This is a genomic window from Pyramidobacter porci, assembly GCF_009695745.1.
Classification (GTDB): Bacteria; Synergistota; Synergistia; order Synergistales; family Dethiosulfovibrionaceae; genus Pyramidobacter; species Pyramidobacter porci.
Genome location: NZ_VUNH01000008.1, coordinates 1 through 57,671, shown reverse-complemented (window position 1 = coordinate 57,671; position 57,671 = coordinate 1). Strand labels below are relative to the sequence as shown.

Here is a 57,671-nt window from a genome sequence, read left to right as displayed (position 1 = left end):
CAGATTTTCGACGCGCCTCGTCACGTCTTCGGCGGTGACGCCGAAACGGGCGGCGGCTTCGTCGGCTTTGAGGCTTTCCAATTCGGCGAGAATCCGTTCGATCTCGGCGAGGCGCTTGCTGCAGGCCTCCGCATCGGCGGCGGAGGGAACGTAAGGCTGGGGGATTTCGTCCCTGGCGGCGGTCTGGTCCGCGGACGCCGCCGTATCGGCGGCGGGTTCCGCGGCGCCGCCGGCGATGACCGACAGCGCGTCGACGGCCTCGGCCGGGCGAACGAAAGAGCACGCGAGCAAAAGCGCGGCGGCGAACGAGAAGATTTTTTTCATCGGCAACACTCCTTGAATCCTGATGGGTCTCATTGAGAAATTATAAGCCAGTGTGTCTGAAAATGCGAATCGGTAAAATCGCCTATTTTGAGTGCCCGCTTGACTTGGAGTTCGCTTTATGTGGTAAACTTTCGTCGAACAGCCGCGGGCGGTTCCGGGGGGAGTCGTTGCGGTGAAAAAATTCGCAGGGGGGATTTTCACAATGGGAAATAAAAAGTCGATGGTCTGGTTCGCGCCCTTCACGCCCGGCGTCAGCAAGGTGGACGTGCTGAAAAAGGCCGTCGAGGCCGTAGAGTTCAAAAGGACCGTCGCGAAGGACGCGCTCACGGCCGTGAAGCTGCACTTCGGCGAGAAGGGCAACGACACCTATCTGCGCCCCATTTTCATCCGCGCCGTCGTGGACGAGATCAAGAAATGCGGCGGCAAGCCGTTCCTCGTCGACAGCAACACGCTCTACGTGGGCAGCCGCAAGAACTCCGTCGATCACCTGATCACCGCCATCGAAAACGGCTTCGGCTACGAAGTGACCGGCGCGCCGCTGATTATCGCCGACGGCCTGAAGAGCAACGATTTCCGCGAAGTTGAAATCGACGGCCAGTACTTCAAAAAAGTCGAAATCTCGTCCGCCGTCGCCGAAGCCGACGCGCTCGTCGTCGTGTCTCACTTTAAGGGGCACGTGGCGGCCGGCTACGGCGGCACGATCAAGAACCTCGCCATGGGCTGCGTGCCGGCACGCGGCAAAAAGGCCCAGCACGCCGTTCATCTCGAAGTCGACGAAGAAAAATGCATTGGCTGCGGCCGCTGCTTCCGCAACTGCCCCGGACACGCCATCACGATGGAGAAAGACGCCGCCGGCAAAACGACGTCGCATATTCACGCCGAACCGTGCCTGGGCTGCTGCGAGTGCATGACCGTCTGCCCTACCAGGGCCGTCGGCATGATCTGGACGGCCGACGAGGACAAGTCGAGCTTCAACTGCCGCATGGCCGAGTACGCCTGGGGCGCGATCAAGGACAAGGTGCGCCCGCTGTTCATCAACGTCATGATGGACATCACGCCGCTGTGCGACTGCTGCGGCTGGAGCGACACGCCCATCGTCCCCAATATCGGCATTGCCGCCAGCACCGACCCCGTGGCGTTGGACAAAGCCTGTTACGACATGGTCGTGGCCGCTTCGGGCTCGGCTGTGGAAGAACATTATTTCCACGCGGGCGATGACAAGTTCCAGCTCCTTCATCCGGCCGCCGCTCCGCACGCTCAGTTCGAGCACGGCGCGAAGATCGGTATGGGCTCGCTGGACTACGAGCTGAGGACGATCCACATCGAAGAGGGCGAGGGCGAATAATCCGCCGCGAAAAAACATCCGAAAAAAGCCGGAGATCACGACGATCTCCGGCTTTTTTCGGATCGTCCCCCGCATGAATCGCGCAGCTCGCCGTATCAGTTTTATTTAAAGATTGCCTTTCATTTTCTTTTTGCAAAAACGCCGCGAAGCTGGTAAAGTGGGCGCGAAGGGACGGGGAGAGGCATGGAAAAGAAACCTCGGGGCACGCTGAGGCGGGTGATCCGTCTGGCGCTGCCGGCTGTCTTCGAAAACGTGATGTTCACGCTGGTGAACATCGTCGACGTGGCCATGGTCGGTTCGCTGGGGGCCGCGGCGACGGCGGCTGCGGCGCTGAACGCGCAGCCCATGTGGCTGGCCTACGCGGTGACGATGATCGCCGCCGGCGGCGCTTCCGTGCTGGTGGCGCGCTGCTGGGGCGCGAAGGACTACGCGCTGGCGGGGCACTACGCCGCGCAGGCGGTCATGCTCGGCACGCTGATCGGCCTGTGCATGACCGCGGCCGCCGAATCCTGCGCCGGCCTGTACGTCGCCTGGATGCGCGCCGCCCCCGACGTGGCTCCCGACGCGGCGGCCTACATGCGTATCGTCGGCGCGTCCATGCCCTTCCTCGTGGCGGAGCGTTCGATGGCGAGCGTGCTCCAGTCCGCCGGCGACACGGTGACGCCGATGAAGATCTCAGTCGCCGCCAACCTGTGCAACGTGGCGGGCAACTTTCTGCTCATCTATCCCAGCCGGAATCTTGACTGGCTGGGCGGCCTGCCGGTGTGGGGCATGGGCTGGGGCGTGCGCGGCGCGGCGGTATCGACGGCGGTTTCGATCGTTTTGGCGGCGGTTGCCATGGCGGCCGCGCTGAGACGGTGCCGGAGCGATCTCCAACTGTCGGCGCCGCGGTTCCTGCGCTTCGAAAAAAAGCGCCTGAACGATCTGCTGCGCGTCGGTTTGCCGATCGCGGCCGAACGCATCGTGCTCTCCAGCGGGCAGATCCTCTACATGTCGGTGATCTCCGCGCTGGGCACGGTGTCGGTCTCGGCGCATTATCTGGCCACGACGGCCGAAGGCGTGTGTTACAATCCCGTTTACGGCATCGCCATCGCCGCCACGACGCTGGTCGGCCAGGCCCTGGGCGCGGGCGACGAACGGCGCGCCGAAGCCGAAGGGCGGGCCTGCATCCACCTCTGTCTGGGCGTGATGGCGGCGGTGAGCACGGGCATGTACTTCGGGGCCGAATGGCTGATCCGCGTGTTCACGTCCGACGCGGCCGTGATCGAGCAGGGCGCGCGGGCGCTGCGCATCGTGGCGTGGGTGGAGACGCTTTTCGGCGCGGCGCTGACCAGTTCGGGCGCGCTGCGCGGCGCGGGCGACACGACCGCGCCGCTGTGGCTGGGCATTTTTTCCATGCTGGGGCTGCGTCTGGGCGCGGCCTGGATGTTCGTGAACAAGCTGGGGTTGGGGCTGGCTGGCGCGTGGTACGCCATGGATCTCGACCTGGGCGTGCGCGGCGCGCTGCTGTGGCTTTATTTCAACTCCGGCCGCTGGAAGCTGAAAAGCCGCCGTCTCGCCGCGCGTACCGGCCAATAGGGAGCGGATATCCGGAAAAAGAGTTCCCGTTCGGCGGCGCTTCATTGCCGGAGGAACGTTTTTCGAGCGTCGAGAGCGACGTCGGAAGGGAGATTTTCGATGGAGCAAGAGGTAGAAGCGTTGAAGCAAAACGCCGAGCTGCGCGCGTTCAACACCGTGGTGGAGCTGATCCGTCAGCGCGAGATCGTTCCCGGGCAGCGGCTTTTCGAGCCGGATCTGTCCGAACGCCTGTCGATGAGCCGTACGCCGCTGCGCACCGCGCTCAGCCGGCTGGTCGCGGAGGGCATCCTGGTCAAGGAGCGGGGCCGCAAAGGCTATCTGCTGCCGGCGCTGTCGTCGGAGGACATGCGGCAGATCTTCTACAGCCGCGCCGCCGTGGAGGGGGCCGCCGCGGCGTGGCTGGCGCATGGCTGCACGCCGGAACACGTGACGGTGCTGCGCGCGATCAACGCCAAAGAGGCGGAATTGTTCGGACGAGAGCGGCAAACTCCCGAGGAGAAAGCACAGTACGCGCAGTTGAACGAAGAACTGCACCGCCTGATCGTCTCTTTTTCCGGCAACGTGTACCTGCTGCGCTTCTTCAACAGCAGCTATTGGCGCTCTACGATGTATACGCTGCTTTATACCCGATTTTATCGGGAACGAACGCGTTCGACGGGGGAAAACGTGCCGAGCTGGAAGGAACATTCCCTGATCATCGACGCGCTCGAGGCCCACGAGGCCGAGCGCAGCCGCCGGCTGATGGAGGAACACGTGCTGAACACGTTTCGTTACCGTTCGCTGTTGGAGGAAACGGAAAGGCAATAACGCGCATTTTTCAGTGACGGAACGCTCTCGACGGGCGCCCCGTCATTTTTTTGCGCGCGTTCCCGTCTTTCCCGTTTCCGGCCGCGTTGGGGACGTTTTTCCGCACCGAAAAATTTTCCGTTGACAGAGTAAATATTTTAAATTATACTAATCACGCGGATTCAAATCTGTATCCAATATTCTGTCGCCCGGCGGGCGACGCCTCGTTTTTTTTGCGGCCGGCGGTCTGATGCCGGCTGGCGGCGTAAAGGGCCCTGACGAAGGGCGCGGCCTTGGTTTTTGATACGGGAGGTTGAAGGAGTATGGCGGAAAAAACGGCAAAGCCGCACAAGGAAGTCACATTGGGCGGCGCGATTGCGATCATGGTGATGATCCTCGCGATCATGATCGTCGGCAAACTGTTCATGAACTTCGACACGGGCATGCTGTGCCTGATCGTCGCGCTGGCGACGACGATCGTCTATGTGTTCGGCTACGGCTTCACATGGGATTATATGTTCAAGGAAGGCGTCATCCCGATGGTCGCCCGCGCTTCGGGGGCGATCCTGATCCTGCTGATCGTCGGCCCGATGATCGCCATCTGGATGGCCGGCGGCACGGTGCCCTATCTGATCAAAGTCGGCCTGTCGATCCTCCGTCCCAGCACGTTCCTCGTCTCGGCGTCGGTGATCTGCGCTATCTCCTCGGTGCTGACGGGCACTTCGTGGGGGTCGGCGGCCACGTTCGGCGTGGCGCTGATGGGCATCGGTCACGGTCTCGGCATCAATCCCGCCGCCACCGCGGGCGCGGTCATCGCGGGCAGCTACTTCGGCGACAAGATCAGTCCCATTTCCGACACCACGGTCCTGGCGGCCGCGACCGCCGAGTGCGACATCATGGATCACATCAAATCGATGATGTGGACGACGCTGCCGGCGTTCTGCATCGGCCTGGCCGTGTACGCCTACGTCGGCTCGTCCGGCGCCGACACGATGGACATGACCCGCATCAACGAGATCGTCGGCGCGATCGAGAAATCCTACAAGCTGACGCCGCTCGTGCTGCTTCCCGCCGCCGTCATGCTGGTGCTGTCCTACATGGGCAAGCCCACGATCCCAGTGCTCTGGGCCTCGATGATCGCCGCCGTGCCGTTTGCGATGATGCAGGGGCATTCGCTCCCCGCGATCGTCAAGATCATGGCCAGCGGTCCCAAGGCGGCGACGGGCGTCAAGGTGGTCGACAGCCTGCTCAGCCGCGGCGGGCTTTCCTTCATGTCCGGCTCGGTCGTGGTCGTGTTCTTCGCCTACATTTTCGCCGGGCAGCTCGAGTGCACCGGCACGATCAAGGTGATCACCAGCGCTATGCGCGAGCGCTTCATCAAGAGCAGCGTTGGCCGTCTGGTGTTCTCCACCTCGCTGACGGGTATTATCACCGCTCTCGGCACGGGCAATTCCTACCTGAGCATCATCATGCCCGGCATCATGTACCGCGATCCTTTCGACGAGTTCGGCATCCGCCGCAACGTGCTGTCCCGCACGCTCGAGGATTCTGGCACGGTGGTCGTGCCGCTGATTCCCTGGTCGGCCGCCGGCGTTTATATGGCGTCGGTGCTCGACGTGCCGGTGCTGGAGTACCTGCCCTGGACGATCATGTGCTACGCGGGCGCGGTGCTGGCCTGGATCTACGCGTTCTGCAACATCGCGATTTTCCGCAACAAGACCGCGGAAAGCAAATAAGGGCGCACGTCGGGGGGAAATCGCAGACCGAACCGGCCTGCGATTTCTTTTCGTGAATTTCTATGGATTGTTTGTTGCGAATCGAGGAAAAAATAAATGCATAATCCGCTGCTTCTGAAAAACATCGATCTGTACGCGCCCGAACACGTGGGCTTGACCGATCTGCTGATCCTTGGCGGCAAAATCGCCGCCGTGGAGAGGGGGATCGACGTGAAAATTCCCGGTCTCGAAATCATCGACGCGGAAGGGGGCGTCGCCGCGCCCGGTATCGTCGATCATCACAACCATTTCGGCGGCGCCGGCGGCGAGGGCGCGTTTAACTTCCGCACGCCGCCCGCGCAGCTTTCTACGTTCGTCAAGGCCGGCATCACGACCGCGGTCGGCCTGCTGGGCACCGACGGCTTCAGCCGCTCGCTCACCGAACTGCTGGCCAAAGCCCGCGCGCTCGACATCGAAGGGCTGAGCACGTGGATGTACACGGGCTCCTATCAGCTGCCCGGGCCGACGATCACGGGCAGGGTCGGCCACGACATCGCCTGGATCGACAAGGTCATCGGCTGCAAGATCGCGCTGTCCGATCACCGCTCCTCGCATCCTGCGGTGGAGACGATCCGCGCGCTGGTTTCCGAAGCGCGCGTGGCCGGGATGCTGTCCGGCAAAGCCGGCGTCGTCTGCGTGCACATGGGCAGCGAGGCTTCGGGACTGGAGCCGCTGCGCGAAGCCGTGAGCGGCACCGGCGTGCCGCTGAGCCAGTTCATGCCGACGCACACGACGCGCTGCCCCGAACTCCTCGACGACGCGATCGCCTGGGTCAAGGCCGGCGGCGTGGCCGACATCACCGCCGACGAAAAGACGCCCGGCGCGATCGCCCGCTACGTGGCCGAAGGAGCCGACCTGTCGCACGTCTGCTTCAGCTCCGACGGCAACGGCAGCATGCCGCGCTTCGACGCGGCGGGTAACTTCGCCGGCATGGGCGTGGGTGACCCCGCCTCCATCCTTCAGGCGATCGGCGACTGCGCACGCGCAGGCGACGCGCCGCTGGAAAAGATCTTCGCGTTCGCCGGCGCCAATCCCGCTGCCTGGCTCAAGCTGCCCGGCAAGGGCCGGCTGGAAAAGGGCTTCGACGCCGACCTGATGCTCCTCGACAAGGATTGCCGCCTGCGCACGCTGATCGGCCGCGGCCGCGTGATGATGCGCGACGGCGAAGTGCTCGCCAAGGGCACCTTCGAAGCGTAACGCTCCGCGAAAAATCGATATCGAAAACCGCCTTCCCGGCGTCGGGAAGGCGGTTTTTTGTTGTTCAAAGAAACCCCCCGGCTGTGCCGGGGGTTCAGGAAGCTTTAAGCTATGGTCAAGTATTTTGTTTTTTATCGAAGTGAAAGAAATGCTCCCTGAGATTAAGATAGATGAGGCTGGCAACCGCATCCGAAATAATCGAAGGGAGCTTAGAAATGGCACAGAATGCCAATGAAACTTTATCACATACGACTTGGAACTGCAAATATCATGTTGTCTTTGCCCCTAAATTCAGACGTCGTCTCATATATGGCAAGCTCAGAGCAGAAATTGGGAAAATACTGAGAACGCTGTGTGAACGCAAGGGAGTAGAAATATTGGAGGCAAACGCGTGTCCCGATCATATCCACATGCTGCTGCAAATACCGCCTCAATACAGCGTATCGGAAGTCATTGGATTTCTGAAAGGCAAAAGTTCACTGATGATCTTTGATAGATTCGCGAACCTGAAATACAGGTATGGGAACCGAAAATTCCGGAGCCGAGGCTATTATGTGGATACAGTAAGGCGCAATGAAAAGAAGATAATAGAATATATTCACAATCAACTTCAGGAGGACAAGCTGACAGATCAGCTCACCCTGAAAGAACTGGAAGACCCGTTTACGGGTGAGTCGGTGAGAAGAGGCAAGTAAAGAGCCACTTTAGTGGCTTGCCTGTGATAGAGGTGCGCTTGTCAGCCTTTTCAGAGCCCGAGAGGGTGGCCGGTAAGAGGCCCTTATAGGGCCAGAGCAAGCCACCGGCTTAGCCGGTGGTCCTGACTGCGAAGATCCGCGGCGGCTGGAAGCTGCGAAAGCGTTCCTGTTTTTAAGCGGCATGAAAAATCCCTGCCCGCGAAAGCGGCAGGGATTTTTTGCAGAGCATGGGGTCAGTCTGCGGGGAATTCGCGTGGCTCCTTGAGGCGGACAACGATTTCCACTTCGACGACCGCATTGCCGGGCAAGGCCTGGATGCCGATGGCGCTGCGGGCGTGGCGACCGGCCTGAGCGAACACCTCGAGCAGCAGATCGGAGGCGCCGTTCAGCACTTTGGCCGTCTGCGTGAAGCCCGGAGCGGCGTTGATGAAGCCTGTGACCTTGAGGACGCGTGCCACGTTGTCCAGCCCGGCGGCCATGTCGACGGCGGCCAGACAGTTGATGGCGCAGACGCGGGCGGCCGCGTAGGCTTCTTCGAGGCTGGGGCCGTTTTCTGCGCCCATTGTGCCGGTGTACGCGACCTCGCCGTTGACGCGCGGCGTCTGTCCGGAGGAGAAGCACAGCGTTCCCGAAGCCGTGGCGGGCACATAGGATCCCGTGGGCTTGTTCGCGGGCGGAAGCTCGATGCCCAGTTCTTTCAGTCTTTCTTTGATGCTCATGCCAATCACCACGTTTTGAATTTTTGCTGCCGGAGAGAGAGGAGCTCTTGCCGCTCCCCGTTTTCAGCGCTGTTCATCGTCGTTTTGAAAAGCTCGAAATCGACGGTTGCGTAATCCGCGTGAGTTCCGGCGGGAATCTCGCCGTATTCGATGTCTTCCACTTTGTCCAGGGCTCTGTTGATGAAAGCCGTCTGTCGATCCTGCGGGATGCGTCTGCGCGCCGGCGGGGTCTGAGTCAAAACCACCGTGCGGTAAGGGTTGCGCAGAAGACGTTCATTCCCTGCGACGGGGTGCGCAAAGAGAGAATACTCCCCGCTTCCCACCAGGTCAAGCGCTCTATACAGGACTTCCCGCGGCGTGCCTTCAATCCGTTCATAGTTCACCTGACAAGAATCCCAGACCTGAGGATTATTGGACAGAACTAACATTTCTAGTCAACGTTGAAGACCGTCTGCTTGTCGATTGAAGTTGCAAGAGCTTCGATCGCTTTTTTGAAGATCTTCATGCGGATTGCATACTCGTCGTTAGGCTCTTCGTCCGGCTTGCCGATAGGTGTAGGGATGGCAACGCCGCGAACAATGCGGTTAGCGCCGACGGTCAGAGCGATCGAGGGAACGGCCGTGATCAGAACCGCAGGGATGCCGACACGGTCGATCTCACGGGCAAGCGTTGCACCGCAACGCGTACCAGTGCCTCAAGTGGACGTCAGAACGATGCCTTGCACGCCTTTCTCTTGAAGTCTCAGTCCCATTTCGTGACCGTACTTCTCGGCGGATTTCACGGCGGTCACGTTACCGACGGTCACTGGGTATTCATCAAGCAACGCGCCAAAATCAAGCTCTTTTTGACAGGCGCGCGCCACGTCCAACGGCAGGACGCGATTGGGATTGGCGTTGCCGGGGACAGGATCGTAACCGCCATGGGCTACTTCGTAGTCGCCGGCTTTCAGCGTTTCAATGCCGACAAGACTGTAACTCTTCCACTTGGAAGCGTTGTGGGCCTCGATGTGATCGGGATTGCCTCGGGGAACGATGCCTCCTTCAGTGCCAATGGCCAGAAGCGCGTGCTTGATGTCTTTCACTGCTGGCGCAGGCGGTACGTGATCATAGGTGGGCATGGGCAATTCCGTGAGATAGGGGGTGCCGGTTGCTTTGGCAATCAGCATGTCGACGGCGCGGCGGGAACCGCGCTTTTTCTCGCGAATATTAACGCGGATGCCGCGGGGGTGATAGCCTTCTTCGGCGGGCAGACCGATGCGTTCGCCTTTGAGTAGCTTGGTGCCGATACGTGCCATTCCGGCCAAAGCGTTTTTCATATCGCGAGCGGAATCGCTCGTTTTTACGACGTACACGTCGCGTTTGGCGATATCGACGCCGGGGCTGACTTCGTTCATGGCGGCGATAACTGGCAGTTTCAATTCTCTGGCGACAGCCTGACACAGCATGCCGCACGCCATGCCATAGCGGCCGGCGGCAAAGGAGGGACCGGCGATAAAGAACCCTGCATCGTTGTCTTTGATTACCTGAAAAACGAAATCCTTGATTTTTTCAGGATGCTCGGCAGCGTAGTTGTCGCCGCAGATGATGGTTTTAGCAATAACGATTTCATCGTTAAAAGCCTTTTCGATCTGTTTGCCAAGGTTATTAGCTCCATCGAGAACGGAAGGGCCTACGCCGGCTTTTTCTTCGCCGCCGATCTGACCATAGAACTGGTTCATATAGTGAATTGTTTTTACTGCACACATCTTCTCTTCCTCCTAGATGGCCACAGTCTTGAGATTTTCAATGCCAAGTTCGTTTGTCGAACCCATGATGCCGGCGATTTCCATGTCAATGGAACCGTCAGGACGAAAACTGCCTACATGACCGCCGGTGATGTAGTCGACCGCGTCGATCACGCCGATGACCCTGTCCATGGGCGGAAGGATGACGCGCTGGTTGCCGTTCCCGTTGGTGATCACTGCGTCAGCCTCGGGCGTGATGTCGGCAAGTCCCGCGGAGGCCCCGTCGGAACCGGCGTATTCGTCGGTAACAAGCACGGTTCTGATACCGACTTTTTCAAAGTAACGGGCGGCCATCATCAGATCCGCTTCCGGATTGCCGCCGCCGTCTTCGCTGACAATGGCCGCCGTAGCGCCAAGCATCTGGGCGGTCTTGAGAATCTGGCGGGCGATACGTTCCTTTTCGGCGAAAGCCGTCTTCACCGGTGCGACAATGATCCCCATCAAATTGATTGTCTTGCCGTCTTCGTCGAGCAGGTCTTCGATGAGCGGATTGTTCTGGTGGTGGTAGGTGGTATGCTTGTGGCAAGGCGCGGCGCAGTTGCCGCTGACGACCGCGCCGTCCATAAGCTCGGTGGGATTGCAGAGCATGGGCAGGCAGCCCTGGGCATTCACGCCGTAGAAATAGTTGTCGTGGAGCAGGCCCTCGGCGATAGCCTGGCAGACGTAGACGACCTTGGGCAGCTTGGCGAACTTTTCAAGGCGCTCTTCCAGCGTGTATACCGGGTAGGTCACTTCCTTGAACTCCTTCACGCCGCGGCCGATGTCGCCGATGTAGCGGGCGGCACGAACGCCGGCAAGGCGGACGGCACGTTCGTGCTCAGGCTTGGTGATGCCTTCGGCAGGCTCCATGACCAAGACGAGATTGCACTTTTTTGAAAATAGATTAAATTCCGCGCCGGGGCCGCTCATATCGATCAGCCCTTCTTGAAAGTTGACCATGTTGCCTGATGTAACGACACATACGCCGTCCATCACGATCGATGTGCCGGTTCCCGCTTGGTAGTTAGCGTCGGTGATGGTGCCGATAAAGGATTCCTCGTCGTCGTTCAGGCGTGAGCGAGGTTCGAGAATGTCTTTTACGGGAACAATGCGCACGCTTTCGCCAGGACGCGCCACTTCGATCCTTACGTCTTTAAGGTGGCGATCCTCAAGCAGCATCGCTCTCAATTCGGCTTCATTGACATAAAGATTGCCGTTTTCTACGGCATTTCGGTTTGACAATGTGATGTCGGCGATCTTGATCCTTCTTAAGTGAAAGAGTTCCATAACTTCTACACCTCCACAGAGCGATTGAAATGTTATGCTGGAAACGCAAGCTGTTGAACAAGTTGGAATCGGAAAAAAATGGAAAAGAGAATGACTCTTTTCCATAAAGCAAGCAGATTTCTTACTCGTTGATCATACTGACGACGGCGTCAAAATTTTTTGGACCGATGGCTTCGCGGATCGCGGGGAAAATCGCTTTGCGGGCGGCCTCAGCGCAGGCGGTCAGCTGCTCGGGGGTAAGACGGATGATCTTTGCGCCGTAGTCCTCAAGGCGTTTTTCGTTGTACGCGGTATCCGCTTCGCCGACTTCCATGCGATGATCTTCGAAGTGCTTGGCGGCCTCGACGATGATTTTCTTGTCTCCGTCGGAAAGGGACTCCCACAGCTCCATGTTCATAATCAAAGGCCACGCTTCAACGTGAGTGTTGGAAGGGATATAGAACTTTACCAGGTCGCGGTAATTGGCATAATAGCCCTCAGCGCCGGCTCCAAAAATGCCGTCGACAATGCCGGTCTGCAAGGCTGTGAATGTCTCAGCCAGAGGCAGAGGCGTAGCCATGTAGCCCTGAGATTCGCCGAGCAGTTCGTAGGATTTCTGAGGCATGACGCGGACCTTCAAGCCCTTGTTGACGGAAGGATTGCCGGGGCTGGGCGGTTCTTTGGCAAGCGCGATGCCGCCGAAGTAGGAGGGCCACATGCCTAAGAGCTTGATGTCTTGTTTGGCAAGACGTTCAGCAAGCCAGTTCATGAAGGGCGAACCGGTGCGGAAATTTTTGCGGATGCCGCTCCAGTCCTTGACAAGATAGGGCAGATTGACCATCTGCAACTGACGGTCCACCGATGTGCTGATGGACTGCACAGCCATCTCCACGGAACCGACGCTGATACGCTCCTGCACCACCGTGTAGTCGCCGAGCTGAGCGTTGGGGTAAATCTCGATGTTGATTCGGCCGTTGGACTTGGTTTTGACTTCTTTGATGAAAGCTTTCACATCATTGTCTATGGCGGTACCGGCCGGACGAATCGTAGAAATCTTCCACGTATAGGTCTTTTCCGCGGCACAGACGCTGGAGCAGCAAAACAGCGCAGCAAGTACGACAATACCAAACTTCTTCATAACCATCGCCTCCTGAAAAAAATTAGAACATCGAATCGATTTTATTGCCTTTGGCAACAGAGCCCCTAAGGGAGAACAACGTACCCCAGCAGGCTGGGGAGCCACAGAGACAACGCGGGCCAGAACGACGTCATGATCATGACCGGAAGATAACCTAGAAGCACAAACACCATAGCGGGACCAAGAATATCGGTGAATTCCACATCGCCGACGCGCATCCCCAAGTAGAGAATGCTTGCGTAGGGCGGAGTGACGCCGCCGATCGCCAGGTTCACTCCCATAATCGCGGCGAAGTGAATGGGATCGATGCCGATGGCCTTTACCAACGGGAGAAGCAGCGGCGCCACGAGAATAACTCCGGTCAAGTCGTTGACGATCATGCCGACAAACAGAAGCAGTAAATTAATCAGAATCAAAAGTAGCGTCCTGTTTTGCGTGATGCCGAAAACCGTTTTGACGATACTTTGGGGAATCTGAAGCATGACATACGTTTGGCTCAGCATCATGCTGCACATGATCATCAGCATAATTGAACCGACGGAGACGGCTGAATCCTTGGCGATGCGGAAATAATCCCTGCCTTTGAGGCCGCCGTAGACCCAAATGCCGATTGGAATTGAATAGATAATGGCAGCGGACGCAGCTTCGGTTGGCGTCATCACTCCGCCGTAGATGCCCCCGAGGATAATAACGGGCATCATCAAAGCGGGCAGGGCTTTCCAACCGCGGCGCATGATTTCCTTGCGACGCTCGGCTTTGCTGGTCTCCGGTTCAAGCACCAGCGGGAACCGGCGTGACCAAACTAGATTAATAATCGAGAACAGCAAAGTCACCAGCAATCCAGGAATGACCGTGGAAAGGAAACAGGCCAGAATTGACGTCTCCGTGACCCAGCCGAAAACGATCATGATCACGCTGGGCGGAATTAACAGACCAAGAATGGACGAATCGGTAATCAGGGCAGTCGCATAGCCGCGCGGATAACCTCGTTCCACCATTCTGGGGATCAGTAGAGGCCCTGTTGCTGCCACGCCAGTAAAACCGCTGCCGGAAATGGCTCCAATGATCGCACAGGTTACCGTTGCCACTACGCCCAATCCGCCTTTCTTACGTCCTACGAAACCGTCGACAAAGTCAAGCAGATACTTGGCAATGCCGCTGATTCCCATGAGGCCGCCGGCGAAGATAAACAATGGTACGCAAAGTAGCGTTGGGCTGAGAATCTGCTGCAGTCCCCACATGAGCATTCCCTTCATGGAGACGCCGCCGATAATACTCATATAAGCCAACGCCCCGCCAAAGCAAAACGGGAGCGGCACGCCAAAGGTCAGCAGAATGATAAGAACCCCTAGCGACGCCAGAGCAAGACTAACCATGATCATTCACCCTCCTGACGCAGACTGGCCGCAGTACCGTGCCTAAAATGACTGATATGTTCGTACAGCTCGACACAGGAATAGACAAGCATGAGAATCAGTGCGACAAAAACAAGCCCTTCATACCAAATCGTCGGCAGGTAGAGCGTGGGACTCTCTTTCTCCATGCGGATCAGATATTTAAAGTAGTCATAACCCCAACGAATCAGCCAGACAAGCACAGAGCAGGTAAAGAACGATGCGAGAGCGCGGACAGCGCTTATGGAGCGAGGAGTTCTCAGAAAGACCTCCAGCACTCGGGCGACGATCTGAGTTTTCTCAGACGAAGCTTTGACAGCGCCAATCATAAAGAGCCATGTTGTCGGAAATAGCAACAACTCTTCAATACCCATCAGCGGCGCGTGGAAAATGTAGCGCAGGACGACCTGAACGAACACAAGCGAAGCCACGATCGTTATCAGCAGGACGAGAAGAATATCCTGCAGTTTATCGGCAGCGCATCTCAAAACACAATGCGTTCCCGAATCATTCATGGTGGTCACCTCCACTTAATTTAAATTTCCATTCCTGTACGATCGACCACATAAAACAAAAGAATTATACGTCAAATAGGCGAGTCATCGAACATGTTCAACAATAGAACATTAACATTTAATCCAGAGGAAGTCAATTGCTAAACAGGAATGTGTATTATTATGAAATATAATACTTTATTTTTTAATTCATTTTTTAGTATGGACTAGACAAAATAACAGAGGAATATTACGTTTATTAGTCTGTTAGCACAATAAATGATGAATGAACTATAAATTCTTTGGAAGTATGTTATAGGCCAACAAAACGACATTCAAAAAAGTTCCTGCATTTTTCAGAAATTTTTTCGAAGATAATAAGGCGATCATTTCTGTTGGCTTTCTCTATTAAATATTGGACAGCCTTGTAAGGCATGTTATAATTAAAAATACTACAAATAATCAATCAGGAAAGAGTGACGTATGGCATGATAAAGCCAGCTAATCGGGCGTCTTTGCACGACAATGTCCTTGCTCAGCTGATCGACGGAATAAAAAACGGACAATGGAAACCTGGTGAGCGGCTGCCGGGAGAAATGGTTCTGGCTCAGCAGTTTCAGGTGAGTCGTAATTGTATCCGAGAGGTTTTGAAAGCCATGGCGCTGGCGAACATTGTCAAAGCCTACCCTGGCAGCGGCACCTTTATAACTGAGGATGCATTGCAGAATATTGAGGGGCCGCAATTGGCCTCGACCGCCTTTGGCAGCAACTCTTTGTGGGAACTGAAGGAAATGCGCGATCTGTTGGAGGGGCACGCGGCCTATTTGGCGGCAAAGCGCGCCACTCCCGAGCAGATTAAACAGTTGCACGATGTACTTGAACCACCAGCTGGTGCGGATATCACAGAAGCGCATCAGAATTTTCATAGAATGCTGATGGATATTGCCGGCAATCAGCTTCTGTCCAAGATTTTTACCTCGGTGAAAGCCGAATTAAATTCATTGAGGAAAAAATACGGACTGCTGCCCAAAGAAATTCTCACGACGTACAGCCGGGAGCATAGCGAGATTTACGAAATGGTGAAGGATCATCGTCCGGAGGCCGCACGGGCTGCCATGCTCAGACATATTGACGCAGCCTGGACGGATACTCTTTATGAGGACCTTAAGGGAAATAGGCAATAATCGTAGAAGGTAAAGCGCTTTTCGCTTCCACGTGCATGCTCATCATCGATTCCTCGCGAAATATCGCGGGGAATTTTTATTTTGGCAAAGGCGCTCGTCGTCTGCTTTCGGCAGGAATTTACGCGCGCCTCGCTGATTGTGTATAATAAAATTCTACGGGGAAAGCGCGAGCGCGTTCTTTCCGTTGGAAGGGAGAAGACGATCACAATGAAACGGTTCATCAGGAGAATTTCCGCAGCGCTGGCGGCGCTGTGGCTGTGCGTCGTGCCCACGGCGTCGGCGGCCGACGATTACGATCCGGTCAACACGGCGGTGGCGCTGAACATGGCCGTGGTCTCGGTCAAGCACATGACGGCCAGCCGCGACCGGATCGTGCTCGATCAGGAGTACCGCAGCATCATCAACAATCTCAGTCTCGGCGACATCGCCAGCGACGGCGAGATCGTCAAACTTTACAGCCGGCTGCTGGACACGATCAACACCTATCGTCTGACCGAGGAGGAAGGCAAAGTTTTTCAGGGCGTGTACGACAAGCAGCAGCATCATGCCCTGATCTCGTCGCTGTCGAAAATGTGGCCGGTCGGCGGCGACCTCGACAGTTTCTTCGCCTCGCTGTTCAGCGGCGGCATCACGGCTTATTTCGGTTACCGCAGCGAGATGGCGGAGATCCGCAACACGGTGGATCAGAAGATGTGGTCGCTGAAAAAAGAAGCGCTGACGGCGCTGAACGACTTGCAGAAGGAGCTGCTGGCCGACTCGTGGGCGCTGCTGCGCAAATACCGCCTGCCCGACGCCTACCGCATCAGCCAGGAGGATCTGGACTATCTCGAGCAGACGCTGGCGCAGCCCGACAAGCACAAAGCGCTGTTGATGTTCCCGGCGTTGAAGAAGTCTTTTGGCGCCTATCCGCCGTTCTGGTATTACTATGGCGAGGCGGCCGGCCGCTGCGGCGATGTGAAGACGGCGCTGGCTTGCTTCGACGAGTTCGACCGCCAGTGGCGGCGCGTGCTGCGCCGCGACCCGTACAAGGTGCAGACGGCCAAACAGCGCATTCTGCTCGACAAAAGCCTGCCGCCGTCCCGCCTCAAAGAGCTGCTGGCCGAGATCAGGGAGAACATCGGGCCGCGCGATTGGCTCGACAATCTCTTTTACGGCACGGTCAGCTGGGCGCTGGGCGACCGCAAGGCGGGGATGACGGCCGTGCGCAACAACGTGCTGTTCGAGGCGGAAACGCAGATCAGCCCTGTGGTGCTCGAGTCCATGGAGTCCGGCGATTTCGACATGACGCATTTTCGCCGCGGTTTTTGGCGCGTGCTGGCGAACGTGAACGCGCCCGTGGAGACGCTGGATCTGCTGACGGCGTGGTTCAACCACGAGGACGGCGCGGCGCGGCGCATGGCGGTGGAACTGCAGCGCCTCCATCCCGACGCTCCCGTGCCCTGCTATGTGGAGGCGCAGCTACGGCGCGGCAGCCTCGGCGTGACTCAGGGACGCGTCCGGGCAGGCGCCCTGTTGGCCCGTCACGAAGATCTGGCGCGGCGCGGCGGCGAAATTTACGCGGCGCTGGCGAACTTTTGCCGTGTCTATGCCGGTCAGGGGCGCGAGCGCGCGCAGTTCCTGCTCGGGCAGATCTGCGAAAACGGCTGGGGCGGCGAAAAAGAACCCTTCGAAGCGGCCAAATGGTACCGGCTGGCCGCCGAGCAGGGCAGCGACGCCGCTCAGGAACGTTACGCCAGTCTGTGCGAACGGGGCGCCGGCGTGAAGAAAGACGTCGACGAAGCGGCCCGCTGGTATCTGCGCGCCGCCCGCCAGGGCAACGAGTTGGCGCAGTTCAGCCTTGGCGGCTGCTATCGCGCCGGCCGCGGCGTCGGACAAAATCTGGCTGAGGCCGCTTCGTGGTTCCTGAAAAGCGCCCGTCAGAACTACGCTCCCGCGCAGAAGGCTCTTGGCGAGCTGTACAGCAAGGGGGCCGGCGTGCCCCGCGACGACGAGGAGGCCTATAAGTGGACGTGGCTGGCTCGCCTGAACGGCGCCGTCGGCACGACGCGCCTCATCAACAGGCTGGAAGGGCGCGGCATGTTACGCGGCGCCAGGCTTTCGGCGGGAAAATGCGAACGCGCACGGGAGGCCGCGCAGAATCTCTTTGAACAGATGAACGCTTCATCGTCCGCGGATGATGAAACGGAAAACCGCTGACCGACACCAGTGTTCCACGTGGAACATGGAAAGCGGCCGGAGGCTGATGATCGAGGATCCATCGGCTTCCGGCCGCTTTTCGTCGGCCGCGGTTCAAAAGGCTCTTTTCATAAAATCGCTTTCCGCGGGGTGCTAATCGCATGACGAAATTTCTTCCCGCGCCGCTCCGCGGCGGTTTTGTCCGCGCCGTCCGTGCAAAGGCCGGGCGCGCGTGATACAATCAACGCGACAGGTTCGTCGGATCCGCGGGCGCGATGCGCCGCCCGCGAAAGGGAAAGAATGGCACTGGAGGAATGAGGATGAGAAAGTTTTCCGCTTTTTCGCTGCTGAAAACGGCCGCCGGGCTGGCCGCGATCTTCGCCGCCTGCGCGGGGATCGAGGGATTTCGCCAGCTGCACGAGCCGAAGCCCGAGCCGGAGATCGTCCGCCCCGTGCGCACGGTCAGGCTCAACGGCGGCGCGGGCGAGAACGTACATCGCTATTTCGGCACCGTGCAGGGGGCGCAGCGCGTCAATCTGTCGTTCCGCGTCTCGGGGCCGCTGCTCGAACTGCCGGCCGAAAAGGGCGTTGCCGTGAAAAAAGGCGACCTGCTGGGGCGCGTCGACCCGCGCGATTTCCAGACCCGCCTGACGCAGGCGCAGGCCGCGCTGTCGCAGGCGCGCGCCCAGTACAGCGACGCCGCCACCAACTTCAAACGCTACGACGAGCTTTACAGGCAGAAAGTCATCGCCGCGGCGCAGTACGACGCCTACAAGACGCAGCTGGACGTGGCGCGCTCCGCCGTGCAGCAGGCCGAGGCCCAGGCGCGCACGGCCGCCGACGCGCTGCGCGACACCGAGCTGCGCGCTCCCTTCGACGGCGTCGTCGTCGACCGCATGGCCGAGAAGTTTCAGGATGTGCTGCCCAAGCAGCCCGTTCTCAGCCTGCAGGACATTTCCGCGCTGGAGATCGTCTTCGCCGTGCCCGACAAGGATGTGCTCAGCGTCCCCGTGCCGGCCGGTATCGATGCTCGCGATCTGGCGCGGTACGCCGCCTCCTTCGGCATGGAGGCCCAGTTCGACGCCATCGCTGGCCGGTCGTTTCCCGTGCGCCTCAAGGAATTCGCCGCGCAGGCCGATCCGCGCACCAAAACGTACCCCGTCACCGTCACCATGCCTCAGCCCGAGGGCGCGCGCGTGCTGCCCGGCATGGCCGTCACCGTGACGGTTGATTTCTCCGCCGGTGCAGCGGAAAAACGCTTTCTCGTGCCCGAGCCGGCCGTGCTGGCCGGAGAGAACGGCGCGCACTGGCTGTGGCGCTTCGAGGACGGGCAGGTCAGCCGCGCGCCCGTGGCCGTGGCCGGCTGGAAGGGCGATCGGCTCGAGGTGAGCGGTGAGGGGCTGCGCGACGGCGATCTGATCGTCACGGCCGGCGTGCATTTTTTGCGGGACGGGCAGAAAGTCCGCCTGCTGAAATCCGGCGAACGGCAGTGAGCGTCGCGCGCGCCAGTTTGAAACACCGCGCCGTCGTCCTGTTCCTCTGCGCCCTGACGGCGGTCGCGGGCGTGGCGGCGTATTTCCGCATCGGCAAGCTGGAGGATCCTTCGTTCACGATCAAGACCGCCGTGGTCACCATCGTCTATCCGGGCTCCACGGCTTACGAAGTTGAACGCGAAGTCACCAGCCGCGTCGAGGACGCCGTGCAGGCCATGGGCGAGATCAAGCGCATCCGCTCGCGTTCCGTCCCCGGCATGGCGATCGTCTACGTGGACATCAAGGACAAATACACGTCGAAGGATCTGCCGGAGATTTGGGACGTGCTGCGCCAGAAGCTGAACGACGTGCAGGTCTTCATGCCCGCCGGCAGCACGATCATGGTCGACAACGACTTCGGCGACGTTTACGGTCAGTATTATGCGCTCGTCGGAGACGGGTACACGATGAAGGAGCTGTGGGACTACGCCGATTTCCTCAAAAAACAGCTCGTGCTCGTGCCCGGCGTGGCCAGCGTGAAGATCCTCGGCGAGCAGAAGGAAGCCGTGTACGTGGAGTTCTCGGCGACGCGCCTGTCGTCGCTGGGGCTGCCGCCGAACGCTATATTCAACGTGCTGAACCAGCAGAACACGCTCTCGGCGCTGGGCACGACGACGCTGGGCGACCGCTTTGTGCGCGTCTCGCCGACGGGCGCCATCATGTCGGTGGACGACATCGGCGACCTCGTCATCGGCGGCGTCGGCGGGCAGCTGATCCGCCTGCGCGAGGTGGCGACGGTGCGACGCGATTTCGTCGATCCGCAGAGTTTCATGATGCGTTTCAACGGCCGTCCGGCGCTGGGCATCGGCATCGCCACGGTCGCCGGCGGCAACGTCGTGACGATGGGCGAGGGCGTTTCGAAGCGCCTGCGCGAGTTGGAAGTGCACCGCCCGATCGGCATGGAGCTGAACGAAATCTACATGCAGTCCGACCAGGTGACGCGCTCGGTGCAGAATTTCATCGTCAACCTGATCGAATCGCTGGCCATCGTCGTCGGCGTGCTGCTCGTGTTCATGGGCATGCGCACCGGGCTGATCATCGGCGCCGTGCTGCTGCTCACCGTGGCGGGCACGTTCGCGATCATGAACGCCTGCGACATCTTTTTGCAGATCGTCTCGCTGGCTTCGCTGATCATCGCGCTCGGCTCGCTGGTGGACAACGCCATCGTCGTTTCCGAGGGCATGCTCGTCGGCGTGGAGCGCGGCATGAACGCCGAAGACGCCGCCGATCAGGCCGTGGAAGGTTCCAAATGGGCCATGCTGGGCGGCACTTTTATCGCCGTGCTGGCTTTCGCTCCTATCGGCCTGTCGCAGGACAGCACGGGCGAGTTCTGCCGCTCGCTGCTGCAGGTCGTGGGCATCTCCATGATGCTCAGCTGGGGGGCGGCCCTGACCGTGACGCCCGTCTTCGGACAGCTCATGCTCAAGCCGTCGCCGCAGAAGGGCGATCCCTACGACCGGCCGCTGTTCCGCGCTTACCGCGCCCTGCTCGAAGGGTGCCTGCGCCATCGTTCCATCTCGATGGCGCTGACGGCGGCGCTGTTCGCGCTCTCCTGCTGGGGCCTGACGCGCCTTGACACGTCGTTCTTCCCGGACGCCAACACGGTCTACTACACCGTCGATCTGTGGAGCGACGAGGGCGCGTCGCTGGCGGCGCAGCGCTCCGCCGCCATGGAGCTGGAGCGGTTTTTGCGCTCGCAGCCCAACGTGAAAAACGTCACCGATTTTATCGGCGGCGGCAGCCTGCGCTTCATGCTCACCTATTCGCCGCCCGATCCCGACACGGCCTACGCGCAGCTGCTGGTGGAGATGAAAGACCCCGAAGACACACGTGCCATGCTGCTGCGGACGCAAAAGCGTCTCGACGAGGAAATGCCGCAGCTGACGGGCGTGTGCAAGCTCTTCTCCAAGGGCAGCGGCATGGCTCCGAAGCTCGAAGCCCGCTTCTACGGCGACGATCCGGCCGTGCTGCGCGATCTGGGCGCGCAGGCGCTGCGCATCGTCGAAGCCGATCCCAGCCATAATTTCGCGCGCATCGACTGGCGCCAGCCAGTGGAAGTGATCCATCCGCGCGTGCTCAAGGATCAGATGCAGAACCTCGGCCTGACGCGGCCGCAGATCAATCAGGCGCTGCTCATCGCCACTACGGGGCTGCCGATCGGTGCCTTCCGCGACGGCGACAAAACGCTGGCGATCTTGGCGGCCCTCGTGCCGGAGCAGCGCAATCAGATCGACCGGATCAAATCGCTGCCCGTCTGGGCGCCGGCCGCGAACGCCACCGTGCCGCTGGGCACCGTGATCTCGTCCCTCGACGTCGACTACGAAGACAACATCGTCATGCGCCGCAACCGCAGCCGCGTGCTCACCGTGGCCAGCGAGGTCAAACTGGGGCATAACGCCGACGCCATGCTGGAGCGCGTGCGCGCCCCCATCGAAGCCATCGGGCTGCCCGTGGGCTACTCGCTGGAATGGGGCGGCGAAAAAGAACTTTCCGACGACGCCGTCGGCGGCATGAAGGTGGCCTTTCTGCCCGCGCTGCTGATCATGTTCACGATCATGGTGTTTCTGTTTAACGGCTTTCGCCAGCCGCTGATCATATTCGGCGCGCTGCCGCTGATTCTCATCGGCGTCGTCGGCGGCCTGTGGCTGGCCGGTATGAGCATGAGCTTTTTGGCTATCGTCGGCACGCTCAGCCTCGTGGGCATGCTGGCCAAGAACTCGATTGTGCTGCTCGATCAGGTCAGCGCCGATTTCGCCGCCGGGCGCGACCGCTACGAAGCCATCGTCGAAGACGGCGTCAGCCGCCTGCGGCCCGTCGCCATGTCGGCGCTCACTACCGTGCTCGGCATGGTCCCGCTGATCTGGGACCTGATGTTCGGCCCCATGGCCGTCACCATCATGGCCGGGCTCACCGTGAGCACCATCCTGACCCTGATCGTCATCCCCGTTCTCACCGCCGTTGTCTATAAAGTCCCCTGTCCACCCAAAGAACGCGACTGACCAAAAGCGTGCGCGCCGCGGCGGTCGGGCTGAAAAAATCGAACGCCGGTATCCTGCGTAAAACGCGGCAGCGGCCGGAACGCGAAAGGAAAATTTCCCTTCGCGTTCCGGCCGCCTTTTCTGGACCTTCGAGAATCAGTGTAACATGTGGATGCTACTGGAACAGCACGACCTTGGCGTTTTTGTTGCTGACGCCTTCAGGATCAATTAGATTCACCTTGGGGCCAGGAACAACCTTGTTGAGTTCTTTAAACACGCCTTGAAGTCCCTTGGCGATGTCCCAGCTATTGTCACAATAAGCTTGGACGAAGTCGCTGATAAGTTTTTGGGCTTCTTCGTCTTTACCGGCGTTGAACAATTTGACAGCCTGCTTTTCCATCATCTTGTTCTCATTGAACATGCGGTTTTCATAAGGTGTCCAGACAGCCTTGAGCACGTCGAAGTAGCAGTCTTCGTTGACACGTGCCATGCGGTCGAGCATGTCGAAGCACCACCAGGGCGACTTGATGTCGTAGGTGTTTTCGCCAATAGAAAGCTCTTCAGGAACCTTGGCGCAGAAGTAGAAAGGACGATAACCGGAGCAGTCCGGCGAAGCCATGGCGGCCCAGATCAGAGTGCGCATTGCTTCAGGAATCTCGGGATTCGTGCGCATCTGAACGACGGCACTGCCGGCAATGCTGTTGCCGATCATGTGCTCGCTGAGGGCTCGGGTGACTTTAGCCATACCAAAGCGAGACTCAAGGAATGAACCGGCTAGTTTGTTGTCTCTCATAACTTCCATAATGTCTGAGGGGACGATCTTGCCCATTTTCTTTGCAAGCATGTCATAAGCACGGCGCCCTTTAGTTTCGAAGTTGGGGCGAGGAGTGATTTGGCTGTAAACTTTGAAGAAGTTGAATTCGTCTCCCGGGGCATACCAGCCTTTGTCGATGGCATGCTGAATCAGATCTTCGCTACACTCATCGTAAACGGCGCCGATAGAGCACATATTGGTGAGGGCAAAAACGCCTTCATTAGGGTCGATCTTGCGGGCGATCCAGCGGCGGTCTGAGGTCTCGAGCACCCAGGCCTCATGAGGATCAACAATCAGGAAGGAATTCCAGTATACGTACAGGTCGGAAGCGCTGGGAGGGTTGGCATTGCCTCCCTGACCGTACTTTTCGATCATGTCAATGATGACATGCATAGCTTCATAAGCGGTGGCGCCGCGTTCAACGGCAAGACGGTTCAGGTCATGGCCGTTCATGCCCTCTTCTTCATGATGAACAGGGTCTTTGGTAAGGATTAGTTCATTACCGCAACAGACGCCTTTTTCATTCATTTCGATCTCGCCGCCCCAGCCCCAATAGGGTTCAGCGCCGATCACGGAGTAAGTAACAGGAGCTTGGGGAATTTCGCAGTGGCTGACCTTGACGGTCTCGCCGGCGGCGTGCTTGCCGCCTTGATGGAACTTGAAGGTCATGCACTCTTCGTTGTTACGATTGCTATTTTTGGCCCACATCATGTTGCCGTCAGCGCTTCCTTTGGGGGTGACGACAACCATGTCACATGCTGCGGCCATATTAGCAACCAGAGAAACAATAACCATAGCGACGCTGAACTTTCTGAGCCCCTTACGCATAGAACATTCTCCTTTCATGAATCGAACAGCGTTTAAAGTTTTTTACCTGAGGGCGCCGGGTGCGTGTTGCAGCGGTGCCCGTACTGCACACATAGTTCCTGCAAGTTTACTGATTGGGGAACAGGTTTTTTAGGTTCTTGGCGAGGAAGGCGGCCTTGGGCATAGTGATCAACGGAATGTTGTTCTTTGCACAGGTGTCAGTGAAGTAACCATCTTCATTGCCAGCATCATAAACGATGCAGGTAGCCGCGTATTTCATGCTCGCTTCGATAAAAGGTTGCGAGGTGGTCCCACGTCGGGCTTTGCCCCCAATATGGATGCAAATGATGGGAATGCCGGCGGTGTGGGCGGCTTCGACCAGATCGTTGACGCGAGTCAGCTCGGATGCTTCGTCGATACCAGCGCTGCCGAGCCCTTTCAGGCTGTGTCCGGGAACGACGACGAGAGTTTTAATGCCTTCGAGCTTGGCGGGCTTAGCTAGGTTTTCTAAAACGGCCTTGATGTTGGCTTTTTCAAAGTGAAAATTTACGGTAGCCGCTTCGATGCTTTGACCGGCTGACGTGATGAGCACAGGCGCCTCAAAGGTATTCTGGGCAAGAGCGGAGCCTGTCACGAGCATTATGGTCAGAAGAGCAAAAATGGCAGCTTTCAGCGTTTTCATAATGATTCCTCCTTAACAATATCGTTTTATTTCTCTGGCGCGTGAAGAAAGGCTCCCACGCCTTTTTCCACAATTTCCCTGTACGGTGGAATGCCCTCTGCTTCAATGGCGCGATCTGGATAAAGCTCATTAAAGGAATTGATAATTTCTTCAGCGCTCTTGATCTGACGCGCGACGCGCAACGACAACGGCCAGCCATTTTCATCCATATCAACGAACAGACGTCCCAATTTACCGGCTTTGATATAATTTGTATCCTGACCGGTTACGATCAAGTCGTTTGTCATTTTGCCATGAAAACGTCCCTGTGACGGATTAGGCGTTTCCATTAAGAACGGCATGGTCGTGGAGGAGTAATCGCCAACTTCGCGATGAAAGAATCCATGAAGGTTGCCTGGAGAAGCTTCCATGGTGTACTGCAGGTCTTCCATGGAGAGGTTGAATTCGGCTCCCAACGCCACTTTGCTGCTCTTCTCGGGATAGCAGATAGCGTTGATTAAGAAATATTCCAGCGGTGCTTCGTGAAAGTCGGCGGCAAGATCAATTTTTTCCTTGCGCATCAGTTCCATATAAGCGTATGCGAGCTTTTCCGTATAGGTACCGTCAGGGCGGCCGGGCCAGCAACGGTTTAGATTGCGCGATTCTTCGCCAGCCATGCTCTGCAACGATTGGTGATGCACAAAAATATCGGGATCTGGCCACTGGTAGATGGGATTGGTGTAGCGCGAACCAAACTTGAACCAGCGTTTGCCGTTCGGTGTATCAACGTAATAGCGGTCGAAGAAGCCTTCCAGTGGCGTTGTATGTGTCAGACCGCTGGGATTGGCACGTGGTACGATAAAAATGCGTCCTTTTTTTACGTGAAGATTTTCAATCATCGCAATCGCGGCGACGTGACCTGAAGGCTCATCGTTATGTGTCCCGCCGAGAATGAGTATGGAAGCACCGGGCATGCCGCTGTCGAACACATAAACCTCACCGTCGGCTGTTGTTCCTCGGACGCCGTCGAAATATTCGCTGAGACGGGCGATACGAGTCAGAGCGGCGCTAGGATAAATAGGGAACTGTTGTCTCGATTCAATGAAAATCTTCCGACTGGCGACGAACAGTCCGCCAAGAATGGCAAATGCGCAGAGCGATTTAACCAGATTGTCGGAGGAAAAGACTCTTTTATCCATGGTCTCCGCCACCTACTTGATGTTGAACAGCCGCAGCAGCAACGGCAATAGAACGATGACGCCGAGAATTTTTTTCGTCATCGAATTATGCCTGAAGATATTAACGGCGAACAGCACAGTTATCAGGATGAAAATGAGACGGTAGCACCATGTGATTCCATTGTAGATGCCCATTTTCAAGCCACCACCTATACGAATACACGAGCAATCATGTTGGAAAAAATCACGAAAAGCAGCGAGAACAGAGCGATCATGATGATATACGGCATCATGGAACGCAAAATTTTGCCGTAATCATTGACCCCCAGCGCTTCACCGGCGACCTTGCTCACGATGGCTGTGGGCGGAATAAGCTGGCTCAAAGCACACAGCACCGAGCAGCCGGCCGTAACCACGATCGTGTTATGTTCCAGCAGAGCCAGGACCAACGGCAGTCCAAACAGCGCCGCTCCGCCCAGCATGGAAACCGCACCGCCCAACAACGGCAGCGCAACCAGCAGAACCAGATAAATACCAACTGGCGGCAGGCTCATACAAGCGGTGATGATGTCACCCTTGATGCCGGTCAACGTTGCAATCTGCACCAGAACGCCGACGCTAAGGAGCAGTGCCGCTGTGTCGAGCACGGGACTGTCGATCGATCTGAGCAGCACCGCTCCCATACCTTTGACATGTCCTGTCAGTAACACACATAACATGGCTGTTGTGAACGCCAACGGCGTGCCAAGGTCGGGAACCTGTCTGGGGAATGCGCGGGGCAGGCCAATCAGCAGAAGGAGTACAATGATGGGGAGGTATACAACAGGTTTCAGAGTACTAAAGAGCGGTTTGTTCGTCAATTCATGATTCTCAGATGTTTTAAAACGGCGTGCTGTCTTAGTCCCCATACACAAAACGGTCGTGATTCCCAGTGGAATTGTAACTGCTGGCAGAACGAGCCCAAACCCTTCATAAGGCATGTTAATCGCACAGGCAATGATCATAACAGGAATATTGAGCGGCCCGGTAACGCTGCCCAGCATGGCGCCGAGAGATATAAAAGCCACTGCTTTTTCAGGAACGAAGCCCATTTCTATCAGCAATGGATAGGCCAGCCCGCCAATGATCAACACGGCTGGAACTCCTAAGCCGGTAAACATGCCAGGTATATAAAGCAGCGCCATAACGGTAAACAGGAAAAACAACGGATAGCGATCCATCATACGGGCCAAGCGCTGCATCAACAGGTCAATTGCGCCACTAGCCTCATAAACGCGGAGGAACATTACACCTGTCAGGATGACCACGACAATATTCAAATAACCAAACTCACCTTCAATTAACTGCCGATACGGCACTCCGTATCCTGTTGCCAGCGAAAGTACAACGCTGACCAAGAGCAGATAGAAGGCAACTGGCATGTGGATTTTTCTTAAAAAGTTCACTGATGTCACCTCATTGTTCTGTGCTTAGGTGGACGTGTTTTAAGGTCATTCTGACGATGCGCATCAGCCGTTCCGCCGCGCCGGACAGCAGTTCAGGCGCGCGGGCGATCGACTCGCCGAGCGTCATCGGGCCTGTCGCCGTCGGCATGATCACGTCGATGCCGTATTTGTACACTTTCTCCGCGCCCGGTTTCATGGCGCCGACGACGGCCGCCACGGGGATTCCCCCGTGACGTTTGGCTCTTCGGGCCACGCCGGCGGGCACTTTGCCGTACGCTGACTGCCCATCGATGCTGCCTTCGCCGGTGATGACCAGATCGCAGCCGCTCATGTGCGCGTCGAATCGGATCAGGTCGAGCACGGTGTCGATGCCCGACTGGATCTGTGCGCCGCAGAACAGGGGCAGCGCCGCTCCCAATCCGCCGGCCGCGCCGCAGCCGGGAACGTCCAATATGTCGCGCCCCAGGTCGCGCCGCGCGATCTGCGCGAAACGATACAGCGCCGCGTCAAGCCGCGCGATCGTCTCGGGCGTCGCGCCCTTTTGCGGCCCGTAGACCGCCGACGCGCCGTCCGGTCCGCAGAGCGTGTTTCTCACGTCGCAGAGCGCCGTGAAGCGGCTTTGCGACAGCCGCGCGTCCAGGCGCGACGCGTCGATGCGTGCCAGACGTTCCAGCCCGGCGCCGCCGGGGCCAAGCTCGCGCCCCGCGGCGTCGGAAAACGAAACGCCCAGGGCTTGCGCCATCCCCATGCCTGCGTCGTTCGTCGCCGAGCCGCCGAGCCCGATCAGAAACTTCCGGCAGCCCTCGTCCAGCGCCGCTCGTATCAGTTCTCCCGTGCCGCGGCTTGTGGCGAGCAGCGGATTCAGCTTTTCGCGCGGTACCAGCGGCAGCCCCGAAGCCGATGCCGTCTCGATGACGGCCGTCCCGTCGGGCAATATCGCAAACGCGGCTGCGACCGGATCGCCCAAAGGGCCTGTGACGTTCGCCGTTTTCTTCACGCCGCCCAGCGCCGACAGCAGCGCCTCTGCCGTGCCCTCGCCGCCGTCGGCCGCGGGCAGACGCACGATCCCGGCTTGCGGAAAAACGGCTGCGATCCCTTGCGCAATCGCACGCGACGCCTCCACAGCCGTGCAGCATCCCTTGAATGAATCCGGCGCCACCACAATCTTCACGCTGATCTTCTCCTTCAAACCGGGATATTCGAATTCCGTAAAACGATTATAAAAAAAGCCGTACGCCATTGCCATGTCTTGTAAAATAAAATTTTATGTATAATACTATTATGGAAAACATCCCGTTCTTGCGCACGCGTGTTTTCAGTGTGCACCGTTGCGCTCCCGACGCGTGTTTGGGAAGGACGCGGAATTGCCGCATCGCAAACGGAGGAGGACTTTTGGGATGAACATCTCTCACGACAGCGCCATGCGCATCGTCACCGAAATGAGCTCCGTCATCGGGCACGACGTCAACATGATGGATGACCGCGGCGTCATCATCGCCAGTACCGACCCCGAACGCCTCGGCACCTTCCATGGCGGAGCGCTCGAACTGTTCCGTCAGGAGCTTGACGAACTCATCGTGGCCAGCGACGGCGAATATCCCGGGGCTCGTCAAGGCATCAACCTGCCCGTCTGCTTCGAAGGCGCGACGGTGGGCGTGATCGGCATTACCGGCAAAGGGAACGAGGTGCAGCAATACAGCCAGATCATCAAGAAAATGACCGAGATCCTGCTGCTGGATTCCTGGGGCGAGCGTCAGAAGCAGTTGCGCGCCGCCATGTGGAGTCAGTTCATGGAGGAATGGCTTTTTTCGGCCGAGGAGCAGATCGCCGAGCGTTTCGTCGAGCGCGGACTCGAGCTCGGCATCGACATCCGCAAGCCGTTTCAGATTTTTGTCGTCGCGCTGGAACAACGCGGCGCGGCGGAAGAGCAGGAGCGCCTCGCTCGCGTTGAGGAGGCGGTTCGGCAGGTTGTGCGGGAGGCAACGGGAGGTTTTTACTATAAACTGCCGTTCCGTTATGTCTGTTTCGTATCCCCTGTCAGCGAGAAACGGCTGCGCGAGATGGCCGGCCGCGTCTATGAAAACGTGGAACGCTGCGGTTTTCGCTCTTTTATCGGCATCGACGCCGAGCCTGTCGACTGCCGACACGTCCGCGGCGCTTACGACCGCGCCGGCAAAGCGCTTCGGGCCGCGGTGCAGAACGGGGAGCGTTGCGCCTTCTATAACGGCGTCGATATTGAATTTATCGCCGGCGAAATGCCCCTCAAAACGCGCCAGGATTTCGTCGCGCGCCTTTTTCGAGGGTGCTCCGAACGCGACTGCGGCGAAATCGCGGATTTCCTGTCCGTCTATTTTCGCTGCAACGGTTCGATTCAGGCCGCTGCGAAAGAGCTTTGTCTGCACAAAAACACCGTGCAGTACAAGCTGCGCCGTATCCACCAGCTGACCCGTCTCGATCCGCGTAGCCTGAAAAACGCGGCGATTTTCGAGGTCGCCCTCGCCATTCTCAAGACGCTGAGATCCGACACGGCGGCCGGCGCGCTGCATTTATAAAGCGAGCGATCGAAACGCCGAAAAGAAACAGGGCATAAAAAGTTCCGCGGGACACCGTTGGGTCGGTGTCCCGCGGAACTTTTTATGCCCCGTTGGGCGTCGTCGGGAGGGCGCGGGTCTGCATCAGGTCGATGAGTTGGTACAGAAGTTCTCCGGTCCGGTCCCGCAGCGCCGGGCGCAGGTCCACGCGGTAGCGGCGCTGCAGGTCGAGCAGGCGGGCGCGGAGGCGTTCGGCGTTCAGGCGTTCGCGTTCCCCGCCGAGAGTAGCAAAGGTGAGCTGGCGCACGGAGCTTTCGCTCAGGTTCTGGAGGCCGACGCCGATCAGGCGCACGGGGTTTTTCTCGATCCCGGCGAGCAGGGCGCAGCCCGTCTGGTAGATCTCGTAGGGCTGATCGACGCTCTCGCCGCTGCGGGAGCGGGTGACGGTTTTCATGTTCCAGTAGGTCGCCTTGAGCGTGACGGTGCGGCCGTTGAGTCCGAGAGCGCGCAGTTTGCCGCCCAGGTCGAGCGACAGCAGCAGGAGCACGTCGCGCAGGTAGCCGAAATGGGAGGTGTCTTTCTGGAACGTGACTTCGCGGCTGACGGACTTGGCGTCGGCGGCGTCGGAGGGCGTGACGGGGCGGTCGTCGACGCCGAAGGAAAGTTCGGCGAGGTGGCGGCCGGTTTTGCCGCCAAGCAGGGCGGGAAGGCGGTCGCGGTTGTTCTGAACGTCGCGCACGGTGTAGATGCCGGCGTGGTAAAGTTTCTCCGCGGTTCTGGCGCCGACGCCGTAGAGCACGGTGATGTCGCGGTCGACGATGAGGCCGATGAAGTCCCGCGGCGTGAGAATCTCGAAATAGCCATCGGGTTTCTTCTCTTCGCTGGCGAGCTTGGCCGACGTTTTCGAGTAGCCGACGCCGACGGAGCAGGTCAGGCCGGTTTCGATTCTCGTGCGCTCCTTGATGAGGCGGGCGACGCGCCGGGCGCCGCCGAACCGGCGCGCGGAACGGCTGACATCGAGGTAGCCCTCGTCGAGCGCCACGTATTCGGTGGCGTCGGCGTAAGCGCTCCAGATGGCGTGCAGCCGGGCCGAGGCCCGGCGGTACTTTTCCCGGTTGGGGTGCATGAAGATCCCCCGCGGGCAGCGCCGGTACGCTTCCTTGATGTTCATGGCCGAACGCACGCCGAACTTGCGCGCTTCGTAGCTGCACGTGGCGACGACGCCGCGTTCGTCGGGCAGCGCGCCGATGATCAGCGGCCGGCCTTTCAGGGCCGGGTTGTCGCGGATCTCGACTGCGGCGTAGAACGCGTCCATGTCGACGTGGATGACGGTCCTCTGTATAGGCGTCTTTACGGCCGATTGCGTCATGGTCCCCCTCCTTTTCCCCGTGCGCTGTCAGTACGCAACGCCTGACGGTCTTTTTCCCCGGAAGCGGACTGGCCGCTTCCGGGCGATGGGCGCGCCGTTTCCCTTCGCCAAGACGGCTTCCCGTCGGTCCTTTACGGAAACAGCGTCAGCTGCTCGCCGCGGCCCCATTGGTGCCGCGACATGTCGATGCGTCCGTCGGCGAGGAACGTGACGCCTTCCTCTTCCAGCATGAGCCGTTGACGTTCTTGCCCGCCGAAGGCGAAGTCGGGCGCCAGCGTTCCCGTCTTGTTGACGACTCGGTGACAGGGGAGATCCTGCTCCGCTCTGACGCGGGCCATCACGTGCCCCACTTCGCGGGCGGCGCCGGGCGCGCCCGCCATTTCCGCGATCTGCCCGTAGGTGGCGACTTTTCCTCTGGGAATGGTCGCCACGATCTTATGGACGGCCCGTTCGAAGGCCGGCGTGACGGGGATCTCGCCCGCAAATTTTTCGTTTCTCATCGGCCCGCCTCCTGTCTGATCGTCTGCGCAAAACGGCGCCCCGCCGCGCGGCTGAAAATCAATTTGTCATCAACAAAGTTATTTAGACACTATGAGTATCTCATTAGCGCCTGACAAAGTCAATACGGCCGGTTTCTTCTCGAGGGACGGAAATGCGCCGCGCGCAGTTCGTCCGGCTGCTGCGTCGCCGAAAGCTGAGCCGGCAAAGGGGCAAGAGAAATTAACGATGATATTGATTTTTTGCGCCTAAAACATATAATAAACACGTGATTGAAGTTAAAAAAATCGGAGGGTGGTTTCCGTTTTTTGCTGCGGGAGGCCTCCGGCCTCCTGCGATTTTACGAAAGGTCGTGGTGTTCGAATGTCCGAAAACGCAGCGCCCCGCAGTTCGGCTTTATTGAAGTTCGTCGTTTTCAGTTTGTTCGGCCTGTTCATGTTTTTCTTCAAGCTCGAGTGGCTCAGCCCGAACCTGAAGAGCGTGCCGGTCGATTTCATCGTCGGCTCGCTGCAGAGCCGCGCGATGCCGGCCGTGAAGATTTTTATCCTCGCGGTCATGTACGTCGGCGCGGCGATGCCCTTTATCAAAGGCACATGGAACAAAAACGGCATGGATATCTTCATGTCGATAGCCAAAGTCTGCGGCGCCGTGATCGGCACGATTCTTTATTTCAACCTGTGGCAGAGCAACGCCTGGCTGTGGCGCGGCGACATCGGCCCGTTCCTGTTCAACAAACTGGCGATCCCGGTCGGGCTGGTGATCCCCATCGGTTCGGTGTTCCTCGCCTTTTTGGCCAGCTACGGCCTGATGGAGTTCATCGGCGTGCTGGTGGACTGCGTCATGCGTCCGCTGTTCCGCACGCCGGGGCGTTCGGCCATCGACGCGGTGGCTTCGTTCGTGGGCAGCTATTCGATCGCCCTGATCATCACCAACGGCGTGTACCGCTCCAACCGCTACACGGCCCGCGAGGCGGCCGTCATCGCCACGGGGTTCTCGACGGTTTCGATGACCTTCCTGCTTGTGGTGGCGCGCACGCTGGGGCTGATGGATCACTGGACGCCGTATTTCTTCGTGGCGATGCTGGTGACGTTCGTCGTCACGGCGATCACGGCGCGCCTGTGGCCGCTGTGTTCGATTCCCGACACGTATTTCGGCGGCGCGGCGGCGCCCGAGCCTCAGCTCGAGGGCGGCCGTCTGGAACGCGCCTGGCAGATCGGCATCCGCACGGCCGACGCCCAGCCCAACGTGTTCAAACTTTGCGGCGACAATCTGTGGGCGGGGCTGAAGATGGCTTTCGCCGTGATCCCCGCGATCACGTCGGTGGGGCTGCTGGGGCTCTGGCTGGCGGAATTCACGCCGGTGTTCGACTGGTTCGGCTACATCTTCTATCCGTTCTTCAAGGTCTTCGGCGTGGCGCAGCCCGTGCTCGGCGGCAAAGCGGCGGCGATTTGCCTGCCGGAGATGTTCCTGCCCGCGATCCTGATCAAAAGTTCCGGCACGATGCTGCTCAAGTTCGTCATCGCCGTGGTCAGCATCTCCGAGATCCTGTTCTTCTCGGCCAGCATTCCCTGCATCATGGGCACCGACATCCCGCTGAAGATGCGCGACATCCTTGTGATCTGGTTCGAGCGCGTCGTGCTTTCGATCCTGATCACGGTCCCCATCGGCATGTGGATGGGCTTCAGCGACGCGGTGCAGGCGGTCGCGAAATAACGGGAAAAAGACAGTGCCGCGAAAGGCACGCAGATCCGAAAAAACACAAGGGAGCCGCAGCGTGGGCGGTTCCCTTGTTTGTTTGCGTCCGCGGGCAAAATTTTGACCGGCGCTGTTCGATGAGATAAAATGAACGCGAAACTGACGTCGTGACGGAGGAAAGATGGAATTTCGCCGCGGCGGTAAGATAAAAACGCGCGAGAGAAAGCTTTTATGGAAGAGCGCGGCGCGGGAACGCATGAAAAACCTGAGTGAAACGAGGCTCTCTGAATGACGAAAAATGCAATGAAAAGGCGGGCGCTCCTGATCCTGGCCGTGTTTTTGTGGAGCGTCTCCGCATGGGGCGCGCCCTCGCCCGCGAGCGGGGACAAAACCCCGGCGGCCAGCGGCGATCAGTCGCCCGAAGCCGGCGAACCGGCGACTTTCAACGAAGGCATCCAGGCGTGGAGCTCCAAGGATTACGAGCTGGCCTACCGCATTTTTCAGGCCAACGCCGAAAAGGGCTCGCCGCAGGCCATGACGGCTCTCGGTTACATGTACACGATGGGCAGCGGCGTCGCCGAAGATTTCACAGTCGGCATGCGCTGGTACCGTATGGCGGCCGCCGCCGGCGAGCCGTACGCCATGTACGCCCTCTACGAACTCATGCACGCGCATCCGGAGCGCGAGGCCCATCCCGGCGAAGCCATGGAGATGCTCGAGGCCGCCATTGAGAAGAACATCCCCATGGCCTGTCAGGAATATTACCAGGTGCTTCTCCAGGAAGGGAAGGGCGAAGACGCGCTCGAATACGTGAAAAAATGCGCCGAAGACGAGCAGCTCTGGGCCATGACCGCTTACGGCGCGGCGCTGGGCGAACGCGAATCCGCTGCGGAAGCGGCCGCCGGTCTGGAACTGCTGAAAAAAGCCGCGGCCAAGGGCGATGCGGCCGCCTATTACGTGGCCGCCGACATGGAAAAAAAACGCGGCCACGTGGATGAAGCCAAAAGACTGCACGGGCTGGCAGCCAAGGCGGATTACGCCCCCTCCATGTACGAGCTGGGACGCCTCGCTCTGGACGAAGGCAAAGGCGCCGAAGCTTCCGAGCTGCTGCTGAAAGCGGGCAAAAACGGTTCGTGGGGCGCCTACGTCCTGTTGGGACGCATGAGCGAAAAAGGCAAAACCGTGAAAAAGGATCCGGCTGCCGCAGCGCGCTACTACAAAATGGCCGCCGATGCCGGCGATCCCGCCGGATGCAACGAACTGGGGCGCCTGACCGAAAAAGGGAGCGGCATCGCGCAGTCTTATACGAACGCCTACCGTCTTTACGCGCTCGGCGCCGAAGGCGGCAACGGCGAAGCCCTGTACAACCTGGGACGTATGGAGATTTACGGCCTCGGCACCGAGAAGAACGAACAGGCCGGTCTGGCCAAGCTGAAAAGAGCGGCCGAAATGGGAGAATCGGAAGCGATGACCGCTCTGGCGACGTTTTACATGGAGGGCAAGATCGTCGCCGCCAACCGCGGCGAAGCCCTGCGCCTTTACCGCGAAGCCGCCGAACGCGGCAATCCGCGCGCGCAGTTCGTCATGGGCGAGCAGCTTAAATCCGACACCGACCGGGAAAAAATGGAGCAGGCCCTGAAATATTACGAAAAAGCCGCCGAGAGCGGCTCCGCCGACGCCCAGTTCGCGCTGGCCCAATGTTACTCCGACGATCACTGGCATGCGCCCGATCTGGTCCGCGCCGTCAAGTGGTACAACGCCGCCGCCGAACAGGGACATCCCGCGGCGATGTGCGCCATGGGGCTGTTCCGTCTCGACGCGGCCGAAAAGGACAGCGAGATCCGCGCCGCCGCGGCGATGATCGACCGGGCGGCGGAAGCCGGCTACGTTCCCGCCGAGTACACGCTGGGGCTGCTGTACGAGCAGGGACAGCTTGGAGAACGCGACATCCGCAGCGCCGTCATCCATTACCGGCGCGCCGCCGAACGCGGCGACGCCAACGCGCAGATCCGTCTGGCCGGCATCATGAAGCGCGGCGACTACGGTTATTCGGTCAACCTGCAGGAATCGTTCCGCTGGTATCTGGCCGCCGCCCGGCAGGGCAGCGAACTGGCGCAGTGCAACGTGGCCGCCATGTACGCCGCCGGTTCCGGCGTGGACAAGGACGAACGCGAGGCTTTCCGCTGGTACACGGCTGCAGCCGAAGGCGGCAGCGCGCAGGCGCAGTACAACCTCGGCCTGATGCGGCTGCGCGGCATCGGCACCTGGAAAGATGCCGGCGAAGCTCTCAAATGGCTGGAAGAATCCGCCAAATCGGGCTGCGCTCCCGCTCAGAACCTGTTGGGCACGCTTTATTCCGAAGGCGTTGTGGTGAAGCGTTCCTTCGACGTGGCGCAGCGCTGGCTGCAGGCCGCCGCCGAGAGCGGCTCCGCCGCCGCGCAGTTCAATCTCGGGCTGCTCTACAGCTACAGCCCCGAAGGCGACCCCTCCGCGGCCGTCAGCTGCTTCGAACAGGCGGCCAATCAGGGGCACGCGCTTGCCGCCTGGTACCTCGGCAGCGCTTACGAAGAAGGGCGCGGCGTCGAAGCCGACTTTGCCAAAGCGCGCCAATATTACCAGCTCGCCCGCGACGCCGGCAGCAGACGCGCGGTCGAAGCCTTGCAGCGCCTCGACCGAAAGGAAAAAGAGCCCCGTCGGGACGCCGCGCGACAGCTGCCCCCGAAGCCGTAACTGTCCTGCGAAGCGAATCAGCGCTTCGCCTCGATTGCTCGTCTTAAATCCGAAAGATATCGCGCCTGTTGCTTTTTCAGATAAAATTTTACGAACGGTTTCAAGAAAAACTTTCGCGCGACAACGTTTTCAGTAAAGTCGATTTCAGTTTGGCCGCCTTGGGGCGTAAACAGCCCGATCCAACGGCCTGAGATATTGTCGTTTTCCATATCGAATTCCCAGCGCCGGTACGGCTCTTGGACGACGACGGTGAAAAGGGTCGCGAAGCCGTCCGCCGTGTGCTCGACAAACTGTTTTTCCCCGATGATTTCGATTCTTTTAACGTCGCTCCGCCACGCGTAATTTTCAAGCGAAGTGACGATTTCCCATACGCTTTGAACCGGGGCGGGCAAAACGGCGTGAACTCTCGAAACGGGCATTTCTCGTTCCTCCCTGTTTCCCTTGAGCGAAAAAAAAGAGAAGGCTGCTTGCCGGCGCAGCCTTCTCTTTTTCGATCTTGCCGCGACATAGGCGAACGCCGCGCGAACTTCGTAAATCGCGTCCTAAAAGACTTGCTTTGCGGCGTGCGTATGTGCGGCGTTTTTACTGATGTCTTTCGATTGAAAATCAGTCCAGCGTCCGCCGGGCCGCTTCGATCACGTGCTTGGCGAGCACGGTAGTGGTGACGGAGCCGACGCCGCCGGGCACGGGCGTGTAGGCCCGGGCTTTCTGCGCCGCTTCGGGGGCGACGTCGCCGCAGAGCTTGCCCTCGGCGTTCACGTTGATGCCCACGTCGATCAGCACCTGATCGGGAGTGACGAACGTCTCGCCGACGGCCCCCGCATGCCCGACGGCGGCCAGCAGCACGTCGGCGCCGCGGGCGACGGCGGCGGCGTCGCGGGTCTTGGTGTGGCAGATGGTCACGGTGGCGTGCTGCCCCAGCAGCATCATCGCCAGCGGGCGGCCGACGACGAGGCTGCGCCCGAAGACGACGGCGTTTGCGCCTTTCAGCTCGATCTGGTAATGTTTGATGATCTCCATGCAGGCCGAGGGCGTGCACGGAGGAAAGCCCACGGATTTGTCGGAATAAACCCCGGCCTGCGACGCGGCGGTGATGCCGTCCACATCCTTTTCGGGAGCCAGCGCCGCGCGCACGGCCGCCTCGTCGATCTGCTTCGGCAGCGGCATGAAGATCAGGCAGCCGTGGATCGAGGCGTCGGCGTTGATTTTGGCGATGACCGCCAGCAGTTCGTCCTGCGAAGCTTCCGCGGGCAGCGCGAACTGTTTCACTTCCAGTCCCGCGGCCGCGGCGCGCTTGGTCGCCCCGCGTTCGTAGGCCAGGTCGTCGCCGCGCTCGCCTACCCGCACGATGGCGAGGCAGGGGAAAACGCCGCGGTCTTTGAGCTTCTGCACGTCGTTTTTGAGCTGTTCGGTGAGAGCGGCGGCCACGACCTTGCCGTCCAGAATCTGAGCCATAAGAATCACATGCCTTTCCTGATTGAAATCGGAGAACTGAAGCAGCCACGGAGAAGCAGCGGAGCGGCGAAACGGAGAACAGGACAACGGGATTTCTGGAACTCTCTGCGAAAAGATTTGAAGGATTTTTGCAAATATCCTGCTTCGCTGAGAGGTCGTTCAAAAAAAGTCCCTTGCTTTTTTGCGTCTTGCCCTGCCTGCTCTGCGTTTTCTCCGTTTCTCCGCGGTTGTCGCTGTTTTTGAAATAGGCGCGTCAGGCGCGCAGGGAGTTCATGACGGTTTCGTAAATTTCGTCGGCGCGGCCGCGGCTGCCGGCCAGCATCTTTTCGGCGCGGGCGTCGATGGCGGCGGCGTTGGCGCGGTCTTTCATGGCCTTGGTGTTGATGAACACGTTCAGCGCCGCGCCTTCGAGCGCCGCGCGGCACAGGGCCGCGCCCACGCCGGCGTCGCTGACGGCCAGGCGCGAACCTTTTTCGGCGAAGACGGCCATCAGGCCGATGGCTTCGCAGCATCTCTCCATGATCCGCAGCGGCACGCCGCAGGCGGCGCCCAGCGCCGCTTCCATGACGCGGTCTTTCTCCGCGCGCTGTTCTTCCGTGTCCTTGGGCAGGCCGTAAGCGGCGGCCAGCGGCGCGAAAACTTCGGCGTCCTGTTCCACCAGCGCCAGCAGATCGGCCTGCAGCGCGTCGCATTTGGCCTGCAGGCTTTTGATCTCCTCCTCGACGGCGGCGTACTTTTTCTTGCCGACGGTGAGGCTGCCCACCATGTTGCCCAGCGCGGTTCCGATCGCGCCGCAGAGCGCGGAGGCGCCGCCGCCGCCGGGGACGGGCGCTTTGGTGGCGAGGACGGCGACGAAATCCGCGCAGGATTTTTCGGTCATCTTCATGGGACGGATTCTCCTTTTTTCATACGGTCATTCGAATTTGAAAAGAGATATATGCGTGAACGACTGATTTTGACTGGCGCGGCGCGATGATGTTCCACGTGGAACATTTTCGTGCGGGCGCGGCGTGCCTGAAAAAAAGGCGGACTGTGTGCGCAGTCCGCCCGATTTTTTTAGAACAGTCCCGAGATTTTGCCGTCGGAATCCACGTCGATGCGTTCGGCGGCGGGGACTTTGGGCAGTCCGGGCATGGTCATGATCTCGCCCGTCAGCGCTACGATGAAGCCCGCGCCGGCGCTGACCTTGAGGTTGCGCACGGTGACTTCGAAACCGCGGGGCGCGCCCAGCAGCGTCGGGTCGTCGGAGAAGCTGTACTGAGTTTTGGCCATGCAGATGGGCATGTTGCCGAAGCCCAGCTCTTCCAGCTGCCTCATCTGCTTGCGGGCGTTGGCCGTCAGGACCACGCCGTCGCCGCGGTAGATCTTTTTGACGATGGCGTCGAGCTTCTGCTCGATGGTCATGTCGAGGTCGTAGGCGTAGGCGAAGTCGTTGGGCAGCTCGCAGAGGCGCACAACTTCCTTGGCCAGCTCCACGCCGCCGTCGCCTCCCTTGCCCCAGACTTCCGACAGGGCGACGTTGACGCCCAGCTCGCGGCATTTGTCGGCGATGAGTTTCAGCTCGGCCTCGCTGTCGGTGGGGAAACGGTTGATCGCCACCACGGCGGGCAGCCTGTAGACCTTGGTGATGTTCTCCACGTGCTGCAGCAGGTTGGGCAGCCCCTTTTCGAGCGCGGGCAGATTCTCGTCGTTCAGCGCGGCCTTGGCGACGCCGCCGTGATGCTTGAGCGCGCGCACCGTGGCGACGATCACGACGGCCGCGGGCTTGAGGCCGGCGAAGCGGCACTTGATGTCGAGGAATTTCTCGGCCCCCAGGTCGGCGCCGAATCCGGCCTCCGTGATCGCGTAATCGCCCATCTTCAGCGCCAGGCGCGTGGCCATGACGGAGTTGCAGCCGTGCGCGATGTTGGCGAACGGACCGCCGTGGATGAAGGCGGGCGTGTGCTCCAGCGTCTGCACCAGATTGGGCTTGAGCGCTTCCACCAGCAGCGCCGCCATGGCGCCCTGGGCGTGCAGGTCGCCGGCCGTGACGGGAGCCCCGCTGCGGCTGTAGGCGACGATGATGCGCGCCAGACGGGATTTGAGATCGTCGATGCCGGAGGCGAGGCAGAAGACGGCCATGACCTCGGACGCGACGGTGATGTCGAAGCCGTCCTCGCGCGGCACGCCGTTGGGCTTGCCGCCGAGGCCGCAGACGATGCTGCGCAGCTGGCGGTCGTTCATGTCGACGCAGCGCCGCCAGATGACGCGGCGCGTGTCGATGTCGAGCGCATTGCCCTGCTGGATGTGGTTGTCGAGCATGGCGGCCAGCAGGTTGTTGGCTGCGCCGATGGCGTGGAAGTCGCCGGTGAAGTGCAGGTTGATGTCTTCCATGGGCACGACCTGGGCGTAGCCGCCGCCGGCCGCGCCGCCCTTGACGCCGAAGACGGGGCCGAGCGAAGGCTCGCGCAGCGCCACCATAGCGTTCTTGCCGATCTTGCGCAGGCCGTCGGCCAGGCCGACCGTGGTCGTCGTCTTGCCTTCGCCGGCGGGCGTCGGCGTGATGGCCGTGACCAGCACCAGTTTGCCGTCGGGACGCGGGCTGTCTTTCAGCAGGTTGACGTAGTCGATCTTGGCCTTGGCGCGGCCGTAGAACTCCAGATACTTCCCGTCGATCCCCGCGCCGCGCGCCACTTCCTCGATCGGAAGCATGGGCGTTGACTGCGCGATCTCGATGTCGGACTTGTAGGACATGTGAACCCCAACCCTTCTGAATGGATTTTACGGCCGTCTGATCGTTGCGACACCGTAATTATGTTTCTTTACCGCTCGTAAAGCTTCAAACCAAAACGCGGGGAGCTTACAGTATCTTGGCGAGACGCCGGTGGTAGAAGCCGAGCCAGTTTTCTTCGGCGTAGCGGCCGCTTGCCTCCGACTCGCGCGCTTCGATGGCGTCGATGATGGCGTTGTGCTCGCGTACGGACGCCATCTTGTCGGGGCCTCTCTCGAAATACAGATTCTCGCAGCGGTTGGCGTGAAGCGTCAACGTGTATATTATATCAGAGATGTAAGCGTTGTCGGCCATCTCCAAAAGATATCCGTGAAATTGATTGTCGAAAGTGGCAAGTTTTTGGTTTTCTCCCGCTTCGATAGCTTTCTGAAAGACGGCGTTCAATTCGCGCAGCTTTTGTACGTCGCCGTTTTTTTGCTTCTGGCAGGCGAGCCGCGCCGCGCAGCCTGAAAGCAGCGCCAGCGCTTCGTAGATCGTGAACGTGTTGTTTTCGTCGAGCGGGGAGACGTGGGTCCCCTTCGACGGCTCGACATATACCAGCCCCTGCTCCGACAAACGCTGCAGCGCTTCGCGCACCGGCGTGCGGCTGACGTCGAAATACTCGGCGATTTCCTGATCGTTGATGCGTTCCCCGGGCTTCATCGTGCCGTTGACGATCCAGCTTTGGAGGGTCCTGTAGATTTTCTCTTTGGCGCTCTCGCGTACGAATTTTTGTTTTCTCTGAGGAATAGGCATTGTTTTTCCCCTGGCTGTCGTTGAATTTTGTGCTGTTCCGTTCGCCTTGATCCTGCAGCGCGCTTTTTGGCCGTTTTGCAGAGGATTTATGTGCGATATGCAACAGAGACAAGTATAGCATTTTTATGGACAAGATACACAAAATACCTTCGTAAAATCACAGGACGAAAAGTAAAAGTTGGTAAGGTTTGGGGAAGTTTTTTTTCAAATAAAAACGGGGCGCGGAGTGGCGGCTTTCGGCCTTTTCCATCCGCGCCCCGCCGTTTCGAGCGGAGCGATTAATTCAGTCCCGTGGCGGCGTTGAATTCATCGATGAGTTTATCGATCTTAGGCGCCATCGTGCGGATCTCGCCCCAGTAATTGTCGGCGTCGTACCACTGGCTGTGCAGTTCTTCGCTGCTCTTTCCCTGTTGTTCGATCCATGTGTAGTACTTCAGGTTGTGGACGCGTAGGCGTTCGGGATAGGTGAGCTCCAGCGCATTATCGGTTTTTTGCCCGTGCAGACGGCTTGCGAAGTCGACTTCGGCGTTAACGGCGCCGTACGCCCCGAATTCCGCTTCGAGTTCCTGCAGGCGCGAGCCGTACATTTCCATCGAGTCGGTAAGAATGGTGAAGACGACGTCGTGCTCGTCCATTTCGTAGTACTTGGCGGCCTTGATCGCGCTCAACAAGTTGGCGACGCCTGAGATCCCCAACAGATCCAGTCGCTCTGCCAGGACCGCAGGCACTCCCGCGCTTTTGAGATATTCGCGTCCGGCAGGTTCGTTGAACAGGCGGATCAGCGCCATGCAGTCGTTATCGTCGATGGCCGTGATCATATCCGTGTTGCGGACGTTGTGGACCCATGGCACGTGTTTGTCGCCGATGCCTTCGATGCGGTGCGCGCCCCAGCCGTTGCGCAGCAGAGTGGGGCACTGCAGCGCTTCGCTGGCGACGATTTTCATCGCAGGCCACAACCGTTTCAGATAGTCGCCGCTGGCGATCGTTCCGGCGGAACCGGTCGTATAAACGGCCGCGGCGACGCGGTCGCCCGGGCGCATATGTGCCTTCGCCACCTCTTCAAGCGCGCCGCCCGTGACCTCGTAATGCCACAGATAGTTGCCGAACTCGTCGAACTGGTTGAAGATCACCACGTCGTCGCGGGTCGAGCGCAGTTCATGGACTTTGTCGTAAATTTCTTTGACGTTGCTCTCCGTGCCGGGCGTGGCGATGATCTCGCCGGCTACGGTGCGGAGCCAGTCGAAGCGTTCCTTGCTCATGCCTTCGGGGAGGATGGCGATAGAACGGCAGCCGAGCAGCTGGGAGTTGTACGCGCCGCCGCGGCAGTAGTTGCCCGTTGACGGCCAGACGGCCCAGTCGCGGGTGGGATCGAACTGCCCGGTGATCAGACGGGGAACGAGGCATCCGAAACTTGCGCCGACTTTGTGGGCACCAGTGGGGAACCATTTGCCGACGAGGGCGAAAATGCGCGCCTTCACTCCCGTCAGCGAACTGGGAAACTCGATGAAGTTGACGCCGCCGTAGAGACCGCCGGAAGTTTTGGGTTCGTTCTTCCAGGTGATGCGGAACAGATTGAGCGGATTGACGTCCCACAAGCCGGTTTCTTTCAGCCCTTCTTTGACTTTTACAGGCGTTTCCTTATCGGGGTTTTTCATCTGGCGGAAGGTGGGGATACGGATGCCGCGGGAGCGGGCGCGTTCGATGCAGTTTTTTTGTTTTGCTTTGTCGATGCTCAGGTTGATTTGGTTATACATTTACTCTTCTCCTTAAAAATGAAATTCGAAAATAAAAATGTGGAAAGCAGAGATATGGATCGAAAGACTGGAGTCATGAAGAACTTTGAGCGGAGAAACGCCGTTAACCGAATATCTTTATCAACTCCTTCATATCGGGGGCGACTTTGTCCGCAGATGGAACCGCTTTCTGCGCCGAGGCGACATCCTTGAGTCCGTTGCCGGAAATAATCACGGCGACGCGGTCCGGCGCCTTGAGCCGTCCTTCGCGAGCAAATTTGACGAAACCGGCGTAGGCAGTCGCTCCCGCGGGTTCGGCGAACACGCCGCTTTTTCGCGGCAGTTCGGCGACGGCGGAAAGGATTTCGGCGTCGCTGACGGCGGTCGTGTTCCCGCGAGAAGCGCGGATCGCGTGAAGCGCTTTCGCCCAGTTGTGCGGCGCGCCTACGTCGATACTGTCGGCGATCGTGTGCGAGGGGCCGAATATGACTTTATCGGCGCCCTCCTGAATCGCCCTGTGGATCGGGCAGGCGCCTTCCGCCTGAACGCCGATGATCTGAGGAATACGGTCGATGACGCCGACTTTGTACAGGTCGTAAAAGCCCTTGTACGTCGAGCTGACGATGCAGCCGTCGCCGACGGAAACGAAAACTTTGTCGGGAACGTCCCAGCCGCACTGTTCCGCGATCTCCATCGCGCAGGTCTTTTTGCCTTCGACGAGGAACGGGTTGATCGCGCAGTTGCGGTCGTACCAGCCGTAGTGCTCGATGGCCTCGATCGCCAGACGCACCGCGGCGGCGTAATCTCCCTTGACGAGGAACACCCGCGCACCGAACACGAGCAGCTGCGTTACTTTGGCGACCGGCGCCGTTTCCGGAACGAAGATCACGCTTTTCAATCCCATGTTGGCGGCGAAACCTGCGAGCGAACTGGCGGCGTTACCCGTCGACGCGCAGGCGAGAACGCTGCGGTTCTGTTCCGCGGCGAGCGTCACGGCAACGGCGCTGGCGCGGTCTTTGAGCGAAGCCGTGGGATTACGCCCGTCGTCTTTGATCAAAAGCTGCCCGACATTGTATTCGGAGGCGAGCTGCGGCATGTCGTAGAGCGGCGTCCAGCCGACCTGAAGCGCGGGGCGGCGCGAGTTTTTACGTACCGGAAGCAGTGCTTCGTAGCGCCAGAGGTCAACGCGCCGATCCGCCGCCAACGACGCGCGGCCGATCTGCTTTTTCGCTTCGTCGTAGTCGTACAGTACGTGCATGGTGCCGTGGATCCCGCAGTCGGGACACGTTTTCAATTCGCTTTCGGCGGGGAATTCGCGCCCGCAGAGGGCGCATTTGAGTGTGTAGAAAGCCATGAGACGGGCCTCTAGCGAAGAACGGCGCGAACGATGCCCTGATATCCTTCGCAGGCCTTGCAGAGCTGGTCGATCTCGATGTATTCGTCGACCACGTGGGCCAGCGATTCGAGCGAGCCGCCGAAGCCGACGGTGGGGATCCCCGCCTTGCCGGCGTAATAGCTGCCGTTGGTGCAGAAAGCGTAATGGGAGAATTCGGGATTTAACCCGGCGTTCCTCAGCCCTTCCATCGCCGCCGCGACGAACCAGTTGTCTTCGGGGAACAGCCAGCCGGGCGCATAGCGCGTCGCGGAGATCGTCTCGCCGGTGTAGCATTTTTCCGTGCCGGTAGCCAGATAAACTCTGGCGTCCAGACGGGGATCGAGCTTCTTCTGCGCGTCGACGATGTCCTGAATCTGCTTCAGCACCTCGGCGTCGGTTTCGCCCACGAGCAGACGCCGGTCGTACGTGACGCGGCACCTCTCGGGCACGACGCTGGCGCCGGGATACGGGGAGGAAATGATGTCGGTCAGTTCGAGAATGCCTTTGCCAAGCACGGGCTGCTCTTTTGGCTTGAAGTCACGCTCGATGGCGGTCAGAAGCGGCGCCATCGTCTTCACGGCGTTAAGGCCGACCTCGGGATTGGACGAGTGGGCGGATTTCCCCAGAGTCTCCAGAACCACTTCGGCGCGGCCGCGCTGGCCGCGTTTCAGATTCAGCGACGAAGCTTCGCCGATGATCACGCAGTCGGGCTTCCAGCGGATCCCAAGTTCTTCGGAAGCGACGCCCTCGAAGCATTCTTCGTGCACGCCGCCGCAGACGATCAGTTCGCCGTTAAGTTCAGCATGATTTTCTTTGAGCAGTTTCGCCGCCATGATCGCGGCGCCCAGGTTGCCCTTCATGTCGCTCGTGCCGCGGCCGTACATGCGCCCGCCGACGATCTCGGCCGCGAAAGGATCGTGGGTCCATTTGGAGCGGTCGGCGACGTCGACGTGGTCCATATGGCCTTCGAAGAGCAGTCTTTTGCCGCCTTTGCCGAACACCATGCGGCCCGAAACGTTGCCGTAACAGTCGCGTTCGGTGGAGTCGAAGCCGAAGCGCTTCATTGCGTTTTCGACAAAATCGGCGATTTTGTCCTCATGTCCGGAAAGGCTGGGGCAGCGAATCATGCCGCGAACCAGTTCAACCAATTCGTCCTGCCATTTTTCACTCATCGGGAAAAGCCTCCTTGAACGTTTAACGAATGGTTTCGGTTTTTTCTGCGTAATTATTGAGTCTGGCTATAAGTTGCCGTCCTTGATCCATTGCTTGTAAACCTTGAAAAATATAGGCGCGAGCGCAAGCATGGCGATCATGTTGGGGATTCCTTCGATGCCGGTCGAAATGTCGACGATCGTCCAGACCAGATCGACGTCCTGCGTTACGGCGACGAACGGCGGGATCAGCCAGAAAATGTTGAAAATACCCATGTTCTTTTCGCCGAAGACATAAACGACGGACGTTTTGTATTCGAAGTAGTAGCCGATCATCGTCGTGAGAGCTGCGAGCATGACGGATATGGAGACGATCCACGCGCCGAATTTTCCGTAAAGCGTATCGAACGCAGAAATAGTAAGGGCGATGCCGTTCAAACCGCTGCTCCATACGTCGGGAGCCGAAAGCAGGATAACGAACGCGGTCATCGAACACATCACGATCGTATCGACGAAAACTTCGACGATGCCGTACAGGCCCTGCCGGCAGGGGTGCTTGGTGATCGACGTGGCGTGAACCATCGAAGCCGTTCCGAGTCCGGCTTCGTTGGAGAAAACGCCTCGCGCCGCGCCGTACCGGACGGCGAGAATCATCGTGCCTCCGGCAAAACCGCCGACGGCCGCATGAGGGGTGAAAGCGTATTTAAAGATCATGCCGGCCACTTCGGGCAGTCGCGCAATGTTCGTAAAAATGACCCCGAGAGAAAATACGGTATAGACGACGACAAAGTAGGGCATAATACTTTCGGCGAAACGCCCGATGCGTTTGAAACCGCCGAAACATACGAGCGCGGTAAGAATGACGGCGCAGACCACGGTAGCCAGAGGCGGGATACCGAAAGTGCTCTTGAGGGCCGAAGCCATCGTGTGAGGCTGGACCCATACGGCAGTGCCGAGGGCTCCGACGATCATCATCACGCCGTAGAACGTGGCGAGCGGCTTCCATTTCCTGCCCATGCCCTTTTCGATGTAGTACATCGGCCCGCCGTAAAAGGCACCGCTCTCGGTTTGTTCGCGGAAATGCACGGCCAGAACGACCTCGACGAATTTTGTCATCATGCCGAAGAGCCCCATGATCCACATCCAGAAAACGGCTCCCGGGCCGCCGGTCGCGATCGCGGTCGCCACTCCGGCGATATTGCCGTTGCCGATACATCCGGCGAGAGCCGAAGAAACGGCCTGCAGCGGCGTGATCGTGCCTTCGCCTTCAAGCGCGTCCTTTCTGAAGCACTTGCCGAGCGTTTCTTTGAGGACGTAAGGCAGCTTGCGGACTTGAAAGAATCCCGTTCCCAAGCCGAAAATCAGACCGCACAGGAAGATGAGAATCATCATGGGCCAGCCCCAAAGCTCGCCTGCCAACCAGTTCAAAAATTTCGACATGATCGCTTGCCTCCTTTTTGGCTTGTGATGAAATGCGGAAGACGCCGGACTTGTTGCGCGCCAATGGAACGCGCCGCCGCTATCGCCTGAAAAAATTACTCCTTGTCGAATCGCAGCACCTTGCCCGCTTTCCCCTTGGCGATCTGACCGCCGTCGACGACCAACCGGCCGTTGACGATAACGTAGGGAATGCCGGCGGAATACTGCGTGGGATCGGTGTACGTCGCTTTGTCGGCCACCGTCTCGGGATCGAAGACGGCGATGTCGGCGGCGTAACCTTCCCTGAGCAGACCGCGCTCTTTCATCTTGAAGATGGAGGCGGGACGGGAGGTCATCTTGCGGATCGCTTCGGGCAGCGTCATCAGTTTGCGCTCGCGCACGTAACGACCGAGGATGCGCGAGAACGAACCGTACACGCGCGGATGCGGACGGGCGCCGAGAATGCCGTCGGTGCAAGGATTTTGGAGACGATGCGCCATGATGGCCTCGACGTGCTCTTCCAGTCCGTAAAAGTCCACCAGGCCGACCGCCAGTTCCTCTTCGAGCAGCAAATCGAACGAGGCGTCGAAGGGATCTTTGCCGCGGATTTGGCCGATTTCGATCATGTTCTTGCCGACCAGATCGGCGTTCTTCGGCGTCTTCACGAATGTCACGAAAATGTTTTCCATGCCGGCGAAATCGACGAAATTGTCCCAGCCGGGGATCCCCTTGGCGATGTCTGTTTTCATGCGCGCGCGGGCGTCCTTGTCGGCGAGGCGGGCAAGGCATTTTTCCGCGCCGCCGTCGTGGGCCCACGGCGGCAGGATGACGCTGAACGCGGTGCTGCCGGCGGCGTAAGGGTACTGATCAAACGAAAGCTGGATATCTTTTTCCCCTTCGTCGAGTTTTTTCATGACGGCGTCGAACAGGTGGGCGTTCTTCATGCCGCAGACTTTGAAATGCGAGAAATGAATGGGGCAGCCCGATTTGCGGCTGATACGGAACACCTCGTCCATCGAGTTGAGAATGTCGTCGGCCTCGCTGCGCTGATGAATGACGAACGGCAGGTTGTATTTGGTCAGAACGCTGGTGACCGCGGCGATCTCATCTTCCGTCATATAGTTGCTGGGAGGATAGATCAGACCTGTGGAGAGGCCGACCGCGCCCGCGCCGATGCACTTTTCCAGCAGATCTTTCATCATATCGATCTCGCTGGCCGTGGCGGGACGGTTCTCAAGACCCATTACGCACATACGGATATTGCCCGTCGGCGCCAGGTAGGCGAGATTGGGCCCTAACGGCATCGCGTCGAGGCGTTTCAGATAATCTTCGGCGGAGCGCCATTTCCAGTCGACCGGATATTGCCCCTCCAGGCCGGCCATCGTCTTTTCCCATGAAGACAGAAATTCCGGCACGACGGGAGCCAGCGACATCCCGTCCTGACCGATGATGTCCGTCGTGACCCCCTGAGTCGTCTTGTTGGCGATTTCGGGTTCGACCAGAGCCACGAGGTCGGAGTGGCTGTGCGTGTCGATAAAACCGGGAGCCACCGCCAGCCCCGCGGCGTCGATCGTGCGTCGCGCCTCGGCCTGAACGCTGCCGACGGCGGCAATTTTGCCGTCTTTGACCGCCACGTCGGCGCAGAAGCCTTCCTTGCCGTCGCCGGCGTAGCACATGCCGTTTTTGAGCAACAGATCGTACGTCATTGCCTTCCCTCCTCAAAAAAATTTAAACCGAGAATCTCTCGAGCGCGGGCTAAAGCTTCCGCCGTCCATTTACCACGCGCCGACGACGTTCGCGCCCAGAAGCAGCTCGGGCAGCCAGCACGACAGGAAAGGGAAATACGTTGTCAGCAGCAGGACGGGGATGGAAACGTAGAACAGGAAAGGCAGCATCGTTTTCGTCAGGTTGGCCGCGGAGATTTCCGACAAACGCGATCCGACGAAGATCGACATGGCGAACGGCGGCGTCATCACGCCGATGCCGACGTTGACCACCATGATCGCGCCGAGGTGAACCAGATTGACCCCCAGCTCCGTCATCAGGGGCAGCACCAGCGGTACGACCAGAATGAGAATGGGAATGCCGTCGAGGAACATGCCGAGGAAAAGCAGGAATATGTTGAGCATGAGCAAAATCATGTATTTGCTCGAGAACATCAAAAGCATGGCCGACGCCACTTGCTGAGCCACGCCCTGACGTGTCAGGTAACGGGTCAAAACCGTGCCGCCGGCAAGCAGCAGCGTAGTCATGCCGAACGTCCCGACTGTGCTGGACAAGGCTTTTTTCAGGCGTTTCCAGGTCAGCTCGCGGTAAGCGAACCAGCCGACCAGCAGACAGTAAATGGCCGCGATGCCGCCGGCTTCGTTGGGCGTAAAGATGCCGCCGTAAATGCCGATCAAAATCAGCGCCGGACAGCCCAGCGCCGGCAGAGCCACCCAGCCGGTGCGGCACACCTGTTTGACGGAAGCTGCAAAAGTCTTGGGCAGTTCCGGAACTTCGGCGCTGGATGATGTGTATTTGTCGACGTAAAGGTAATTGAGGATGCAGTAGCCGAGAGCCAGCAGCAGACCGGGAAAGACGGTGGAAAGGAACAGGGCGCCGACCGACTGTCCGGCCAGCAGACAGTAAATCATGGCCGGCACGCTGGGCGGGATCAGATATCCCAGATAGCTGGACGAGCAGAGCAGCGCCGTCGTGTAGACGCGGCTGTAACCGAACTTTTCCAGTTTGGGGACAAGCAGGGGAATCAGCGCGGCGATACAGGGAACCGAAGAGCCCGTAAGCGCCCCCATGAACAGCGTGGCGACGATGCCGACGGCCGTCAGGCCGCCCTTGAGACGTCCGACCAGCGCGTAAGAAAAATTGACGATGCGGTCCGCCAGCCCTGCCTCGCCGATGAGAGCGCCGGAAAAGACGAAAAAGGCAATGGCCATGACCGTCGAGGAATCGAGCGAATGGAAAAAGGAGTTGGCGATGAAGGTCATCGTGCCGCCGCCGAGAATGACGCCGAGAGCGGTCGCGCCGATGAAAACCCAGCCGATGGGCAGCCCCGCGACGATACCGGCGAGGAACGTAACGAGTGTTGTGGAAGTGCCGAGATCGAACATCACTCCTTCACCTCTTTTTCCCAACGGAGTTTTTGCAGCTCGAAAATATCCTCGCAGACATGCCAGCCGTAATGGAGGAGGTTCAGCACGAGCATGACGCCCATGGCGTATACGAGCCAGCTCGTGTTGAACCAGCGCACCAGCGTGGCGAACTCGGGATGCTTCCAGGCGCGTTTGACGACGCGCAGCGTGGGGCTCCACATGGCCAGGATCATCGCGACGGTGACGGCGCTTTTCGCCATGTCGAATAAAGCGCGCTTCGCCCGGCTGTTTTTGCACAAGACATCGGGAAGGATATCGACGGCGATATGCGTTTTTACGGCGGCTCCGTAGGAAATCGCCACATAAATAGTAAAAATAAAGATGTACAGCGCCGCGTCGCTGATCCACATAATTTCAAAGTGAAGCCAGTAGCGGTTTACCACCTGACAGAACGTGAGAATTATGGCCAGCAGGAGCCCGAGAGAACCGAGAAAGAATTCGGTTTTCTGCAGGAAAGAAAAGAGTTTTTTCATAATGCACCGCCTTTTCTGTCAAAGAGATCTTGCTTCAAAAAAGGGGACGGCTTTCGGGCCGCCCCCTTGTGATACTGATTGTTACTTTGCAGCTGCGGCCTTGTCGGCTAATACCTTTTCGCGATTGATTCGAAGCTGGTCGAGAATCTTCGCGGTCATATCCTGACCGGGGAAGTGCTTGTCGAGCCACGGCTTGCAAAGATCGTTCCAGTTGTCGAGATTGCGGGCGCGGTTGCGGAATTCGGCGCGCTCCGCCTCGGTCGGATAGTAAATCTCGAAGTGAGGCTGCTTCTTGAGGAATTCTTTGAAGTTGTTCTCTTCGGCGATTTGGATGGCGTACTGATCGGCTTCGGCCTCGTCGGCCGCCTTCTGGATTGCGACTTTGAGATCGTCGGGCAGCTTCGCCCAGAGTTCGGCGTTGATGACGACCTGATTGGCGTCCCACATCCAATCCAGAGACGTGTAATATTTCATGACCTCGCAGTGACGCTCCTCGACGAGCGAAGGCCACATATCCCAGCAGCCGTCGACCACGCCTTTCGCCAGAGCGTTGTAAAGATCGCCCCACGGCACGGTTTCGACGGTCATGCCCGTTCCCTCGGCCATGTTCTGCAGGCCGCGGACGCAGCCGAGCGACGAAGAGACGCGCATTTTCAGATTCTTGAAATCAGCCGGCGTTTTGATCGGGCGCACGCTGTTGCCGATACCGTAGGATCCCTGTGAAACGGTGAACAGAATGTGAACGCCGACTTCCTTCATGGCCTCCTCGAGAGGCACGTAGAGACATCCGTCGGGACGCGAGAAAGCCATCTTGCACTCTTCCCACGACTCGACAGTCCACGGCATCCAGTTGAACATGCCGCCGGGAACGAGATTGACGTAAGGAGCGAAGCCGCACATCTCAATTTCGCCGTCCTGTACGGCGTGGAAGATCTCATTGAGAGTCCCAAGCTGGTTGTCGGGGAAGAATTCGACCTCAATACGGCCGTTGCTGTACTTCTTGATCAGTTCGCAGAAGAGCTTGTAAGACTTGCCCTGCGAGGCGCGGACCGAAGTCTGCCCGAAGCGCCACTTGTATTCCGGCGCGGCGGAAGCCGTGCCGGCGCCCAAAATCATAACGACGGCTGCTGCAGCGAGTACCTTTCTCATAAAACACGCTTTGACCATAATGATTCCTCCTTATTAATTTAATAAAATGAAAACGTGATGCCGGGAGTTGCTTTTCTTGAAGAGACGCTCGCCTGGCGCTGCTTTGGAAAAACCGGCTAAGTTTTCTTCCAAAGAATTGATAATCCCCTAGAATTTGCCTTGCACAGCCATTTGAGCGTACATGCAGCATGCGTCGAGCATGCTCTGTATGTCGCAGCATTCGTCTGCCGAGTGGGCTGTGCTTATGTCTCCGGGACCGAATACGATTGTGGGAAGTCCGAGCATACCGGCCGTAGCAACTCCGTTTGTACAGGCGCCCATGTGGAAAAGGACCGGTTCTGATTTCCGGATCGACTTGTACGCTTCCGCGGCGGCTTTGACAAGGCTACTGTTCTCGTCTATATCCCATGCCGGAAGAAACGAGTGGAACATGAAATTCATGCCTGTCCAGCTGACGCCAGGAATATCGCTGTACTTCCATGTAGCGGGCGTTCCCGCTACAAGGCTGTCCATCTCCTTTTCTATAAACTTTTTGTCTTCGCCTGTGACAAGTCTGCGGTCAAGTATTATTGTCGCGTCCATGGGAACGGAATTATTGGAGGCTGTATTGCAGTATATGTTTGATATCGTGACCGAGCCGCACTCGCCGCTTACATTTTTCTGTGCCGCCAAATCAGTGCAAAGCTGCTCGACTCTTTTTATTACGGAACTCAATAGGTATACGGGGTTGATCCCGTTTTCCGGAGCGCTGGCGTGACAACTTTTTCCAGGCATGTTGATCTCTAGAAGAGCCCTTCCCCGATGGCCTGTCGCTATCTTTAGGTCAGTCGGTTCACAAATGACCACGGCGTTGGGTTTGAGAGACGACCAACTAAAATACTCTCTCACTGCCTCTCCATCGTAGTCTTCCTCCATGCAGGAGGCGGATACCATGACGGTGACGTTATCAGGAATTCCTATTTGCTTGGCTATATATCCGGCGTACACAGACGCTGCCAATGGACACTTCATGTCTACCGCGCCTCGCCCGTAGATCTTGCCGTCATGAATTTCGCCGCCAAACGGCGGGTACTTCCATTTTGGTCCGTCGTTTACTGCGACGGTGTCCATGTGGGAATCAAAGAATAATACATTCTTTCCGCTTCCCACTCTTCCAATCACATTACCGCAAGGATCTATAGTTACCTCGTCGTAACCGAGACGGCGCATCTTGTCCGCGACGATCTCTGCTACCGGCTTCTCGGAGCAAGTCATGGATTTTGTTTGTACGAGCTTTACGGCAAAATCAATAACGTCCTGCGCTATCTCGTCTATGATCTTTTTTATCCGGGACTCGTCATTCATTTAGAATGGTCCCCACTTAATAAGCTGAGCGATAACCATGAATACGGCGGCTAACGCAGTCCATATGACAAACAGAGGCGCCATCTTCTTCATCCATTTTCCATAGGGAACGTGACCGAGAGCGAGAGTCGCCATAAAATATCCTGAGACGGGATAAAAAATATTGGAGAAACCGTCGCCGTACTGAAGGGCAAGAACAGCCGTTTGTCTCGTAACTCCGACCAGATCCGAAAGAGGGGCCATGATGGGCATGGTGACGACAGTCTGCCCCGAACCTGAGGGGATAAGGAAGTTCATGATGGTCTGCACTATGAGCATACCCACGGATGTAACGCTTGCCGGCAGGTTTTGAAGCACGGTCGCCAGATTGTGTATGATGGTATCTGTAATCTGAGCGCTGCTCATAACCACAGATACGCCTCTGGAAAGTCCGACGATCAAGGCTCCCAAAAGAACCTGCTGGCATCCGTTCAGGAACGTAGAGCAGATCTCGTTGGGTCTCATCCCTGAAATAAGGCCCGATACCATGGCCATTCCCATGAATATGCCGCCGATTTCAGGCGTGTCCCAGCCCCATTGAAACACTCCGTATACCATGACGACGAACATGACAAGAGCGGCGATACCGGCGAGTTTTTGCCTGCCTGTCATCTTTTTTTCCTGATTTGACGATGTTTCGAGTTCTTTTCTGAGAACGAGGTCTTCTTCGTACATGATGGAAGACGTGGGATCTTTTTTTATCTTGGCTGCGTACGACATTACATAAACTATGCCCGCAAGCCCGACGACTATAAGAGAGATAAGTCTGAGTTGCCAGCCCGACAGCAACGGGAGACCTGCGATTTTTTGACCGATGATGGTTGTGAACGGATTTGCTATAGCTGACGTGAATCCGATGGCGGAACCGCAAAGCGCGGTAGCGCACGCCGTCATGGAGTCAAATCCCAGCGCCAGCATGAGCGGAAGTATGATCGGCACGTAGACCATGCATAACTCGCACATGCCAATAAAACAGTCTATGGCAGCGAAAGTGATCATGAGTATCGGAATTATCCATATGCCGCGGTTCTTCATCTTTTTGGCCAGCCATGATATGGCGCCCCCTATGGCTCCGCTCTGGTTGACAACGTAGAATCCGCCGCATACGCAGAATGTAAGAACAACTACATACCCTGCATCGACGAAACCGTTGGGAAACGCTTCAAGCAGATCCATAACGCCCGTAGGGTTCGATTTGACCACATGATAGGATGCGGGGTTAATAATCATTCTACCCGTGGTCGCGTCCGCGACTCTGTCATATACCCCCGCAGGCAGTACGTAGCTCAGAAGTCCTACAAGCAGTATGATGGCATAAAGGATGATAAAGATATGGGGCATGGTAAATTTTTTCTTCTCGCTAATATTTTCTTTACACATATTTTCCCTCCCTCTTCGTCTTAAGTCCAATACAGGACATCTCAACTAAAGCGCTTTTGCTGTGCCTGACAGTTGTAAAAAAGATACGGCCGATAAAAACTCCTTGATGGTTTGATATGTTTTGTCTCCATTCTCTTATTTGAAATACGTAAGCGGTAGCATAGCGTACAAAGCGGCGCATGTTACCAGGTCCTGTTTCCAAGTGATTTCATTGGGAGCGTGGGCTTGGGCCTCGCTGCCGGGGCCGAATCCGATGACGGGAATATGATTTCTTCCCATGATGGACACTCCGTTTGTTGAAAAAGTCCATTTATCCACGAGGGGGCGTTCCGCACGTACGCTTTCCTGAGACGGGGGAGAAGTTCTGTCGTTTCCATAAAGTTCTTTGTGCGCTTGTTCCATGGCGAGGGTGAGCTTATGGTCTCTTGGAAGCACCCACGTGGGAAAATAGCTCTCTATGGGGTATGTAAGCCCTGTGTACGACGCTCGGGCATATTGATACATGCTGACCTTTACGTCATCCCCGTATTTTTTAACCGCCGGCAGCGTCCTTATCTCGGCCAAACAGCTTTCCCAGGTCTCGCCGGCAGTCATGCGCCTGTCCAGCGATATGGAGCAGGAGTCAGCTACGGCGCATCGGCTTGGAGAGGTGAAAAAAATTTCCGATACGGTGATCGTTCCCTTCCCTAAAAAGTTTGCTTCGGCATAATCCGCGTTGTACCTGCTGTCGAGCATTTTCGCGAGACCCTTGATCTTGTCTCCGGCAGAGAACCCATTTTCGTTAAGCGCTCTGATATCCTGTAAAATGTCTGCCATTTTATATATGGCGTTGTCGCCTCTTTCAGGCGCCGAGCCATGGCATGAAACTCCTTTCACATCTACGCGTATCTCCATATGCCCGCGCTGGCCTCTGTATATACCGCCGTCTGTGGGTTCGGTAGACACTACAAACTCGGGCTTTATACCGTCTTCTTTGATGATGTATTCCCAGCAAAGTCCATCGCAGTCCTCTTCCTGAACGGAGCCAGTCACCAAAACGGTAAATTTGTCGTTCAATATTCCCAGATCCTTCATGATCTTGGCTCCGTATGTCGCGCTTACAACTCCTCCGAGTTGGTCTGATACTCCTCTTCCCCCGATTTCTGTTTCATTTTCATACCCGTCATATGGGTCAAAATCCCAATTGTCTCTGTTTCCTATGCCTACGGTGTCAATATGCGCGTCAAAGGCAATAAGTCTTTTCCCTGTTCCCATGTATCCCAGTACATTGCCCATGGGATCCGTTTTGACTCTGTTAAAAGAAAGCTTCCTCATCTCTTCCGCTATGACGGTTGCGTGAGCGCTCTCTTGTGCGCTTTCCCCTGGATGTCTCACGATCTTCCTGAGAAATGCCGTCATGTCCTTTTCATATTTTGCGGCAGCTGCTTTGATATTCTCTGTGTTCATAATTTCCTCTTCCGCGGTTCGTTTCTCCTAAATCCTTTGTTTTGCCGGTAAGGGCGCTTATAAATTCAATCTGTTCTCAAGAGCCCTATTGAGGTGTTTTTTCTAACTACAGCCCGGGATAGGGCGGTTTTTCCTCGCAGAGCTCGGTGATCTCGGCGCGGACTTTTTTGATCTCGGCTTCGCCGCCAATGTAGGCGACGAAGCGCTTGATTCAACCGGCGATCTTGCCCATCTCCTCGTGACCGAAGCCGCGCGTGGCCGCCGCCGTGCCGATGCGCACGCCGCTGGTGAGCATCGGGCTGAAGGTCTCGAACGAGACGATGTTGCGGTTGAGGGTGATGCCAGCCTGGTCGAGGACGAGCTGCACCTGTTTGCCGGTCATGCCTTTAGCCCCGTGGAACAACCGAACATGCTTTTTAATAACTATTCTCCCCACGGCATTCTCTTCATAGTTTTTCCTGCAAGAATCTGTTTATACTCTTTGAAATACGCAATAAATTTATTTGAAAGCATTACTATCGCAATCATATTCGGTATGACAATGAACCCGATTGCCATATCTGCCATTGTCCAAACCTCTTCTACCTGCATTGTGACTGCAAGCATCGGCGGTACGAAGAAAAACCACTGCAAATATTTAACCGCTTTCTCCCCGAAAATCGTTTCGATGCAGGTACGATACTCAACGAAGAATCCGAGATACGACGAAAATGTAAAAAGAATGATGGCAATACCCAGCACAATAATCCCCTGGTTGCCCCATGCAGTTTCGAATGCGCTGATGGTCAGATTGACGCCGGATTCTCCTCCGGTCCATACGCCACTGGTCAAAATTGCCAACGCAGTGAGCGTACATACGATAATGGTATCAATAAACACTTCAAGAATGCCGTACATGCCCTGATGCGCCGGATGATCCGTCTTTGATGTGGCGTGGACGGTTGAGGCTGTGCCAATGCCGGCTTCGTTTGAGAAAATTCCGCGAGCTGCACCCTGCCCTATTGCCAGCGAGGTAGTAGCGCCTAAAAATCCACCTACCGCTGGGGTAGGGGCAAAGGCATACTTGAAAATCATCTGGAAAGCATGCGAAATTTCACTCGCGTTTGCAATGATAACTGCAATTGCTCCCACAATGTAAAGCACGCACATGGGCGGTACCATTTTGCCGCAGAACTCACCGATTCGTTTTGTGCCGCCTACGACGATAACGATTGCGACGAGAACCGTCACAGCCCCCGCAATGAGAAGCGGAACACGAAAGACTCTCTGTGTTGTCTCCGCCAAGGTATGCACCTGAATAAAGCATGCGTCAGTAATAACATAGATGAGTAACGCTACAGAATAAATAGCCGCGAGTGTTTTGCCGCCTTTGCTGAGGCCTTTGCGCATGTAATGCATTGGCCCGCCATAGAATTCACCGTCTGTCCCTTTTTTGCGGAATGCCAGCGCAAGGGTCACTTCGGCCATTTTTGTGATCATACCGACAAATGCAATGATCCACATCCAAAAAACGGCCCCGGGGCCGCCTACGGCAATTGCTGCAGCAACTCCTGCAATATTACCTGACCCGATTGTACCCGCTAAAACGGTCGAGAGCGCCTGAAAAGGCTTCAGCGTTCCCGAGTGTTTAGCATGGTCATCATCCGTCTTTTTATTTCTCCCGAATATTTCATTGACTGTTAATCGATAAGTAGTTCTAAAGCCTGTAAATTGAAAAAATTTTGTGCGAATGCTTAGATACAGACCGACGCCAATCATCAAAATAGTAAGAGGGGTTCCCCAAAGAACATCTGTAATTTCAGATAGATATTGAAACATGTTTACCTCCTTAGTACATCCCGGGATAAAGCGGCTTTGCCTCGCAGAGCTCGGTGATCTCGGCGCGGACTTTCCCGATCTCCGCTTCGTCGTCGATGTGGGTGACGACGCGGTCGATCCAGCCGGCGATCCTCTCCATCTCCTCGTGGCCGAAGCCGCGCG

Annotated in this window: 47 protein-coding genes (1 of these 47 running past the window's edge); 13 read left to right on the top strand and 34 right to left on the bottom strand. The window is 58.1% G+C overall.

Annotation, left to right across the window (positions count from 1 at the left end; all coding sequences use genetic code 11):
- Positions 1-324, bottom strand: the start of a protein-coding gene (locus tag FYJ74_RS08035) for a mechanosensitive ion channel domain-containing protein (protein WP_195838859.1). 1,989 nt of this gene lie to the left of the window's left edge; 324 of the gene's 2,313 nt are visible here — the first part of the coding sequence; it begins with the start codon at positions 322-324; its stop codon lies off the left edge, out of view.
- A 202-nt stretch (positions 325-526) separates the two neighbouring features.
- Here FYJ74_RS08035 and FYJ74_RS08030 point away from each other — a divergent pair, with 202 nt between their 5' ends.
- From FYJ74_RS08030 to tnpA, 6 genes are all read left to right on the top strand, one after another.
- A complete protein-coding gene (locus FYJ74_RS08030; RefSeq protein WP_154529061.1) occupies positions 527-1,669 on the top strand; it encodes a DUF362 domain-containing protein in 1,143 nt (380 codons plus the stop codon).
- 183 nt (positions 1,670-1,852) lie between these two features.
- On the top strand, positions 1,853-3,247 hold the full coding sequence (locus tag FYJ74_RS08025; RefSeq protein WP_154529060.1) for an MATE family efflux transporter: 1,395 nt from the start codon (positions 1,853-1,855) through the stop codon (positions 3,245-3,247).
- A gap of 99 nt (positions 3,248-3,346) precedes the next feature.
- On the top strand, positions 3,347-4,054 hold the full coding sequence (locus tag FYJ74_RS08020; RefSeq protein ID WP_154529059.1) for a GntR family transcriptional regulator: 708 nt from the start codon (positions 3,347-3,349) through the stop codon (positions 4,052-4,054).
- A gap of 302 nt (positions 4,055-4,356) precedes the next feature.
- Positions 4,357-5,769 carry a Na+/H+ antiporter NhaC gene (nhaC, locus tag FYJ74_RS08015; RefSeq protein ID WP_154529058.1) on the top strand — a complete coding sequence of 471 codons (1,413 nt, stop codon included), beginning with the start codon at positions 4,357-4,359 and terminating at the stop codon, positions 5,767-5,769.
- Positions 5,770-5,865: 96 nt separating this feature from the next.
- Positions 5,866-7,005: a beta-aspartyl-peptidase gene (gene iadA, locus FYJ74_RS08010; protein WP_154529057.1), complete on the top strand. Its 1,140-nt coding sequence runs from the start codon at positions 5,866-5,868 to the stop codon at positions 7,003-7,005.
- A gap of 215 nt (positions 7,006-7,220) precedes the next feature.
- Positions 7,221-7,700 (top strand): IS200/IS605 family transposase, encoded by a 480-nt coding sequence (gene tnpA / locus FYJ74_RS08005; RefSeq protein ID WP_154529056.1) that lies wholly within the window; start codon positions 7,221-7,223, stop codon positions 7,698-7,700.
- A gap of 233 nt (positions 7,701-7,933) precedes the next feature.
- Here tnpA and FYJ74_RS08000 read toward each other — a convergent pair whose 3' ends face one another.
- From FYJ74_RS08000 to FYJ74_RS07970, 7 genes are all read right to left on the bottom strand, one after another.
- Entirely contained in the window at positions 7,934-8,419 is a 486-nt protein-coding gene (locus tag FYJ74_RS08000; protein ID WP_154529055.1) for a RidA family protein, read from the bottom strand.
- Between the two features lie 5 nt (positions 8,420-8,424).
- On the bottom strand, positions 8,425-8,847 hold the full coding sequence (locus FYJ74_RS07995) for a GrdX family protein (protein WP_229769422.1): 423 nt from the start codon (positions 8,845-8,847) through the stop codon (positions 8,425-8,427).
- Positions 8,848-8,849: 2 nt separating this feature from the next.
- Positions 8,850-10,163 carry a glycine/betaine/sarcosine/D-proline family reductase selenoprotein B gene (locus tag FYJ74_RS07990; RefSeq protein ID WP_154529053.1) on the bottom strand — a complete coding sequence of 438 codons (1,314 nt, stop codon included), beginning with the start codon at positions 10,161-10,163 and terminating at the stop codon, positions 8,850-8,852.
- Positions 10,164-10,175: 12 nt separating this feature from the next.
- The gene (locus tag FYJ74_RS07985; protein WP_154529052.1) at positions 10,176-11,468 is read right to left on the bottom strand and encodes a glycine/sarcosine/betaine reductase component B subunit; all 1,293 of its coding nucleotides are present in this window, start codon (positions 11,466-11,468) and stop codon (positions 10,176-10,178) included.
- A gap of 121 nt (positions 11,469-11,589) precedes the next feature.
- Positions 11,590-12,585, bottom strand: a complete 996-nt coding sequence (dctP, locus tag FYJ74_RS07980) for a TRAP transporter substrate-binding protein DctP (RefSeq protein WP_154529051.1) — start codon at positions 12,583-12,585, stop codon at positions 11,590-11,592.
- Between the two features lie 65 nt (positions 12,586-12,650).
- A complete protein-coding gene (locus tag FYJ74_RS07975; protein ID WP_154529050.1) occupies positions 12,651-13,961 on the bottom strand; it encodes a TRAP transporter large permease in 1,311 nt (436 codons plus the stop codon).
- Positions 13,962-13,963: 2 nt separating this feature from the next.
- Entirely contained in the window at positions 13,964-14,494 is a 531-nt protein-coding gene (locus tag FYJ74_RS07970) for a TRAP transporter small permease (protein ID WP_154529049.1), read from the bottom strand.
- A 467-nt stretch (positions 14,495-14,961) separates the two neighbouring features.
- Here FYJ74_RS07970 and FYJ74_RS07965 point away from each other — a divergent pair, with 467 nt between their 5' ends.
- The 4 genes from FYJ74_RS07965 (at position 14,962) to FYJ74_RS07950 (ending at position 22,363) form a co-directional block, all read left to right on the top strand.
- A complete protein-coding gene (locus FYJ74_RS07965; protein WP_154529048.1) occupies positions 14,962-15,657 on the top strand; it encodes a FadR/GntR family transcriptional regulator in 696 nt (231 codons plus the stop codon).
- A 207-nt stretch (positions 15,658-15,864) separates the two neighbouring features.
- The gene (locus FYJ74_RS07960) at positions 15,865-17,853 is read left to right on the top strand and encodes a tetratricopeptide repeat protein (RefSeq protein WP_154529047.1); all 1,989 of its coding nucleotides are present in this window, start codon (positions 15,865-15,867) and stop codon (positions 17,851-17,853) included.
- Between the two features lie 299 nt (positions 17,854-18,152).
- On the top strand, positions 18,153-19,325 hold the full coding sequence (locus FYJ74_RS07955; RefSeq protein WP_195838858.1) for an efflux RND transporter periplasmic adaptor subunit: 1,173 nt from the start codon (positions 18,153-18,155) through the stop codon (positions 19,323-19,325).
- The gene (locus tag FYJ74_RS07950; protein WP_320634406.1) at positions 19,322-22,363 is read left to right on the top strand and encodes an efflux RND transporter permease subunit; all 3,042 of its coding nucleotides are present in this window, start codon (positions 19,322-19,324) and stop codon (positions 22,361-22,363) included. Before FYJ74_RS07955 ends, FYJ74_RS07950 begins: the two co-directional genes overlap by 4 nt.
- Positions 22,364-22,517: 154 nt before the next feature.
- Here FYJ74_RS07950 and FYJ74_RS07945 read toward each other — a convergent pair whose 3' ends face one another.
- The 6 genes from FYJ74_RS07945 to FYJ74_RS07920 all read right to left on the bottom strand — a co-directional run bounded on the left by FYJ74_RS07945 (position 22,518) and on the right by FYJ74_RS07920 (position 28,418).
- Positions 22,518-23,984 carry a C69 family dipeptidase gene (locus FYJ74_RS07945; protein WP_195838857.1) on the bottom strand — a complete coding sequence of 489 codons (1,467 nt, stop codon included), beginning with the start codon at positions 23,982-23,984 and terminating at the stop codon, positions 22,518-22,520.
- A gap of 106 nt (positions 23,985-24,090) precedes the next feature.
- A complete protein-coding gene (locus FYJ74_RS07940; RefSeq protein ID WP_154529044.1) occupies positions 24,091-24,645 on the bottom strand; it encodes a DUF6305 family protein in 555 nt (184 codons plus the stop codon).
- Positions 24,646-24,671: 26 nt separating this feature from the next.
- Positions 24,672-25,823 (bottom strand): succinylglutamate desuccinylase/aspartoacylase family protein, encoded by a 1,152-nt coding sequence (locus FYJ74_RS07935; RefSeq protein WP_154529043.1) that lies wholly within the window; start codon positions 25,821-25,823, stop codon positions 24,672-24,674.
- Between the two features lie 12 nt (positions 25,824-25,835).
- A complete protein-coding gene (locus FYJ74_RS07930) occupies positions 25,836-25,997 on the bottom strand; it encodes a hypothetical protein (protein WP_154529042.1) in 162 nt (53 codons plus the stop codon).
- A gap of 14 nt (positions 25,998-26,011) precedes the next feature.
- Positions 26,012-27,247 carry a hypothetical protein gene (locus tag FYJ74_RS07925; RefSeq protein ID WP_154529041.1) on the bottom strand — a complete coding sequence of 412 codons (1,236 nt, stop codon included), beginning with the start codon at positions 27,245-27,247 and terminating at the stop codon, positions 26,012-26,014.
- Positions 27,248-27,257: 10 nt separating this feature from the next.
- Complete coding sequence (locus tag FYJ74_RS07920; RefSeq protein ID WP_326830911.1) at positions 27,258-28,418, bottom strand: glycerate kinase; 1,161 nt, start codon at positions 28,416-28,418, stop codon at positions 27,258-27,260.
- 226 nt (positions 28,419-28,644) lie between these two features.
- On the opposite strand from FYJ74_RS07920, the gene FYJ74_RS07915 reads away from it, so the two are divergent.
- Positions 28,645-29,799, top strand: coding sequence for a CdaR family transcriptional regulator (locus FYJ74_RS07915; RefSeq protein ID WP_154529039.1), 1,155 nt, complete (start codon positions 28,645-28,647; stop codon positions 29,797-29,799).
- 82 nt (positions 29,800-29,881) lie between these two features.
- Here the strand turns inward: FYJ74_RS07915 and dinB are convergent, their stop codons facing one another.
- Both dinB and FYJ74_RS07905 read right to left on the bottom strand, forming a co-directional pair.
- Positions 29,882-31,147: a DNA polymerase IV gene (dinB, locus tag FYJ74_RS07910; protein ID WP_154529038.1), complete on the bottom strand. Its 1,266-nt coding sequence runs from the start codon at positions 31,145-31,147 to the stop codon at positions 29,882-29,884.
- 131 nt (positions 31,148-31,278) lie between these two features.
- Positions 31,279-31,647 (bottom strand): MGMT family protein, encoded by a 369-nt coding sequence (locus FYJ74_RS07905; RefSeq protein WP_154529037.1) that lies wholly within the window; start codon positions 31,645-31,647, stop codon positions 31,279-31,281.
- Between the two features lie 361 nt (positions 31,648-32,008).
- On the opposite strand from FYJ74_RS07905, the gene FYJ74_RS07900 reads away from it, so the two are divergent.
- Both FYJ74_RS07900 and FYJ74_RS07895 read left to right on the top strand, forming a co-directional pair.
- Complete coding sequence (locus FYJ74_RS07900; RefSeq protein WP_154529036.1) at positions 32,009-33,358, top strand: YjiH family protein; 1,350 nt, start codon at positions 32,009-32,011, stop codon at positions 33,356-33,358.
- Positions 33,359-33,628: 270 nt separating this feature from the next.
- On the top strand, positions 33,629-36,070 hold the full coding sequence (locus tag FYJ74_RS07895; protein ID WP_154529035.1) for an SEL1-like repeat protein: 2,442 nt from the start codon (positions 33,629-33,631) through the stop codon (positions 36,068-36,070).
- Between the two features lie 17 nt (positions 36,071-36,087).
- Here FYJ74_RS07895 and FYJ74_RS07890 read toward each other — a convergent pair whose 3' ends face one another.
- The 18 genes from FYJ74_RS07890 to FYJ74_RS07805 all read right to left on the bottom strand — a co-directional run bounded on the left by FYJ74_RS07890 (position 36,088) and on the right by FYJ74_RS07805 (position 57,509).
- Complete coding sequence (locus FYJ74_RS07890) at positions 36,088-36,489, bottom strand: SRPBCC family protein (protein ID WP_154529034.1); 402 nt, start codon at positions 36,487-36,489, stop codon at positions 36,088-36,090.
- A 187-nt stretch (positions 36,490-36,676) separates the two neighbouring features.
- Positions 36,677-37,525, bottom strand: a complete 849-nt coding sequence (locus FYJ74_RS07885) for a bifunctional 5,10-methylenetetrahydrofolate dehydrogenase/5,10-methenyltetrahydrofolate cyclohydrolase (RefSeq protein ID WP_154529033.1) — start codon at positions 37,523-37,525, stop codon at positions 36,677-36,679.
- Between the two features lie 253 nt (positions 37,526-37,778).
- Positions 37,779-38,411, bottom strand: coding sequence for a cyclodeaminase/cyclohydrolase family protein (locus tag FYJ74_RS07880; RefSeq protein ID WP_154529032.1), 633 nt, complete (start codon positions 38,409-38,411; stop codon positions 37,779-37,781).
- A 170-nt stretch (positions 38,412-38,581) separates the two neighbouring features.
- Complete coding sequence (locus FYJ74_RS07875) at positions 38,582-40,258, bottom strand: formate--tetrahydrofolate ligase (RefSeq protein WP_154529031.1); 1,677 nt, start codon at positions 40,256-40,258, stop codon at positions 38,582-38,584.
- 106 nt (positions 40,259-40,364) lie between these two features.
- The gene (locus FYJ74_RS07870) at positions 40,365-41,030 is read right to left on the bottom strand and encodes a GntR family transcriptional regulator (protein WP_154529030.1); all 666 of its coding nucleotides are present in this window, start codon (positions 41,028-41,030) and stop codon (positions 40,365-40,367) included.
- A gap of 278 nt (positions 41,031-41,308) precedes the next feature.
- On the bottom strand, positions 41,309-42,784 hold the full coding sequence (locus tag FYJ74_RS07865; RefSeq protein WP_154529029.1) for a pyridoxal-phosphate dependent enzyme: 1,476 nt from the start codon (positions 42,782-42,784) through the stop codon (positions 41,309-41,311).
- A 103-nt stretch (positions 42,785-42,887) separates the two neighbouring features.
- Positions 42,888-44,117, bottom strand: a complete 1,230-nt coding sequence (thrC, locus tag FYJ74_RS07860) for a threonine synthase (RefSeq protein ID WP_154529028.1) — start codon at positions 44,115-44,117, stop codon at positions 42,888-42,890.
- An 11-nt stretch (positions 44,118-44,128) separates the two neighbouring features.
- Positions 44,129-45,310, bottom strand: a complete 1,182-nt coding sequence (locus FYJ74_RS07855) for a YgeY family selenium metabolism-linked hydrolase (RefSeq protein ID WP_154529027.1) — start codon at positions 45,308-45,310, stop codon at positions 44,129-44,131.
- Between the two features lie 66 nt (positions 45,311-45,376).
- The gene (locus tag FYJ74_RS07850) at positions 45,377-46,729 is read right to left on the bottom strand and encodes an alanine/glycine:cation symporter family protein (protein WP_154529026.1); all 1,353 of its coding nucleotides are present in this window, start codon (positions 46,727-46,729) and stop codon (positions 45,377-45,379) included.
- Positions 46,730-46,824: 95 nt separating this feature from the next.
- The gene (locus FYJ74_RS07845) at positions 46,825-48,414 is read right to left on the bottom strand and encodes an N-acyl-D-amino-acid deacylase family protein (RefSeq protein WP_154529025.1); all 1,590 of its coding nucleotides are present in this window, start codon (positions 48,412-48,414) and stop codon (positions 46,825-46,827) included.
- 69 nt (positions 48,415-48,483) lie between these two features.
- Positions 48,484-49,818, bottom strand: a complete 1,335-nt coding sequence (locus FYJ74_RS07840; protein ID WP_154529145.1) for a TRAP transporter large permease — start codon at positions 49,816-49,818, stop codon at positions 48,484-48,486.
- Positions 49,818-50,333, bottom strand: coding sequence for a TRAP transporter small permease (locus FYJ74_RS07835; protein WP_154529024.1), 516 nt, complete (start codon positions 50,331-50,333; stop codon positions 49,818-49,820). Before FYJ74_RS07835 ends, FYJ74_RS07840 begins: the two co-directional genes overlap by 1 nt.
- A gap of 81 nt (positions 50,334-50,414) precedes the next feature.
- Positions 50,415-51,500: a TRAP transporter substrate-binding protein gene (locus FYJ74_RS07830; RefSeq protein ID WP_154529023.1), complete on the bottom strand. Its 1,086-nt coding sequence runs from the start codon at positions 51,498-51,500 to the stop codon at positions 50,415-50,417.
- Between the two features lie 129 nt (positions 51,501-51,629).
- On the bottom strand, positions 51,630-52,826 hold the full coding sequence (locus FYJ74_RS07825) for a YgeY family selenium metabolism-linked hydrolase (protein ID WP_154529022.1): 1,197 nt from the start codon (positions 52,824-52,826) through the stop codon (positions 51,630-51,632).
- Positions 52,827-54,245: a YfcC family protein gene (locus tag FYJ74_RS07820; protein ID WP_154529021.1), complete on the bottom strand. Its 1,419-nt coding sequence runs from the start codon at positions 54,243-54,245 to the stop codon at positions 52,827-52,829.
- Positions 54,246-54,380: 135 nt separating this feature from the next.
- Entirely contained in the window at positions 54,381-55,691 is a 1,311-nt protein-coding gene (locus FYJ74_RS07815; RefSeq protein WP_154529020.1) for a YgeY family selenium metabolism-linked hydrolase, read from the bottom strand.
- Positions 55,692-55,902: 211 nt separating this feature from the next.
- Entirely contained in the window at positions 55,903-56,127 is a 225-nt protein-coding gene (locus tag FYJ74_RS07810) for a hypothetical protein (protein ID WP_326830910.1), read from the bottom strand.
- The gene (locus FYJ74_RS07805; RefSeq protein WP_154529019.1) at positions 56,115-57,509 is read right to left on the bottom strand and encodes an alanine/glycine:cation symporter family protein; all 1,395 of its coding nucleotides are present in this window, start codon (positions 57,507-57,509) and stop codon (positions 56,115-56,117) included. The genes FYJ74_RS07810 and FYJ74_RS07805 overlap by 13 nt, the downstream gene beginning before the upstream one ends.
- Positions 57,510-57,671: the final 162 nt, after the last annotated feature.

Excerpts from the sequence above, each read along its gene's own strand:
- FYJ74_RS08030 (WP_154529061.1), top strand. The coding sequence starts at position 527 with ATGGGAAATAAAAAGTCGATGGTCTGGTTCGCGCCCTTCACGCCCGGC.
- FYJ74_RS08025 (WP_154529060.1), top strand. The coding sequence starts at position 1,853 with ATGGAAAAGAAACCTCGGGGCACGCTGAGGCGGGTGATCCGTCTGGCG.
- FYJ74_RS08020 (WP_154529059.1), top strand. The coding sequence starts at position 3,347 with ATGGAGCAAGAGGTAGAAGCGTTGAAGCAAAACGCCGAGCTGCGCGCG.
- nhaC (WP_154529058.1), top strand. The coding sequence starts at position 4,357 with ATGGCGGAAAAAACGGCAAAGCCGCACAAGGAAGTCACATTGGGCGGC.
- iadA (WP_154529057.1), top strand. The coding sequence starts at position 5,866 with ATGCATAATCCGCTGCTTCTGAAAAACATCGATCTGTACGCGCCCGAA.
- tnpA (WP_154529056.1), top strand. The coding sequence starts at position 7,221 with ATGGCACAGAATGCCAATGAAACTTTATCACATACGACTTGGAACTGC.
- FYJ74_RS08000 (WP_154529055.1), bottom strand. The coding sequence starts at position 8,419 with ATGAGCATCAAAGAAAGACTGAAAGAACTGGGCATCGAGCTTCCGCCC.
- FYJ74_RS07995 (WP_229769422.1), bottom strand. The coding sequence starts at position 8,847 with ATGTTAGTTCTGTCCAATAATCCTCAGGTCTGGGATTCTTGTCAGGTG.
- FYJ74_RS07985 (WP_154529052.1), bottom strand. The coding sequence starts at position 11,468 with ATGGAACTCTTTCACTTAAGAAGGATCAAGATCGCCGACATCACATTG.
- dctP (WP_154529051.1), bottom strand. The coding sequence starts at position 12,585 with ATGAAGAAGTTTGGTATTGTCGTACTTGCTGCGCTGTTTTGCTGCTCC.
- FYJ74_RS07975 (WP_154529050.1), bottom strand. The coding sequence starts at position 13,961 with ATGGTTAGTCTTGCTCTGGCGTCGCTAGGGGTTCTTATCATTCTGCTG.
- FYJ74_RS07970 (WP_154529049.1), bottom strand. The coding sequence starts at position 14,494 with ATGAATGATTCGGGAACGCATTGTGTTTTGAGATGCGCTGCCGATAAA.
- FYJ74_RS07965 (WP_154529048.1), top strand. The coding sequence starts at position 14,962 with ATGATAAAGCCAGCTAATCGGGCGTCTTTGCACGACAATGTCCTTGCT.
- FYJ74_RS07960 (WP_154529047.1), top strand. The coding sequence starts at position 15,865 with ATGAAACGGTTCATCAGGAGAATTTCCGCAGCGCTGGCGGCGCTGTGG.
- FYJ74_RS07955 (WP_195838858.1), top strand. The coding sequence starts at position 18,153 with ATGAGAAAGTTTTCCGCTTTTTCGCTGCTGAAAACGGCCGCCGGGCTG.
- FYJ74_RS07945 (WP_195838857.1), bottom strand. The coding sequence starts at position 23,984 with ATGCGTAAGGGGCTCAGAAAGTTCAGCGTCGCTATGGTTATTGTTTCT.
- FYJ74_RS07940 (WP_154529044.1), bottom strand. The coding sequence starts at position 24,645 with ATGAAAACGCTGAAAGCTGCCATTTTTGCTCTTCTGACCATAATGCTC.
- FYJ74_RS07935 (WP_154529043.1), bottom strand. The coding sequence starts at position 25,823 with ATGGATAAAAGAGTCTTTTCCTCCGACAATCTGGTTAAATCGCTCTGC.
- FYJ74_RS07930 (WP_154529042.1), bottom strand. The coding sequence starts at position 25,997 with ATGGGCATCTACAATGGAATCACATGGTGCTACCGTCTCATTTTCATC.
- FYJ74_RS07915 (WP_154529039.1), top strand. The coding sequence starts at position 28,645 with ATGAACATCTCTCACGACAGCGCCATGCGCATCGTCACCGAAATGAGC.
- dinB (WP_154529038.1), bottom strand. The coding sequence starts at position 31,147 with ATGACGCAATCGGCCGTAAAGACGCCTATACAGAGGACCGTCATCCAC.
- FYJ74_RS07905 (WP_154529037.1), bottom strand. The coding sequence starts at position 31,647 with ATGAGAAACGAAAAATTTGCGGGCGAGATCCCCGTCACGCCGGCCTTC.
- FYJ74_RS07900 (WP_154529036.1), top strand. The coding sequence starts at position 32,009 with ATGTCCGAAAACGCAGCGCCCCGCAGTTCGGCTTTATTGAAGTTCGTC.
- FYJ74_RS07895 (WP_154529035.1), top strand. The coding sequence starts at position 33,629 with ATGACGAAAAATGCAATGAAAAGGCGGGCGCTCCTGATCCTGGCCGTG.
- FYJ74_RS07890 (WP_154529034.1), bottom strand. The coding sequence starts at position 36,489 with ATGCCCGTTTCGAGAGTTCACGCCGTTTTGCCCGCCCCGGTTCAAAGC.
- FYJ74_RS07885 (WP_154529033.1), bottom strand. The coding sequence starts at position 37,525 with ATGGCTCAGATTCTGGACGGCAAGGTCGTGGCCGCCGCTCTCACCGAA.
- FYJ74_RS07880 (WP_154529032.1), bottom strand. The coding sequence starts at position 38,411 with ATGAAGATGACCGAAAAATCCTGCGCGGATTTCGTCGCCGTCCTCGCC.
- FYJ74_RS07875 (WP_154529031.1), bottom strand. The coding sequence starts at position 40,258 with ATGTCCTACAAGTCCGACATCGAGATCGCGCAGTCAACGCCCATGCTT.
- FYJ74_RS07870 (WP_154529030.1), bottom strand. The coding sequence starts at position 41,030 with ATGCCTATTCCTCAGAGAAAACAAAAATTCGTACGCGAGAGCGCCAAA.
- FYJ74_RS07865 (WP_154529029.1), bottom strand. The coding sequence starts at position 42,784 with ATGTATAACCAAATCAACCTGAGCATCGACAAAGCAAAACAAAAAAAC.
- thrC (WP_154529028.1), bottom strand. The coding sequence starts at position 44,117 with ATGGCTTTCTACACACTCAAATGCGCCCTCTGCGGGCGCGAATTCCCC.
- FYJ74_RS07855 (WP_154529027.1), bottom strand. The coding sequence starts at position 45,310 with ATGAGTGAAAAATGGCAGGACGAATTGGTTGAACTGGTTCGCGGCATG.
- FYJ74_RS07850 (WP_154529026.1), bottom strand. The coding sequence starts at position 46,729 with ATGTCGAAATTTTTGAACTGGTTGGCAGGCGAGCTTTGGGGCTGGCCC.
- FYJ74_RS07845 (WP_154529025.1), bottom strand. The coding sequence starts at position 48,414 with ATGACGTACGATCTGTTGCTCAAAAACGGCATGTGCTACGCCGGCGAC.
- FYJ74_RS07840 (WP_154529145.1), bottom strand. The coding sequence starts at position 49,818 with ATGTTCGATCTCGGCACTTCCACAACACTCGTTACGTTCCTCGCCGGT.
- FYJ74_RS07835 (WP_154529024.1), bottom strand. The coding sequence starts at position 50,333 with ATGAAAAAACTCTTTTCTTTCCTGCAGAAAACCGAATTCTTTCTCGGT.
- FYJ74_RS07830 (WP_154529023.1), bottom strand. The coding sequence starts at position 51,500 with ATGGTCAAAGCGTGTTTTATGAGAAAGGTACTCGCTGCAGCAGCCGTC.
- FYJ74_RS07825 (WP_154529022.1), bottom strand. The coding sequence starts at position 52,826 with ATGAATGACGAGTCCCGGATAAAAAAGATCATAGACGAGATAGCGCAG.
- FYJ74_RS07820 (WP_154529021.1), bottom strand. The coding sequence starts at position 54,245 with ATGTGTAAAGAAAATATTAGCGAGAAGAAAAAATTTACCATGCCCCAT.
- FYJ74_RS07815 (WP_154529020.1), bottom strand. The coding sequence starts at position 55,691 with ATGAACACAGAGAATATCAAAGCAGCTGCCGCAAAATATGAAAAGGAC.
- FYJ74_RS07805 (WP_154529019.1), bottom strand. The coding sequence starts at position 57,509 with ATGTTTCAATATCTATCTGAAATTACAGATGTTCTTTGGGGAACCCCT.